Raw genomic sequence first — 57,671 nt, 5'->3', positions numbered from 1 at the left:
GCTGACACCGGCCTGCCCGATGTGGCGCTGTTCGCGCCGGCCAAGGGCGTGCTCGATCCCGTGCGCGGCCTGGACGCCGAACAGCAGGCGGCGCTGCAACGCCCCGAGAACAATGCCTTTGCCGGCCTGGACGGCGAAGCACTGGCCGGCAAGGGCCTGACCGAACGCGCCCCCGCCGCACCCACTGCCCGTGCCAGCGCGCCGCGCCGCACTGCGCCGCGCCCGGCCGGCATCGAAATCATCCGCGGCGATAGCGCTGCGCCCCGCGGTTCCCTCTGACCGGATTCCGGAGCCTCCATGACCCAACGCCGCCACCGCCCAGCCCGATCACTGCACCAGCGCTGGCTGGCCCTGCTGCTGGTGGTGCTGGCGCCTGCCACCAGCTTGGCTGCCGACGATCTGGTGCTGCAGGCACGTGAGCAGCGCCCGTGGACCCTGCCCGCCGATCTGGAACGGGTCGCCATTGCCGACCCCGGCGTGGCCGACATCGTGATGCTGCGTGGGCAGCGCCAGGCCCTGCTGGTCGGCAAGGCGCCGGGCAGCACCACGCTGCTGCTGTGGCACCGCGCGCGCGCCGAACCGCAGCGCGTGCAGGTGCGCGTGCAGAGCGCGGTGCAGGGCGCTGCGGGCGCCGCCGACAGCGGACTTTCGTTCACCCAGCAGGACCAGCAGGGCCTGCTGCAGGGAAGCACCGACAGCGTGCTGTCGCACATGCAGGCGCAGAAGACCGCCGCCATGGCCCTGGGCAAGGACGGCCTGCTGGCCGATGCCTCCACCATTGCCAGCGGCGGCGTGGTACAGGTGGAAGTGAAGGTGGTGGAATTCAACAAGACCGCGCTGAAGCAGATCGGCATCAACTTCCAGAACAAGAATGGCTCGTTCGCCTATGGCATCGCCCGCCCTGGCGGGCGCCTGCCCGGCGACACCGGCTTGCTGCCGGGCATGGAAGAAGGCGGCAGCGCCAACGAGGATGATTCGCCGCTGTCCTCCGCGTTCCGCCTGGTGTTCGGTTCCACCAAGCACCGCTGGAATGCCGACGTGGACCTGCTGCAGGCCAACGGCATGGCCCGCGTATTGGCCGAACCCACGCTGGTGGCGCTTTCCGGGCAGAGCGCCAGCTTCCTGGCCGGCGGCGAACTGCCGATCCTGGAACCGCAGGGCCTGGGCACCACCACCATCACCTACAAGCCCTTCGGCATCGGCCTGACCGTCACCCCCACGGTGCTGGCACCGAACCGCATTGCGCTGAAGGTCGCACCCGAAGCCAGCGACCTGGACTACAGCAACGCGATCGCGCTCGATGGCGTGCAGATCCCTTCCATCACCACCCGCCGCGCCGATACCACGGTGGAACTGGGCGATGGCGAGAGCTTCGTGATCGGCGGCCTGGTCAGTTCCAGCGTGGCATCGACGGTGAACAAGATTCCGCTGCTGGGCGACCTGCCGATCATCGGCTCGTTCTTCCGCAACTTCGACTACAAGCGCCAGGACAAGGAACTGGTGATCATCGTGACCCCGCGCCTGGTGCAACCGCTGGCGCGCAATACCGAACTGGCGCTGCCCGGCGAACAGGAAGCACGCCCGAACCTGCCCGAATGGGGCGCCTGGCTGCTGGGCCCGATCAGTCGCGACCCGGTACCGGGCTTCTCGCGCTGACCGGCCACTGCAAGGACACCCCCATGCCCTATGCCACCGCACAGCCGCTGCATCCCGCCGGACCGCCGATGAACCTGGTCCTGTATGGCATGGACCGCGATCTGCTGCCGCGCCTGGCCGCAAAGCTGCCGCCGGGCACGGCGCTGCATTGGCAGGACAGTACCCAGCCGACCTCCGCGCAGGACCTGCAACGCGGGCAGCAGAATCTGGTGCTACTCGACTTCCGGCCCGAGCATGCGTCGGCGTCCACCGTGCTGGCCCAGCAACTGCAGCAGACCCAGCCGGAGCTGGTGCTGGTGGCCGTGGGTTCGACCAGTGCCGGTCAGGTGGAAGGGGTGGTGCTGGCGTTGCGCGCGGGGCTGCGCGACGTGCTGGACCTGGACAGCGACAACGCGGGTATCGAAGCCGCGCTGCGGCGCGCGCTCTCGCCACGTACGGCGGCCGCCCCGCAGCAGGCGCACAAGGCACGGCTGATCGTGCTGCTGGGCGTGCGCGCCGGCGTGGGCACCAGCACCCTGGCCGCGCATCTTTCGGTGCTGGCCCAGCAGACCCATCTGCTGGCGCAGGGCGAAGCACACCCACAGGACGGCCTGCTGCTGGAGCTGGCGCAGCCGGCCGGCGACCTGGCTCTGTATCTGAACCTGGACAGCCGTTTCCACTACGAAGACGCCCTGCGCAACGCCAGCCGCATCGATGCCACGCTGGCGCGCACGGCCATGGCGCGCCATACCAGCGGCCTGGTGCTGCTGGATCGCGCCAGCGGCAGCGACGCGGTGCCGCCCTCCGATCCCGGCGCCCTGCTGCAGCGCCTGCGCGGGGTGTTTGCCAGCGTGCTGTGCGATGCCGGCGGTTGCCCGCTGCGGCAACTGCCGCCGCTGCTGCTGGAACAGGCCGACGAGATCTGGTTGATCGCCGATGCGTCCATCGCCACCCTGGTGTCGCTGGACCACGCGCTGAAGCATCTTTCCGGTCAGCGTGACCGCGAAAAACGCCTGCAGCTGGTCATCAACCGCCATGACGACAGCGCCGGCATGAGCCCGGAACAGATTGCGCGACGCTTCGAACTGCCCCTGCTGGCCACGCTGCCCGAACGCTCGCGCGTACGCACCGCAGCCAGCCACGGCCATCTGCTGCTGCAGGACGCCCCGCGCGACCCGTACCTGCGCGCCCTCGCCCCGCTGGTCCAGCGCCTGGACCCTGCTGCCTGCCCGGTGCAGCCGCACGGCCTGCGGGAAAGACTTGCCCTTGCCCTGGGTGGATCGCAATGGAAGACAAAGTAACCCTGTTCCCGAACGCCCTCGCCCGTGCCAGCGCCCCCGACGCGGCCCCGGGCGTACTGCCGTTCGCGCAGACCGAGCAGTACCAGAAGGTGCTGTCGGCCGCGCACGAACACCTGCTCAACAGCATTGAAGACGAGCGCATCGACATCGATTCCTGGGCGCCGGACACCATCGCCCGATGGGTGCAGGTGCAGACGGTCAGCTTCATCCAGGAATGGCGCATTCCCATCAATGAAGAAGAAATGCAGGTGGTGGCCGAAGGCCTGGTGAAGGAGTTGACCGGCTTCGGACCCCTGGACGATCTGCTGCATGACCCGACCATCGAAGACATCCTGATCAACGGCTTCAAGGATGTGCATGTCTCGCAGGGCGGGCAGCTCAAGCGCGCCACCCAGCGCTTCACCGACGATACCCACCTGCTGCGCATCCTGCGCCGCATCCTGGCCCCGCTGGGCCGCCGCCTGGACGATTCCAACCCGATGGTGGATGCGCGCCTGCCCAACGGCGGCCGCCTGAACGCCATCATCGCGCCGTTGGCGGTGGACGGCCCGATGGTCTCCATCCGCAAGTTCCGCAAGGACCCGTTCACCCCGGACGAACTGCTGGCCAAGGGCACCTTCGATGCACCGATGCAGGCCCTGCTGAAAGCCATGGTGCTGGGGCGCTGCAACATCCTGGTGTCCGGCGGCACGAGTTCGGGCAAGACCTCGCTGCTGAACGCACTGGCCAGCTACATCCCGGCCAACGAGCGGGTGATCACCGTGGAAGACACCGCCGAACTGTCGTTGAACCACCCGCACGTGGTGCGCCTGGAAAGCCGCATCGGCGGTGCCGACGGCCACGGTGCGATCAGCATCCGCGACCTGGTGCGCAACAGCCTGCGCATGCGCCCGGACCGCATCGTGGTGGGCGAAGTGCGTGGTGCCGAAGTGCTGGAAATGCTGCAGGCCATGAACACCGGCCACGATGGCTCGATGGCCACCATCCACGCCAACACCCCGCGCGATTGCCTGTACCGCATCGAGATGCTGGCCGGTTTTGCCGGCTTCCAGGGCAGCGAAGACAGCCTGCGCCGGCAGATCGCCAGCGCCATCGACTTCATCGTGCAGATCTCGCGGCTGGGCAGTGGCCGCCGCGTGCTGGTCTCGATCACCGAAATCACCGGGGTCAGCGACAACCTGATCACCACCCAGGAAATGTTCCGTCACGAAGTGCAGATCGACGGCAACGGTCACGAGACCGATCGCTGGATCGGGCTCGGCTTCCACCCGCACTCGCACAAGCTGGAGCCCTTCCGCCAGCAGTTGCGCGATTCACTGTACGGAGACCTGTAAGCATGGGCACGGGCGTGCTGCTGATGGTGTTGAGCATTGTCTCGGTGCTGCTGGGCCTGGCCGCCTGGCTGTGGAGCAGCGCGCACAGCCGCGAGCAGCGGCAGGCCTCGCTGCAGCATGCCGAACAGCAGCTGGCCCGCGGCGCCGGCAGCCCGGTCGCCGACAGCGGCCGCGCCGCACCCGCGCCCGTGGCCGCTGCCGCCAGCAACCGGCGGACGCTGCCCTGGGACCCACTGCTGCAGCGGGCCGGCCTGCAGCCCGGCTGGAAACTGCCGGTGCTGCTGCTGGTGCCCGGTCTGGTGCTGTCGGCCACCGCAGTGGCGCGGCTGGGCACCGCGTGGATGTTCCCGCTCACCCTGGGCCTGTACCTGATCGGCTGCTGGCTGTGGCTGCTGCGGCGCATCGGCAAGCTGCAGGCCAAGCTGCTGCATCAGCTGCCGGATTTCCTGGACAACCTGGTGCGCCTGACCGCCCTGGGCAACAGCCTGCAGGCTGCCTTCCAGGTGGCCAGCACGCAGACCGCCGCGCCCCTGCGCGAGCTGCTGGACACCACGGTGCGCTACGCGCGCGGCGGCATGGAACTGGACCGCGCCCTGTCACTGGCCGCGCAGCCCTACCGCATGGACGTGCTAAAAGTGCTGGCGGTGGTGATCGGGGTGAGCGTGCGTATCGGCGGGCGTTCGGACCAGATCCTGCAACGTCTGGGCGACTTCATGCGCGATCTGGAACAGGCACAGCAGGAGTTGGCGGCGACCACGTCGGAAACGCGCATGTCGGCCTGGGTGCTGGGCCTGCTACCGCCGGCCAGTGCCGTGCTGATGGCCATTTCCAGCCCGGATTTCTTCCAGCCGATCCTGCACCACCCGCTGGGCCACAAGATCCTGGCGCTGGCCGTCGGCCTGGAGCTGGTGGGCGCCTTCCTGCTGTACCGACTGGCCAAATCGCTATGACCACAGGCACTGCCAGCGGAGGTGAACCATGAGCGCCAACACCTGGTGGATGTGCGCGCTGTTGCTGCTGGCCGCCGGCATCGCCCTGCTCGGCCTGGGGGGCTGGGTGCGCGGGCAGCGCGAGGCACGTGGTGAGGCCACGCTGAAGACCGCCCTGCAGCCCCGTGATGCCGAGACCGAAGCGACCCGCCGCGATTCGCTGGGCTGGCTGGAACGCCTGGGCCGGCAACTGAGCGGCGGCCGCCTGGAAGCCGCACTGCTGGCCAGCGAAGACCGCCTGCTGCTGGATCTGGCCGGCTGGAACACCCGCCGCGGCACGGCCATCTACCTGGGCCTGCGCCTGCTGCTGGCGGCCGTGGTGGTGGCACTGGCAATCGCACTCAGCGATGCACACGGGCTGGCCAAAGTGATGGTAGTGGTCGGCGCACTGGCCGCCGGCCTGCTGCTGCCCAAGTTCGTGCTGGGCGCCTGGGTGAAGCGCCGCCAGCGCGCCGTGCACAACGAATTGCCGCTGCTGATCGACCTGCTGCGCCTGCTGCAGGGCGTGGGTTTCAGCATGGACCAGAGCCTGCAGACCCTGGGCGACAAGCTGCGCGACGCACTGCCGGTGCTGGGCGGCGAACTGCAGGAAGCCAACGTGGCCTACACCCACGGCCGCAGCCGCGCGCAGTCACTGCGCCGCTTGAATGAAGTGTATGGCGATGACGATCTGTCCAGCCTTGTGCAGCTAATCCTGCAGGTGCATGCCCACGGCGGCGCGGTACAGGAGCCGTTGAAGCAGTTCAGCCTGCGCCTGCGCGAGCAGCGCCGCAATACCCTGAAAGAGAAGGTCGGCAAGCTGTCGGTGAAGATGACCGTGGTGATGATGCTGACCCTGCTGCCAGCGCTGATGCTGGTGCTTTCCGGCCCGGCGCTGGTCGCGCTGGCCACCACCATGTCGAAGATGGGATGACGTCCATGCCTGCTGCACGCCCTGCCCTGCTGCTGTTCGCCCTGGCCACCCTGGCCAGTGGCTGTGCGTCCAGCACGGCCAAGTACCTGCACACCCCCACACTGGCCGAACCCACGCCGGCACCGCAGGACAGCCGCAACACCTATCTGGAACTGATTTCGCGCATGCAGCAGCAGGGCGCGTGGTACGCCTCGCTGGCGCACGTGGATGCGTTCCGCCAGCGCTACGGCGACCTGCCCGCGCTGCGCCTGCTGCAGGCCGACGCGCTTCGCGAAACCGGGCAGACCGCCGCCGCAAGCGCGCTGTACCAGCAACTGGCCAACGGCGCGCAAGCCGCCGCGGCCGCGCATGGGTTGGGCCTGATTGCCGCCCATGCCGGTGATGATGCCGCGGCCGAGCAGGCGCTGGCGCGCGCCAGCCAGCTGCAACCGTTGAACACCGACTACCTGGGCGACCTGGGCTATGCACGCCTGCGCGCCGGGCAGTTCGAACAGGCGCGCGAACCGCTGGCCAAGGCGCTGGAACTGACCCCGGGCAACGCCAAGGCCACGGCCAACCTGTCGCTGTGGGCGCTGCTGCGCGGTGACACCGCCACGGCCGAACAGCTCGCGCAGCAGGCCAACCTCAACGACGAGACCCGTCGCAGCATCCAGCAGCAGGCACAGCAGATCCGCAGCCGCCTGCAGCAGCGCCAGAGCGCCGCCGTGGCACCGCCCCCGCCGACCGCCACGGCAACGCCGGCGCGCAGCATGCGGCTGGCAGCGGAAGCCCGGCGCGACAGCACCACCGACCGCGATCCGGCGCACCTGCCGCCGTCCATGCTGGAACGCTTCGGCTCCTCCCGCCCTGCCAACGAGGGAACCCCATGACCCTGTCCGCCCTGCTGCGCACCGTGCTGCCCCTGGCAACCCTTGCCGTTGCCCTGTCGGCGCCGCACGCATCGGCGCAATCCACGCAGTCCCCCCTGACCGGACAGATGCTGGGCGAGCGGACGACACCGGCACCCACGGTGCAGTCCGCGCAGCCGCTGGCCACGGTCGATACCACGGCTGCGCCGCCAGCCCCGCCGCCTGCGTACGTACCAGCCAGCACCACCGCCCGCCCGCAGCACGGCGACAGCGTCCGCAACCTGCTGCGGTTGCAGGCATCGGGCCAGCAGGCCGGCGCACGCCTGCCGATCCTGGGCGACCAGGCCACGGCCAGCTATGCGCGCTACCTGAAGAGTTTCGAGCACGAGATCCCCGACTTCTTCGATCCTGACGTCGGTCGTTCCAGCAACCGTTCCGGCTCATCACGCTGAGGTCGGCCATGCACCGGTCACGCCGCATCACCTTCAGCCGCCAGCGTGGCGGCATGTCGGTCACCCTGATGCTGGTGATGATCGCGCTGGTGGCCATGCTCGGCCTGATCGAAGTGGGCTACCTCTACTGGGCCAAGCGCGATGCACAGAAGGTGGCCGATCTGGCAGCGCTGGCCGGCGCGCAGCGCCTGGACCTGTGCAGCGCCGACAACAGTGACAACACCGCGGCACGGCAGAACGCGGTCAACCAGAACCGCTTCCCCGGCCAGGTGCAGGTGCAATGCGGCAACTGGAATGCCGCCCACGCCGCCGAGGACCACTTCAGCAGCACCGTGGATGCGGCCAATCCGCGCAACGCCGTGCGCGTGACCACCGAACGCAGCGTGCTGCCGTTCTTCGGCCAGAACAACACGCTGCCCACGGTGCGCACCCAGGCAGTCGCGCGCCGCGCCGAACCCACCGCGGTGTTCAGCGTGGGCTCGCAGCTGCTGCGCAGCAATGGCAATTCGCCGCTGATGGCCACCCTGCGCCTGGTCGGGCTGGATGTGAGCAATGCCACGGTGCTGTCCTACGATGGCCTGGCCCAGGTCAGCGTTACGCCTTCGGGCCTGCTGCAGGCGCTGGGCATTCCGGTCACCGCCGATCTGAGCGTGGCCGATTTCAATCGCCTGCTGGCGTTGAACCGCGTATCGCTGGCGCAGCTGGTCAACGCCACCGCCGAAGTCGTGGGCCGCAACAGCACCGCCGGCGTGCAGCTGCAGGCGCTGTCCAGCCTGGTGTCCACCGGCCTGGACATCAACCAGCTGAACATCGCGCTGGGCAGCCAAAGCGGTGGCGGCGGCCTGTTTGCCGAAGTCATCTCGCCCGACGGCACCATCGGCAGCGCGCTGGAATCGAAGGTCAATGTGCTGGACCTGTTGAACACCGCCATTTCCATTGCCAACGACAACAACGGCGTGCAGATCAGCGGGTTGAACCTGGTCGGCATCGAGGTCAAGGCAGGCGTGATCGAGCCCCCCTCCATCGCCATCGGCGGCGTTGGCGCGCGCGCCTACAACGCGCAGGTGCGGCTGATGGTGGACGTGGACAGCAACCGCGTGCCGGCCGTGGGCGCGCTGCTGAACCTGCTGGGCACCCGCCTGAAGCTGCCGCTGCACGTGGACGTGACCAATGCGATGGGCACGCTGACATCGCTGCAATGCGGTGCCGCGCCGCCCACCGCCACCATCCGCGTGGATTCGTCGGTGCTGCGTGCCTGCGTAGGCAGGATTGCCGAGGCCGATCGCTTTTCCAAGCAGAACGTCTGCGATGCCACCCTGCAGAGCGAGCAGTTGCTGACCCTGCTGGGCCAGCCGCTGATCAATGACCGCATCACCCTGCCGGCGCTGACCGCGCAACAGGATCTCACCCTGGCCGCCGGGCAGACCGGTTCCACCCGGATCAACCCGTTGGCGGTGGGCACGGCGGTGTCCGATCTGGTCAACGAGCTGCTGCGCGTGCTGTCGGGCATGCTGCAGAGCCCGCAGCAGGGCATGAGTTCCAGCGATACGGCCAAGGCGCTGGCCGACCGCTACCTGGCCGCTGCGCACCCCACCGGCGGACGCTACGACGTGGACAAGGTGATTCCACTGCTGCGCGACGGCGATGCCAGCCGCCAATTGAACCCGCTGGGCACCTGGACCGTCACCCAGGGCGTGCCCTACGCCTGCCCGCCGCTGTACCTCACCACGTGCCGCAAGGATGGCCCGGTGTGGGATGGCTACCGCACCACCGTCACCGGCCAGGGCCTGGGCGTGCTCGACGGCGTGCTGGGTTCGCTGCTGGGCGGGCTGCTGATCAACCGCTGCGACAGCCTGATCAGCAATCTGGTGAACTACAACGGCTGCGTCCGCAACAACCTGGCCGCTTACATCCAGACCGCCCCGGCCGGTTTCCTGGACCAGTACGCCGGCGGCGGCGTGACCACGCCGGGCAACGCCGTCAACTGCAGTGGCCTGCTGTGCGCGGTACTGACCCCGGTGCTGGCCGCGCTGAAGCCGGTGTTGAACAGCGTGGGCGCACTGCTGAGCGGCACCCTGGCCAGCCTGCTGGGGCTGGAGCTTGGCCGCACCGATGTGCAGGTGCAGTCGATCCAGTGCACGCCCGCGCAGCTGGTCTACTGAGCGCCGCCGCCCGGCTTGGCGCCGCGCCCGCCCATGCTAGACTCCGGGCGGGGAATCACATTCATCTCAACCACACTACGTTCGTGGATGGTCCAGACATGCGAGAAATTTCAGGGGGCACTGTCTTCGCCCGGTACCCGCGCGCGGTAGCGCTGCTGGCCACGGCCATGATTCTGGCGGCACCGTCGGCCATGGCCGCCCGTGGCGACCGCCAGGCCGCTGCCGAACCGGCACGCCCGGCCCCGGTGGTGCGCAACACGGTGGACGAACTGAAGCAGTTGATGGATGCCCAGCAACTGACCGAACTGCGCACCACCTACAACGGCAACTACGGCGCCAGCCTGCTGTTCAACGCCAACACGCTTACCTACTACGTGGCGCTGTTCCAGGAAAAGAATTTCTGGCGCGTGATCAAGACCGATGCGGTGGACAACGCCGAGCGCGTGTACCGCACCTTCGTGCAGCAGACCGAGCAGCTGGCCCAGGTGTATATCGACACCACCCGTCTGGAAGCGGGCAAGCGCTACACCGAACGCCTGGTGGCCTACAACGAAGAGCGCCTGCGCACCCTGCAGCAGGAAATGGAACAGCAGCAGGCGCAGTCGGCGCAGGTCAGCGCGGCGCTGCAGCAGGCACAGCAGCAGGCGGTCAGCCTGAGCACCGACGTGCAGAGCACCAACAGCCAGCTCGATGCCCTGCAGCGTCGCATCCAGATCCTGCAGGCCGAACAGGGCAACCCGGAACTGAGCCTGCCCAAGGCCGATGCCGCGTCTGGCGCTGGCGCTGGCGGCGACGGCCACTGAGCCCTCGCGCCTTGCGGCCACGCATGTCGCAAACGGCACCCTCGGGTGCCGTTTTCATGTGCGCTCAACGGCAGGCCGCACGCACAGCGTCGTCGAGCTGTCGCTGCTGCAGATAATCCGGCCGCAGCGCATCCGCCCGCCGCTGGCGCGCACGACTGCAACCGTCCGGATCGCGCTCGATGGGAATCAGCACCGCCCGTGCCGTTCCTGCGCGACGCTTGCGTGGGCGTGCCGTGGCCGCCGGTACGGCCGGCCTGGCCGGAGACGCCTCCGCAGGCACCTGCCACTTCCATTCAGCCTGGCCCTGGCACGGGGTCTGCTGATAGACCGCGTGCGGGCCGTCAATACATTTGTAGACGTTGGTCTGTGCCTGCACCGGCACGGCCAACAACAGCGCGAGCACCGCGCCTGCCATCACTCGGCTCATGACGCCCTCCTTGCCGGCATGGTTCCGCCCAATCCAGTGTGCCGCCAGAGGCCAATGCGACTTCCTGCCACAGCCGTGCAATGCCGGCGGAACAGGCTGCGCTGTACTGCACTTACACCGGTCACCGCGACCGGTGCCTGCCACCTTCCGCCAAAGGAATCCAACATGAGCAACTTCGTTACCGTCAAAGACGGCGCCCGCATCTTCTACAAGGACTGGGGCACCGGCCAGCCGGTCGTGTTCGCCCACGGCTGGCCGCTGTCGTCCGATGCCTGGGACCCGCAGATGCTGTTCATGGGCCAGAACGGCTACCGCGTGATCGCCCATGACCGCCGCAGCCACGGCCGTTCCAGCCAGACCTGGGACGGCAACAACATGGACACCTACGCCGATGACCTGGCCGCGGTGATCGAAGCACTGGACCTGCACGACGCCATCCTGGTCGGCCATTCCACCGGTGGTGGCGAAGTGGCGCACTACGTTGGCCGCCACGGCAGCAAGCGCGTGGCCAAGGTGGTGCTGGTCGGCGCAGTGCCGCCGCTGATGCTGAAGACCGCCAGCAACCCGGCCGGCACCCCGCTGGAGGTGTTCGACGGTATCCGCAAGGGCACCGCCGGTGACCGCTCGCAGTTCTTCAAGGACCTGACCACGCCATTCTTCGGCGCCAACCGCGACGGCAATGCCGTTACCCAGGGCATGCGCGATTCGTTCTGGCAGCAGGGCATGCTGGGCGGCGTGAAGGGTCAGTACGACTGCATCCACGAGTTCTCGGAAGTGGATTACACCGCCGATCTGCAGAAGATCGATGTGCCGGCGCTGGTGGTGCATGGCGACGATGATCAGATCGTGCCGTTCGATGCCTCGGCCAAGCTGTCCTCGCAGATCATCAAGGATGCCGAGCTGAAGGTCTACGCGGGCGCGCCGCACGGCCTGACCGTCACCCACGCCGACCAGTTCAACGCCGACCTGCTGGCGTTCGCACGCAAGTGATCCATCGCGGCGGCGCCCAGCGCGCCGCCGCCCCTGCACGGTAGCGCCGGGCCATGCCCGGCGACCGCTCTCAGATATCGCTGTGATGGTGCGGCACGTTGGCCGGCAACGGATCCTGCCCACCCACGAAATGCCGCACGATCGGTCCACGCTCACCACGGTGCAGGCCGCGCAGCGTTTCCTGGATCGCCTTGTCGTCGGCGGTAATGCGCTCATGCTGGCGCAGGTGCTCCAGCCACGACGGGGTCACGAAATACTCCAGGTGTACGCCCGGCGTTGCCACGTCTTCCACCACGCCCCACACCACGGCACCGTCACGACGGCGGATCGTGCCCAGCGCGCGCATCTGCGCCTGGAACAGTGCGCGGTCGCCGGATTCGATGCGGTATTCCACCGTCACCAGCACCGGGCCGCGATCATGCGACACCGGCACTGCCAGCTCCGGCGCCGGCCAATGCCCGGCCGGGCGCAGGTTCAGTTCTTCGGTACCGGCAATGCGCACGCGCCAGACCAGCAGGCCGCCCACCACCGCGCCCACGGCCGCCACCAGCAGGGCCAGTTCCGGTGAAGTGCGCTGGGCCAGTGCGCCCCAGCTCAGGCCACCGGCCGCCATGCCGGCCGAGAACACCATGATGTACAGCGCCAGCGCACGTGCACGCACCCATGCCGGCACCGCCGTCTGCGCCGCGATCTGCAGCGAGGACAGTACCGTGATCCAGGCGAAGCCATTGACCAGCATCACCACCGGCAGCACGTACCAGCTGCGGGTCAGGGCCAGGCCGACCAGGCTGCACGCCAGCGCCAGCGTCGCCAGCAGCACCAGCAGGTCGCGATCAAGTTTGGCGCGCAGTTTCGGCAGCAGCAGCGCACCGCCCACCGCACCGATGCCAATGCAGCCCAGCAGGATGCCGTACTGCCCTGCCCCGCCATGCATCTGCCCACGCACCACCACCGGCAGCATCGCGTTCATCGCTGCGGCGAAGAAGAAGAAGCCCACCGACTTGATCAGCACCGCCTGCAGGCGACCGGCACGGCTGGCATAGCGCAGGCCGGCCTTCAGGCCCGCGCCGAAGCCTTCCGGCGGCAGGCTCGATGCCTTCGGGTCGCGCTTCCAGCCCCAGACCACGAACAGCATGGCGGCGAAGGTGACGGCATTGAAGCCGAAGGCCCACACCGCACCCAGCTGCGCCACGATCACGCCGCCGATGGCCGGGCCGATCGAACGGGCGATGTTGATGCCGATCGAATTCAGCGCTACCGCCGAGGCCAGCATCGGCTGCGGCACCAGTTCAGAGACGATCGCAGCCTGCGCCGGCATGGCCATGGCCGCACCACAGCCCATGCAGAAGGTCAGCAGCACCAGCAGGTTGGGGGTCAGCAGGTCGAACGCGGTCAGCGTGGCCATCACCGCCGCCACCAGCAGCATCCAGCCCTGGGTGAACAACAGGTATTTGCGGCGGTCAACAATGTCGGCCAGGGTACCGGCGGCCAGCGCCAGCAGCACGATCGGCACCGTGGTGGCCGACTGCACCAGGGCCACCATCAGCGGCGAGCCGGTGCGCTCGGCCATCACCCAGGCCGCGGCGACGTCGTTCACCCAGGTGCCGATGTTGCTGGCCAGGATCGCCAGCCACAGGGCCCGGAACATGCTGACTTTCAGCGGGGACCAGGCACCTGCGGCCTGGGGGGAAGGTTGTGACGCGGTTGCGTTCACCATTGCCATGCTCCAACGATCGAGGCGAACAGGGTGTCCTGGCCGCCGGCCTGCTTCAGTGCAGGACCGGCATCGACCCAGGCCAGCTGCAGCTGCCATTGCCAGTGTTCGCTGGCTTGCCAGCGGGTTTCGGATTTGTATTGGGTGCCGATGCGGCGTGCGCCACCGGCACTGCCGGGCAGCGCCGACAGCGGCGCGGGGGTGGTGTAGACCGCATCGGCGCGGCGGTGCTTCCAGGCCATCTGCACGCCCAGTTCGGTGGTGACCTTCGGGTCCGGCCGCAGCGCCAGCGTCGGTTGCACGTCCATCAGGTTGGCCGGCGCCAACAGGCTGGCCTCGCTGAAGTACGCCGATTTGGGGAACAGCGCGTTGAACGTGCCCAGCCGGCCGTCATGCAGGTTGCCATCGCCACTGGCCAGGTCGGCCTTCAGGCCCAGCCGCGGTTGCAGCGGCAACGCCGACCAGCGCCAACCCGTGTCCGTGGCGATGGTCCACGCACGGATGTCCAGATCGGCACCGGCCGTGCGCAGCTCACCGCCCTGGGCCACCAGTTCGGTGTTCCAGTCCAGGCCACCGGCCTGGCCAAACCAGCGCGTGCCCACGGTCTGCCGCCGCTCCACGCCCGTGCCAGCGGCGAAGCGCGCACCGTCACGGCGGTAGTCCAGCGAGTAGACATCCCACTGCCCGGCACCATGTCCACGCGCGGTGGTGGCATAGGCGCCCCACAGGTGGGCGCCGTGTTCGCCGCGGTCATCGAACGCACCGGGGCGGTTTTCCACCGGGCGCAGCGCCAACAGGTCCAGCTGTCCCAGGCGCCCGCTCCAGCCAACGCGCGCACCATCGAAGGCCAGGCGGATGTTCGGGCCATCGCGCACGGACAGCAGCCGCGAGCTGCCGTAGCCGGCTTCCTGCCGGCCCAGCTGCACGTGCCAGCCTTCACCCTGCCAGCGCCAGTAAGCCTGCTGCACATCCAGCGCGCTGCGATCGGTGCGGCCGGGGCCGCCAGCCTTGCCGTCCTCGGCGTGCACGCCCAGCTGCAGCTTCGCTTCCCAGTCATCACGGCGGTAGGTGGCCGCGGCCAGCGCGCGCAGCAGGCCGTAGCCGTCCTCGCCGCCGCCCACGCCGAAGCGCGTGGGGTCGTAGTACAGCCCACGCACGCGCACCGAGGCATCCCACTGCAGCTGGCCATCGCCCACTGCCGTGCAGGCGCCGCCGTCGCAGGCCAGCGCCAGCGACGGCGCGGCCAACGCAGCCAGGGTCAGAACGCGAAGCACGAGCACCCCATGGCGCCCCAGAACGCAGTCAGATCATCGGTCGGTGCGGCGTGGTGGGCGGCGTGGCCGTGCGCACCGTGGGTGCCGCAGGCGGCGCCGTGATGATGGCGGTGGGCCGCAGCCAATCCGGTTGCCGCGCCACCCACGTGGTAGCCGCCGAACTTGTTCACCGGCGACCAGTCCGGCATGGCCGGCGGCAACTGCGGGGCCAGCCCGGCGTAGTCGCCGTCGGCATGCACGATGCGGCCGCCGACCACGGTCAGCAGGCTGGTGATATCGGCAATCTGCGCATCGTCCACGCGGAAGAAATCGGCCGACAGCACGATGAAATCGGCCAGCTGGCCTTCCTTCAGCGTGCCCTTCACCGCTTCGTCGCCAGAGAACCACGCGCTGCCCTGGGTCCACAGGCGCAGGGCCTGTTCGCGTTCCAGCAGGTTCTCGTCGCCGTACAGCGCCAGCCCACCCACGGTGCGCCCGGTCACCAGCCACGACAGCGCCACCCACGGGTTGTAGCTGGCCACGCGCGTGGCATCGGTACCGGCGCCCACCGGCACGCCCTCGGCCAGCATGCGCTTGACCGGCGGGGTGTGGCGCGCGGCCTGCACACCGTAGCGCTGCACGAAGGCCTCGCCCTGGTAAGCCATGCGGTGCTGCACGGCAATGCCGCCGCCCAGCGCGCGGATACGCTCGATGTTGCGCGGGGTGATGGTTTCGGCGTGGTCGATGAACCAGTGCAGGCCATCGAACGGCACCTCGCGGTTCACCTGTTCGTACACGTCCAGGATGCGGGTGATGCTTTCATCGTAGGTGGCGTGGATGCGGAACGGCCAGCGCTTTTCCACCAGCAGCTTGACCACGTCGTGCAGTTCGGGCTCCAGCTCCGGCGGCAGTTCCGGGCGCGGCTCGTTGAACAGCTCGAAGTCGGCCGCCGAGAACACCAGCATCTCGCCGGCGCCGTTGTGGCGCAGCAGGTCATCGCCCTGGCGCGGCTGCAGGATCTCGCTCCAGCCGCGGAAATCGTTCACCTCGTTACCCTTGTTCTGGGTGAACAGGTTGTAGGCGATGCGCACCGTCAGCTGGCCATCGCGATGCAGCTGCTCGATGACCTGGTAATCCTCGGGGTAGTTCTGGAACCCACCACCGGCATCGATCACCGAGGTGATGCCCAGGCGGTTCAGTTCGCGCATGAAGTGGCGGGTGGAATTGGCCTGGTATTCCACCGGCAGGCGCGGGCCCTTGGCCAGCGTGGCATACAGGATGAGCGCGTTGGGCTTGGCCAGCAGCAGGCCGGTCGGGTTGCCCAGCGAATCGCGCACGATCTGCCCGCCCGGCGGGTCCGGGGTGTCCTTGGTGTAGCCGCAGGCACGCAGCGCGGCGCGGTTCAACAGCGCGCGGTCGTACAGGTGCAGCAGGAACACCGGCGTATCCGGCGCGATGTCATTGAGTTCCTGCAGGGTCGGCAGGCGCTTTTCCGTGAACTGGCTGGCGGTGAAGCCGCCGACCACGCGCACCCATTGCGGCGCCGGCGTGCGATCGACCTGCGCCTTCAGCATGGCCATGGCGTCGGCCAGCGAGCGCAGGCCGTCCCAGCGCAGCTCCAGGTTGTAGTTCAGGCCACCGCGGATCAGGTGGGTATGGCTGTCATTCAACCCGGGAACCAGGCGACGGCCCTGCGCATCCAGGATGGTGGCCTCGTTGCCCCAGGCACGCATGATCTCCTCATCACTGCCCACGGCGACGATGCGGCCTTCCTGCACGGCCAGTGCCTGCGCGTGCGGGCGTTGCGGGTCCAGCGTGGTGATACGGGCATTGCGGATGACCAGCGTGCTCATGCGGCGCTCCTTGGATGTTGATTCGATGGCGCCGGCGGCAGTGCCGGCCAGGCCCAGCGCCAGCGCGGCGCCGGCACCCAGCACGACGTTGCGGCGGCCGGGATGGTGGGGGTCGGAACTCATGCAAGGTCTCCCTGCAGCAGCGGGCCATCCAGCGCCCAGGCACCGGGCCCGGCGCAGGCGATGGCCAGCAGGACGAAGGTCCACATCAGCGGATATTCGACGCCACCGCGCATCCAGAACCAGCCCTTGGGCAGGGCCAGCACCGCGGTGAAGCCAATGAACGCGGCCGCCGCCAGGGCGGCCACGCGGGTCTGCCAGCCCAGCAGCACGGCCAGGCCGGACAGCACCTGCAACAGCGCCAGCAGCAACGGCAGGGGCGCGGCCGAGGGCAGGCCAAAGCCGCGCAGTTCGCCGGCGAAGCCAGCCAAGCCGGGGCCGCCGAACCAGCCCAGCAGCTTGCCCAGTGCATGTGGCAGCAGGAATCCACCTGCCGCCACGCGCAGCATCAGCAAGGCCAGGTCCAGGCCGTGACTGCTGGTCATGCTCAGTGACCGCCTTCCTGTGCGCCGAACATGGTCTTGGCGTACTGGATGCCGATGCCGTAGCCGCCGGCGTGGTCGCGGGCGATGCCGGTGGTCAGGCCATAGGTTTCAGCGCGGGCCCAGTCGCGCTGCAGTTCCAGCAGGTACTGCACGCTGGTGATCGGCACGGCACCGGCCTGCACCATGCGGGTGATGGCGCGCTCGTGCGCTTCGTCGCTCACGTCGCCACAGGCGTCGGTGATCACGTAGACCTCGAAGCCCTGCTCCAGCGCCGACAGGGTCGGGCCGACGATGCAGACGCTGGTCCACAGGCCACCCAGCACCAGGCGGCGCTTGCCGATGCGGTTGATCTCATCGATCACCGGCTGGTCTTCCCAGGTGTTCATCGAGGTGCGGTCGAACACGGTCTGGCCGGGGAAGATTTCCGGCAGTTCCGGGAACATCGGGCCGGAGAACGACTTCTCGGCCACGGTGGTCAGCACCACCGGCACGTTGAAGCCCTTGGCGCCCTTGCTGATCAGCGAGACGTTGTTGCGCAGGGCCGAGATGTCGATGGTGTGCGTGGCGAAGGCCATCTGCGATTGGTAGTCGATCAGCACCAGGGCGTGGTCGGTGGGCGACAGCAGGGCCTTGGCGGGGGTGGCGGTTGCGGTGGTCATGGTCAGACTCCAGGGGTGGTTGAAGGCGGGGGCGTCAGGCGGCCGCTGGCGCGCTCGGCAGGCAGCCGCAGGGCGGCGTCACCGGCCAGGTACTGGCCCGGGCTGCAGCCGGTCTCGGCGCGGAAACTGCGCACGAAATGGCTCTGGTCGAAGAAGCCCAGGTGCTGGGCCAGGTGGGACATGGAACCGGTGCTGTCCGGCAGCAGTTGGCGGGCCCGTTCAATGCGCCGGCGGCGCACATAGCGCAGTGGGCTGGCACCGGTACCGGTGCGGAACAGGCGCACCAGATGAAAGCGGCTGACGCAGGCCACTTCGGCCAACTCGGTCACCCGCAGCGGCTGCGACAGGTGTTCGTCGATGTAACGCAGGGCGCGCTGCAGGGCGGCCGATTGGTTCGGGGCAAGCGCGTCTACCGCGAACGCAGGCGGAGTTTGCAGGGCCATGCGAATGCACCGCGACAGGGGCCTTCATGGTGCGCTGCGGTCATGCCGCGCCCTACCCCCGACGGTCCAGCGTGCCACTCACCCTTTTGGGGGAGGCCCGCGCTCCAGCACACGCCGGCCGAACTGGCGTGCATCCACTGAATAGGCCCCGGGGCCCAGCAGGAACAGCGCCACCGGCAATGCCAGCAGCGGCCACGGCGCGGCCTGCAGCCACAGCCCAAGCAGGGCCAAGGGCACCGCCAGCGGGGTCAGCCAGCCCAGCAGCAACAGCACCTGCGCGGCCATGCAGACCAGCCAGACCCCACTGCCAGGCGCCTGCGCCGGCCAGAGCGCCGCCGCCAGGCACAGGCGCAGCCACAGCAGACCGATCCCCGGCGCGCGGTCGGGGAACATCACGAACAAACGTTGCATCGGTGGCCTCCCTGCTCCATGGCGATGTGATAGCGCACCCACACGCTGGGCGCCTGCCCCGTTCGGGTCACCCCGCGCTGCCCCGCACCTGCCAGAATGACGGCATGCGCGCCCTCCCCCGCTCTTTCCTGCAGTGCCTGCAGGGGCTGATCTGCTGCCTGTCGCTGGCGTTGCCGGCGACGGCGCTGGCCGTGCAGCAGCCGCCGGTCAGCACCGGCATGCCCGGCTACCAGCACACGGCCTGGCGCGTGGGCCAGGGCGCACCGGGCGATATCTGGGATATCGCGCAGGACCGCGACGGTCTGCTGTGGCTGGCCACCGGCTCGGGTCTCTACCGCTTCGATGGCCGCCGCTTCGAGCGCCAGGCAGCGCCGGCAGGCCAGCGCTTCCCTTCGACCAACATGGTCACCCTGGCGCGCGACCCGCAGCAGGGCCTGTGGATCGGTTATTTCCAGGCGGGCATCAGCCACAACCAGCCCGGGCGGCTGGACAACTACGGTCGCGCCCAGGGTGTTCCCGTGGGCGTGGTGCCGCGCTTCGAGCACGATCGCAATGGGCGGCTGTGGGCCGCAGTGAACGGCGGCCTGCGCTGGTTCGACGGGCAGCGCTGGCAGGCCGATGCCAGCACCGGCCTGCCCGACCGCCGCGTGCAGTGGGTGTTCCAGGACAGCCACGGCACGTTGTGGGTCTTGGCCGACCTGCAGGTCTGGTCGCGCCCGGCCGGTGCCTCACGCTTCACCTCGACTGGCATCACCGTCTCGCAGATGTCCACGTTGGCCGAGAGCCCGCGTGGCGAAGTGTGGCTGGCCGACCGCAACCGCGGCACCCTGCCGCTGGCCGACCGCAACGGCTTGCTGCCGGCCAGCGAGCGCGAGGCGCGACGCCTGCCCGGCCTGCTCGCATCGCGCATGCAGTTCACCGCCAATGGTGACCTGTGGGCGACCTTCAGCCCGCACGGTGGCGTGGCCCGGGTCAGCTTCGACGGCGACACCGCCACCGGCATTGAGCGCTTCGATACCGCCGAAGGCCTGACCGCCACGTCGGCGGTACCGGTGGTGCTCGATCGCGAAGGCAATATCTGGGTGGGCACCAACCTGGGTTTGAACCGCTTCCGCGCGCGCAGCGTGCAGACCCTGGCCGTCGGACCGACCGACCCGTACCGCTCGCTGGTGCGCACCGACGATGGCCGCGTGTACGGCTATGGCGAAGACCTGCAGCCCTACGATCTGCGCCGGCAGCTGCTGGACCGCAGCGCGCAGGAGCTGCAGGCCGCCGCGCGCCGGGAAGCGCGCCCGATGTGGCAGTTCGACTGGGTGAACCTGGCCCGCACCGACGCCGGGAAGACCACGCGCATTCCGCTGCCTGCGCCGTTCACCGGCCAGCCCAGCCACGCCCTGCTGTTCCCTGACAACGACAATGCATGGGTCTGTGCGGGCGAACAGGCCGTGCTGCATTACCAGGCCGGGCACTGGCTGCGCGAACCGCGCCTGCCCGAGCGTGCCTGCTCCAGCCTGGCCCAGGGCAGCGATGGCAGCCTGCTGCTGGGGTATGCCGATGGGCGCGTGCGCCGCCTGGACAGCAGCGGCGTAGCCACCTACGGCACCGCGCAGGGGCTGGACGTGGGCCCGATCACCGCCCTGCTGCAACACCGTGACCTGCTGATGGTTGCCGGTGAGTCGGGCCTGTCGGTACGGATCGGCGACGGCCGGTTCATGAGCGTGCGCACCGACCTGGCCGGCGTGCTGGAGGGTATTACCGGCATCGTGGTTGATGGCCGCGGCCGGGTCTGGTTGAACGGCAGCCGCGGCCTGGTACGCCTGCAGGAAACCACCCTGCGCAGCGCGCTGCTGCAGGGCACGCCGCTGAGCCCGCGCCTGTTCGATGCGGTGGATGGGATGCCGGGCATCGCCCTGCAGAGTGGCCCCATTCCCACTGCGGTGCTGGCCGCCGACGGCCTGCTGTGGCTGGCCACCAACCAGGGGCTGGCCTGGCTGGACACCACCCAGAACCATATCGACACCCAGGCCCCGGGCGTTCGTATCGGCGATGTGCTCTACGGCGATACGCACCAGCCGCTGACCGAAGGCCTGCAACTGCCGGCCGGCACCACCCAGCTGCAGATCGATTTCGTGGCGTTGTCACTGGCACGGCCCGAACGCAACCGCTATCGCTACCGCCTGTCCGGGGTGGATGACAGCTGGCAGGATGCCGGCAGCAGCACCCGTGCCTACTACACCAACCTGGCCGCCGGCAGCTACCGCTTCGAAGTGGAAGCGGCCAACGAGGACGGCGTCTGGAGCCAGGAGCCGGCCAGCCGCAGCTTCCGCATCGCCCCCACCTTCGTGCAGACGGTGTGGTTCAAACTGCTGTGCGCGCTGGCGGTGCTGTTGGTGCTGGCCATGGCCGTGCGCGTGCGCAGTGGCCAGCTGGCCGCGCTGTTCCGCGCCCGCCTGCAGGAACGCCACGGCGAGCGCGAACGCATTGCCCGCGACCTGCACGACACCCTGCTGCAGGGCAGCCAGGGCCTGATCCTGCGCCTGCATGCCATCAGCCAATCCGAACGCACCCCGGAACCGGTGCGCGCACAGCTGGAATCGGCCATGCAGCTGGCCGAGCGCAACCTGGCCGAAGGCCGCGAACGCGTGAACGCGCTGCGCGATGGTCCGTTCAGTGGCCGCGACCTGGCCACGGCGTTGGCCGATGTGCATGCCGAGTACGCTGGCGAAGGCACCAATCCGCTGCGCCTGACCGTGGAAGGCACCCCACCGCCCCTGCAGACCGACGCCGCCGAGGAAGTGTTCCTGATCGGCCGCGAGGCCATCCGCAACGCCTTGCGCCATGCCCAGGCCAGCGCCATCGAAGTGGAGCTGTCCTACGGCCCACGCAGCTTCCTGCTGCACGTGCGCGACGATGGCATCGGCATTGCCGACCCCGGCGCCAGCCACGGCCACTGGGGCCTGCAGGGCATGCGCGAGCGTGCACAGCGGCTGGGCGCCGAACTGCAGCTGTGGACCCGCCCTGGCCTGGGCACCGAAGTCGCGCTGGCCGTACCCGGCCGCCGCCTGTACCAACGACGCGCGCCACGCTGGCGCTGGCCCTGGAGCCGCCCCACCCATGACTGATTCCCTTGCCCCCATCGGCGTACTGGTGGTCGATGACCACCCCCTGCTGCGCGATGGCCTGGCCGCCCTGCTGGGCGCGCATGCCGACCTTCGCCTGCTGGGCGAAGCCGCAGACGGCGAGGAAGCCGTCGCCCGCTACCAGCAGCTGCAGCCGGACGTGGTGCTGATGGACCTGCAGATGCCACGCCTGGATGGCGTGGAAGCCATCGTGCGGATCCGCGCGCTCGATCCGCGCGCGCGCATCATCGTGCTGACCACTTACCGCGGCGACGTGCGTGCGGTGCGCGCACTGCAGGCCGGCGCCAGTGCCTATCTGCTGAAAGACATGCTGCGCCACGAACTGGTGGATACCATCCGCACCGTCGCCGACGGCCGCCGCGCGGCCATTCCGGCCGAAGTGGCCGCCAGCATCGCCGCGCACGTGGTGGAAGACCGCCTGTCGCCGCGGGAAACCGAAGTACTGCGCCACGTGGCCAGCGGCCTGTCCAACAAGCGCATCGGCGAGCGCATGCAGATCTCCGAGCAGACCGTGAAGGCGCACATGAAGAGCCTGATGGACAAGCTGGGGGTGGGTGACCGCACCCACGCGGTCACCCAGGCCCTGCGCCGCGGCATCATCAGCCTGGACGACGGCAACCCGTAACGTCGAGCTTGCTCGACGGCCTCTGCCTTACCGTAGCGTCGAGCTTGCTCGACGGCGTTCCGCTCAGTCGAGCAAGCTCGACTCTACGTTCATGGTGTTCCGCTCAGTCGAGCAAGCTCGACTCTACGTTCATGGCGTTCCGCTCAGTCGCGCGAGCTCGACTGCGCATTCCACGCGGCCACCTTGGCGCGGGTATCGGCCAGCATTTTGTCCAGCGCGGCGCGGTCATACACATCCCCGCGCAGGATCACGCTGTCGATCTTCTGCGTTGCCGCAATGTCCTGCAGCGGGTTGGCGGTCAACAGCACCAGATCGGCAGCCTTGCCCACGGCCACACCGCCATAGCGGTCCATCTGCCCGAACCACGCCGGGCCGGAACGGGTGGCCGCCGACAGCGCCTGCGGTGCGCTCAGCCCCTCCTTCACGAACAACTGCAGTTCCTGGTGCAGGGCAATGCCGGGGAAGTTGTACGAATTGAGGAAGCCTGCGTCGGTGCCGGCGATGATCGTCACCCCTGCTTCCTGCAGCATCGGCAGCACTGCGGCCACCTGGTGGTACTGCGCATGGCGCGCCTCGATCTGCGCCGGGCTGGCCTTGGCCGCACGCTCCACGCGCCAGGTGTAGGTCGCGCGCAGACCGGGGCCGATGTAGGCCAGGTAGGGATCATTGGCATGGTCATCCTGGTCCAGGAAGTCCAGGATGCGCCCACCATTGAGGGTCGGGGTCACGAATACGCCGCGCTTGGCAAAGTCGCGGTAGGCGTGCATCGCGGTATCGCGGTCGAAGCTGGCGTCCAGGCGGCGGTTGGCTTCGGCGCGGTCGATGCGGCCAGCGCCGAAGTCGGCGGCGATCTGCGCCTCATCCTTGCTGCCGGCCTTGAACGCGTAATCCAAGTGCTCAATGGACGCCAGGCCCGCATCCACCGCCTGCTCCACGGTCAACGCCATCGGAATATGGCCGGATGCCTTCAGACCGGCGTTGCGCGCGGCGCTGGCCGAGTACAGGAACAACTCCGGCTTCAGCGTGCTGTCGGTGATCTTCACGAAATCGACCTTGTCGCGCTGCAGCCGGGTGATCGCCTGATCCACCTGCGCCTTGTCACCGACTTCGATGGTGCCCTTCCACACCGGCTTGATGCCCTCGATCTTCGCCCCTGAACTGAGCAGGCGCGGCCCGAACAGGGTGCCGTCGGCAATCTGCCCGCGCCACTGCAGCACCTGTTCCGGCAGGTCGCCCGAACAGTCACGAATGGTGGTGATGCCGTGGGCGATGTACAGCGGCAGCAGCGCCTTGTTTTCCTCCACCAGCGCCGGGCCGCCGCCGAAGTGCACGTGCATGTCCCACAGGCCCGGAATGAGGTACTTGCCGGCGGCATCGATCTGGCCGCTGGCGCTCCATTGGCTGCGCAGCTGCGCGTCGGGGCCCACCGCCACGATGTCATCGCCACGGATCACCACGCTCTGCCCGGGCAGGCTGCGCGCGTGCTCGACATCGACCACGGTGGCATTGCGGATCAGCAGGTCGGCACGTTCGGCTGCAGACGCCGACAGCGGCGCGACAGCAACAAGGATCGCAAGGGACAAGGGGCAGCAACGGAACATGGACGGCATCCTGGTAGGCACGCGGGCGTGCGGGGTGGAAGGGATATCAGTGGGTCGCGCCGTGCTGGCGCAGCAGGGTTTCGATGGCGGTGTAGCCGCGCTGGCGGGCATGCGCCAACGGCGTCACGCCATCGCCGTCGGCCAGATGCGGGTCGGCGCCGGCCTCCAGCAGCAACTGCACGATCTGCACGTGGCGCGGGCCGCCATCACCGAGCAGGATGGCCTCCAGCAGCGCGGTCCAGTGCAGACGGTTGACGTGGTCCACGGCCACCCCGGCACGCAGCAGCATGCGCACCGTGGCCACGTGGCCGCGCTCGGCGGCGGGAATCAGGGCCGTGCCGCCATAGCGGTTGGTACTGCGCAGATCGGCACCGTGGGCCAGGGTCAGCGCGAGGATCTCATCCAGCCCGCGCGCCCCGGCGTACAGGTAGGCGCTGTCCTGCATCGCATCCTTGGCGTTGACGTCGGCACCGGCGTCGATCAGCACACGTGCTGCCTCCAGCCGGTTGCCGTGGGTGGCCAGCAGCAGCGCCGTACGGCCCTGCGCGTCGCGCGCTTCCACCTGGGCACCGCCCTCCAGCGCCGCCCGCACGGCCGCGGCATCACCACGGGCAGCGGCATCGTGCAGGCGCACATCGGCCGCGCCGGTGCTGGCCCAACAGGCAGTCGGCAGCACCGCGAGCAGGCACAGCAGCAACAGGCGCCCCAGCGTGGGACAGCGGCGGCAACGATGGATGCGCATCTGCGATTCTCCTCTGCGGCGGGGCCGGTGCGGCGCTGCGGCCCGCTTGCCGCACCCTTTCCTGCATGGTAGAAGTCGCAGCAATCATCCAGAAGTGAAATGTTCAAATGGCTGACAGTGCCAAATCGAATAGAACACTGTTCGAACTGGACCTGCTGCGGGCCCTGGTGATGGTGGCCGACTGCGGCAGTTTCACCACCGCCGCCACCCGCCTGCACTCCACCCAGTCCACCGTGAGCCAGAAGGTACGGCGGCTGGAGGAACTGGCTGGACACCGCCTGCTCGAACGCGGCCACCGCGATGTGCACCCCACCGACGCCGGCCACACCCTGCTGGGTTACGCACGGCGCATGCTCGATCTGAACGAGGAGCTGGCCCAGGCACTGGCCGGTGCCACGGTGGAAACCGCGGTACGCATCGGCGTGCCCGAGGATTTCGTCAACCCGCAGACCACCCGCATGCTGGCTGCCTTCAGCCGTCGCCACCCGCAGGTGAAGCTGGAAATCAGCAGCGGCCTGAGCCGCGACCTGGCCCATGGGTTCGACCATGGCGAGCTGGACCTGGTGCTGGTGAAGCAGCGCCGCAACACACGCCAGGCGGTGCACTGCCGGCGCGAGCCGATGCACTGGATCGACAGTGTGCGCAGCAGCAGCCTGCAGCACGATCCGCTGCCACTGGTCACCTTCCCGCCGCGCGGGCTGTACCGCGACGAGATGATCCAGGCGGTGGAGGCGCTGGGGCTGCGCTGGCGCATTGCGTTCACCAGTTCCTCGCTCAGCGGCATCCAGGGCGCGGTGGCCGATGGCATCGGCATCAGCCTGCTGCCACGCCGCGCGGTGGGCCGCGAGCATCGCATCATCGATGGCGAACGCAGCCTGCCGGTGATCGACAACTACGAGCTGGGGTTGCTGCACCGCCCCGATGCAGACGAAGCCGTACGCGCACTGGCCGCCGAACTCTGGCGCCAAGTGCAGCGCGAAGCGGAGTAGTTCTTTGTTTGCAGGGCTGCGCCCTGCACCTGCCCATTCAACGTCAACGTCAAGGTCAAAGGCTGGATTCCTGGGGTGGGCGGGGTGGGTCCGGTTGCGGGGGACGCTGCAAGTACGTCCATGTAAGCTCGGTCGCGCTTGCTCGTGTGCGCTGTCCTGCGCACACGGCAAGACCGGGGTTGGGCGTCCTGCCCAACCCGCCCGAGGCATGCCTCGGGCCCATGGCGCTCACGCCCCCGCAACCGGACCCACCCCGCCTTCGACAGTTTTACGTGGTCTGTTGGAACGGCTCTTGGGGTCAGATCCGTTTTCCGCAGGAAAACGGATCTGACCCCGGATTCATTTCGATATCTGACAGAAAAATCGTGTCGACCAAGGTCGACACCTACCAACAGCCGCGCGGACAACCATCGCAGTTCCCAACAGCTGCAGGAATCTGTCAGAGGTGGGGCGGTGTCGGAGTGCGGGGTGTCAGCCGCATGGATGCGGCTGCCAAGCCTACACGGGTGAGGGCGCTTTGCTTGCGAAGCACTGCTTCGCAAGCGCCCGAACGCACAGCCGCCAGCGGCTGGGCCGGGCCCCGGAGGGGGACTTGCTGCGTCCCCGCACTCCGACACCGCCCCGCCACCCCACGGATAGCCCGCTTTTGCCGTTGACGTTGACGTTGCTCGACGCTTCGGCAGGTGCAGGGCGCAGCCCTGCCAACTACAACCACCGCCCCTGCACGACCACGCGCCGTTCCACAGGTACGCCGGCCACCGCCGCCGGGCCGTGGTCCGCACGCACTGCCACGAAGGTCGCCGGCAGCCCTTCGCCAATGCCGTACTGCGGCACTCCGATCGCCTGCGCGGCATGGGTGGTCACCATGTCCAGCGCCAGATCCAGATCGGCATCGGTGTAGAACCCCGAGCGGTAACCCAGCAGCATCGCCCGCTGCAGCAGATCACCGTTGCCGTACGGCCACCAGCAATCGCGGATGTTGTCGTTGCCAGCAAACACCCGCACCCCGGCATCATGCAGCGCACGCAACGGCGGGAACGGGCGGTCGCCCGGTGCGTTGCTCATGATCGCCACGCCCGCGCGGGCCAGCGCCTCGCCCACCTGCAATGCACGCGCCAGCGGCACTTCGCCCAGCGCGTAGGCATGGCTGACCGCCACCCGGCCCTGCAGGCCAGCGGCCTGGGTGCGCGCGGCAATCCGCAGCAACTGCGCCAGTCCGGTTTCGCCCGGCTCATGCAGATGGATGTCCAGGCGCACGGCGTGGCGCTCGGCCAGGCCGAACAACAGGGCAAGCTGTCCTTCGGCATCACCGTCCAGCGTGGTCGGATCGATGCCGCCCAACACCTGCACACCAGCGTCCAGGGCCTGCCGCAGCACCTCGGCGGTGCCCGGGCAGGACATCACCCCGGCCTGCGGAAACGCCACCAGCTGGATCTGCATGATGTCCGCGCAGCGCTCGGCCGCTTCGCGTACCGCCTGCAGATGCTGCAGGCCGGTGCTGCCATCAATGTCCACATGGCAGCGCATGGCCACGGTGCCGAAGGTACTGCACTGGCGGATCAGCGCCTCGGCACGCTCGACCATGGGCACGGCCGCGGCGACGGCGGCCTTTTCCACGGCCAGGCGCTCGCGCAGGCTGGCCACCGGCTGGTGCGGGTGCCAGCGGTCACCGACGAAGCTCTTGTCCAGATGGATATGGCCATCGACCAGCCCCGGCAGCACGGTGAAACCGGCCAGATTGACGTTTTCCGCCCCTTCCGCCGCGCCGCCCGCTGCGTTGATCGCCTGCAGTTGGCCGTCACGGATGTGGAAGTGCAGTGGCGCCCCGTGGCGGTCCACGCCACCATGAACGAACTGAAGGGTCATGGGTTACTCCGCAAGGCAGACAAGGGGCCCATCGTGCGCCCCCTCGCTGCCATCGGCCAACGAAATATGGCGATGCCACACATTCACCAGAGCGATGCGTCCGCCTCGTCGCCACGCTGCACACCCCCCTGAACAGGTAACATAGCGCTCTGTTCCCGCTGTAGATGCCGCATGGGCCCGTCCGACCGCCACGATCGTCTTCGCCGCTGGCAGGCCGCGTCCCTGTTGGCCGCTGCCCCGATCGCCAGCCTGTCCGCCAGCGATGCTGCGGCCACCACGCCGCCGCCCACGCCGCCCGGCCAGCAGCGCGTCGCCGCCGCCGTGCTGGTGGAACGCCTGCACCAGCGGGTGCTCAGTGGCCAGAGCGCCACCGCCACGCTGGAAAGCTGGTGTGCCGAGCACGGCCTGGCCGAGCAGGCGCGGGTGCGTGCGGTACGCGTGCGTGGCCAGGACAAGGCCGCCCCGGCCGATGTGCTGCACGCGCTGGGTGCAACCGATGGCAGCGCCGTGCACTACCGTCGCGTGCAGCTGGTCTGCGGCAGCCGTGTGCTGTCCGAGGCCGACAACTGGTACCTGCCTGCGCGCCTCAGCCCGGCGATGAACCAGGTGCTGGACAGCACCGACGAGCCCTTCGGCCGGGTGGTCGGGCCGCTCGGGTTCCAGCGCCAGACCCTGGCCGACCAGACGTTCTGGCCGCCACGTGGCGATGGCAATCAGGGCGTGATCCTGGAAGTACGTGCACTCCTGCGCGACCGCGAGCAGCAGCCTTTCAGCTATGTGATCGAATCCTACGGGGTCGCTGCGTTGCCCTAGCGCACTGGGCGCCTTCACGCGCTTTGCAACGTATTCGATGGTTTCTGCCGGGCCGGCAGGTCACCGTCGAATGCATGTGTACCGAACCCCTTCCCTCCCCCATTCCCGCACTGCACCCGGTCCTGCGCCGGCACCTGCTGCATCTGGCCCACGGCGGCGTGATCGTGCGCCCGCTGCACCGCAATGACCTGAACGAGTGGCTCGGCCTGTGCGTGACACGCCGCGCGCGGCACGGCTTCAGCTGCCGCCCGGATGCTGACGTACAACTGCTGATCGGCGTACAGCGTTCACGCCTGCAGTTCGACAACGATCAACTGCTGCTGGGCGTGTTCGACGCCAGCAGCCGTCGCCTGGTGGATCAACTGGGCGTACGCCTGCAGTCCACCCAGGCGCGCAGCGCCGAACTACACCCGTTCTGCCAGGCCACGTGGGGCAATGCCGAGCGCCTGCGCGATACCCTGCACGCGCTCTGTGCGTTCCTTCTCGAGCAGGTGGGCCTGCACCGCCTGTACGTGCTGCTGCCGGCACGAACCCCCGCGGCCATCGCATCGGTCTGGACCGAAGCGGGCTTCGCCCACGAGGGCGTCCTGCGCGGCCAGCACTTCGACGGCCAGCACTGGCAGGATCGCCACCTGCACGCGCTGACCGCACCGGAATGGCGCCGCCGCCAAGGCGAGCCGGCCTAGCGGACCCGCTCCAGCGCCTGGCCAGCGCCGGTCAGTAGCGAACACGCATGGTCCTGCAGTTCCTCGGCGCTGGCGTCGTTGCCGCTGGCCGGATCCAGCCGGGTCGCCAGCAGCACGAAACCGGGCGTGCCCTGCACGTTCTGCCGGCCCGCCACCAGCAGGCTCCACTGGCCGACATCGCCCACGCCGCTCAGCTCATGGGCCAGCAGGTTCAGCGGATTGGCGGTCAGTTCGGCACCGGGCAGCAGGCGCGCCTGGTACTGGTGGCCGCGCAAGGGCACAGGCAGCGGCGCCCATCGGGTTCCCAGCGCAGCGGCATGTGCGTCCAGCGCCTGCAGTACGTCGGCGCGCAGGCAGTCCACATGGATATGCAGCTGGTGCTGCGAACGTCCGTGCGGCGAATTCAGCGCCAGGCTGGCCACTTCACGCGGCAGGGCCTGGCCCAGTGCCCGTTCGCTGTGTACGCGGGCCCGCCAGGCCGCGGCGAAATAGTTGGGCACACCGCGCCGGTACAGCGCCGGGCTTTCAATGCCGCTCAGCTTGTCCAGCGGCATCAGCAGGTACTGGTAATCGCCGTGGGTATCCTTCACCAGCACGTCGCGCCGGTCGGCGGCCGCTTCCACCTGCAGGCAGCTTCCCTGGGGCCCCTGCTCGCTCAGGCAGTCACGCTGGATGACCCGCCACAGCGCATCGGAGTGGGCGGGCGGCGGCGTGGTGGCACAGCCGGCCACGCAGGCCAGGGACAACAGCAGCAACGAACGGGTGAACACGGCGGGTTCCGTACAGGCGGGCCGCCATTCTACCGGCTGCCGGCAACGCCTCAGTAGGTGCCGAACGGCACTTCGACCCGCAGCGGCGTACCGGCAGGCAGCAACTGCAGCGTGTAACGGTCCAGCGCGCCTTCCTCATCGGCCTGTGGCAGACGCTGGAACTTCAGCTGGTACTGCGCCTGGCCCCAGCGCACGGTCGTGCCCGCAGCATCCACCGCGGCACCCTCGGGCAGCAGCAGGCCACCCAGATCGCTGTACGCACCAGGCACGTCGGCGAAGCGGTAGTCGATCAACTCGTCCACCCGCTGCATGGCATACACGTGCGGGACATACGGCCGTGCAGCGCTGTGCAGATTGCTCAGATCGGCCACCCATACCGCAGGCAGGTGGTACTGCTCGCGCAGTGCATTGACCCCCAGCGATGGACTGGCCACCTGCAGGCAGCACACCGTGCGCCGGCCCTCACGGTCCAGGATCGCGAACCGGTCGCCGCGGGTGGCCGCCTGCGGCAGCATGGCAAAGGCGAGGTTGCGCTGCGCCGGCTCATAGCCGGTCTCGGTCTGCAGGTTGCGCCAGGCGCCGAACGGAGCGCCATCGGCCGCCGGGACCGGGTCGGCCTGCGCCTGGGCGAGCACCGCCGTGCACAGGCACAGCACGCCTGCCAGGATCTGCGCCGGGTGGAACCTGCCTGCCTTCATCTGCGATCACACGCCTGTCGATACACCGGCCACTATGCAGCGTGGCGCCGCCAGCGGCAATGATCGCACCGCTCCCGGCCGCACGGCGGCGGTGCTATGGTGCAGCCAATCCCCTGCGCAGGAGCGCCCGCATGACCGCCATCCGCCTGTCCCTGCTGCTGCCCGCCTCGGCCCTGCTGCTGTCGGCCTGTGTCAGCACGCCCGGCCCGCAGGTAAGCGGCAGCGGCCAATGCAACGCCAGCGCACTGGGCTGGGCCGTCGGACAGCCGGCCGACGAAGCCAACATGCGGCGCCTGTCACGCGAGAGCGGCGCCGGCCTGGTCAACCCGATCGGGCCGAACACGATCACCACCAAGGACATCCGCCCCGACCGCCTGCGCGTGTACGTGGACAAGGACAACATCATCACCGCCGCCCGCTGCGAATAACCCCGGGCGTGCCCCACGGCCCGCGCCCCGGCTATTGGTAGAGTCGAGCTTGCTCGACTGCTCTGGCCCCGGCATTTCGTAGAGTCGAGCTTGCTCGACTGCCTTCGTTCAGTCGAGCAAGCTCGACTCTACCCATCCGTGTAACCCGAACAATCGGGCAATGCCTGGTCCGGCTGGTATGCACCCCCTCTGAAGTGGAACATGCGCGCATAGGTGGACGCCGGGTCCTGCTCGGTCCGCAGGTCCTTCCTGGTCAGTGGCGCCCTGGCCAATGAATCTTCGTTTCGCGAAACACCGGCCGGAAAACGCGTGGCCACGGTCTGGTAACGCAGCACCGGCATGCCCCTGGCAGCGGCATCCAGCGAAAGCCGTGCCGAGAATCCATAGGTGTCATGGCACGCACCGGCGCGCCGCTTCACGTCCTGCTCGCCGAAGCAGGCCCGGATCTCCGCCTCGCCCGTCCACGCCAGGCCCAGCACCGCATCGTCGATCTGGATGCCGTCGTCCAGGTGCCGCACGCGTGCCAACTGCAGGCGCGACGTCTCGGCACCGCCGCCGGAATACATCGTGCTGACCTTGCTGATGCCGCCCACCAGCACATTCTGCCGCGCGCGCTGCTGCGGATCGGCTACCGTCTGGTCGGCGCCCACGTCCGGCGCCAGCCGCACGATCCACGGCCATACGGACAGTTCGCCGTCCGGCGGAACATCGATGCTCACGTGGTACGCCTGCGGCTGGCCCTCGCCGGCCACCGTCTCCAGCACTTCCAACACGCTCGGCCGCTCGCCGTCACCGGATGCGGGCAGCACGCGCACGCACCAGGCACCATCACCGGTACAATCGTACAAGCCGGACGGTCCGCCGCGCTCATCCACGCGCAGCACCTGGCCCAATGGCTCCATCACATTGCCAGCGGCATCGCGCTGCTGCGGAAGAATCGATCCCTGCGCCAGCGCCAGTACCGGGCTGGCCAGCAGCAGAGCGGCCAGCGCCGTTCGGGACATCGGGGTGTGCATCATCGCTCCTGCGCATCCGCGCATCCATGCCGAATCCGCATGATAGTAGAGTCGAGCTTGCTCGACTGCCCTGGCTCCGGCATTTGTAGAGTCGAGCTTGCTCGACTGCGTTCGTTCAGTCGAGCAAGCTCGACTCTACCGAAGCTGGGCAATCACACCCGCCCCACCCCTTCGCTTTCGAGGTATGGCCGATGCCGGGGTTGAAGGTGTTGCTCGGATCCAGCGACCGGTAGAACGCCGCCAGCGCCGGCTTGGCCGGGTACAGATGGCCCACGTTGTGCTCGGCCGGATACTCCGCACCGCGTTGGTCCAGCAGTGCCCACATCGCATGTTCGATCGCCATCGGGTCTTCACCCTTGCGCGCGATGTAGTCCTGGTGGAAGACGTGGCACAGGAAGTGGCCGTAATAGAGTTTGTGCAGCAGCCGCCCGTCGATATCTGCCGGCAGGGATTCGAACCACTCGGCGTCATCCCGCCGCAGCGCGATATCCAGCGCCACGATGTCCTGGACCTGCGCGCGATGCACTTCACGGTAGCGCACCGCGGCACCGGCCACGGCGAACCGGTGCAGGAAAGCCTTGCGCCCTTCTTCGGCCGTGCAGCGGAAGAAGCCACCCTCATGGTTGGCGAAGCATTCGCGCAGCCATCGCTCGGTCTCGGCCGCATCCTGCGCGGAGACCTTCAGCAGCAGATGATGCTCAAAACGCTGGCGGAACTCGCCCATGCGCGGCGGCAGGTGCGAAGGCAGCAGCGCGGTCAACGCCTGCATCACCCGGTCGGTGACGCCGCGCAGCCCGACGCGCTCGAACCAACCATCAATGCGGCTCTTCAATGCGAATGCGGCCGGCACGCGGGCGGTGCCCAGGCGGTCGATCAGCAGGAAGGTGTCCTTGCCATAACGTTCGCCGATGTCATACGCATCGCGGTGGATGTACTCCCCTGCGATCGGCAGCCGCTCGAAGCCGGTCAGCAGCTGGCGGCGGATGGCGGTGAGCGTGGCGGTGTGGTTGCTGCCGATGTAGAACACTTCGGCCGCTTCTTTTTCGAACGTGTCCAGGCGCACGGCGAACACCGCCAGCTTGCCGGCAGAGCCCGCCGCCTCGAAATGGCGGCCGGGGTCGGCATTGAAGCGTGCCGGCGTATCGGCATCGACCTGGCGCACGTCGTCGCTGTAGCGCTGGTCGGACGCGGCGCGCCCATCGCCATCGCCCACGTCGGCCGCACTGTACTGCCCGTCCTGCAGGCGCTGCAGGATCTGCTCGGGGCTATCGCCCAGGGCGATGCCCAGGTGGTTGACCAGTTGCAGCCGGCCCTGCGCATCGACCTGTGCATACAGCGCCAGCTCGGTGTAGGCCGGGCCACGGCGCACCAGGGCGCCGCCGGAGTTGTTGCAGACCCCGCCCAGCACCGAGGCACCAATGCAGGACGAACCGATCACCGAATGCGGTTCGCGCCCCAGCGGTGCCAGCGTCTGTTCCAGCCGGTCCAGGGTTGCACCCGGCAGGCACAGCACCTGGTGGCCGCCGTTCAACAGCTGGATGCCGGTCAGCCGCAGCGTGCTGATCAACACGATCGGGCGCCCATAATCGTTGCCATCCGGAGTCGAACCGCCGGTCAGGCCGGTATTGGCAGCCTGCAGGATGATCGCCGCCCCACCCTGCACGGCGGCCTGCAGCACGCGCCACAGTTCCAGCAGCGTGCCAGGCCGTACCACCGCCAGCACCGGGCCTTCACCGAAGCGGTAGCCGCGGCGGAATCGGCGGGTGGCCTTGTCGCCGGTCAATACATGGCGGCGGCCGACCGCCTGGCGCAGCTGCTGCAGCACCGCGTCATCGCCGCTCACGGCAGGCTGACCAGCGAATCGCGGCCAATATCGGCAATGCGCCGCGCGCCGGTCAACGTCATCGCCACCCGCATTTCCTTGGCAATCAGGTCCAGCAGGTTGGCCACGCCGGCCTCGCCCTGGGCCGCCAATGCGTAGACGAAGGCGCGCCCCAGCAACACTGTGTCGGCGCCCAGCGCCAGCATCCGCACCACGTCCAGGCCATTGCGGATGCCCGAATCGGCCAGGATCTTCAGATCGCCCTGCACCGCATCGGCAATGGCCGGCAGCGCCCGCGCGGTGGAAAGCACACCATCGAGCTGGCGGCCACCGTGGTTGGACACCACGATGCCATCGGCACCGAACTTCACCGCATCCCGCGCATCGTCCGGGTCGAGGATGCCCTTGATCACCATCGGCCCCTTCCAGAACTCGCGGATCCATTCCAGGTCCTTCCAGGAAATGGACGGATCGAAGTTGCTGCCCAACCAGCCGATGTAGTCCGCCAGTCCGGTCGGATGGCCGCGGTAAGCGGAAATATTGCCCAGGTCGTGCGGGCGGCCGAACAGGCCCACATCCCACGCCCAACGCGGATGGGTGATGGCCTGGCCGATGCGGCGCAGCGGCGCATTGGGGCCGCTCATGCCCGAGTGCGCGTCACGATAGCGCGCACCGGGCACCGGCATGTCCACGGTGAACACCAGGGTGGTCACGCCGGCGGCCTGTGCCCGCTCCAGCGCGTTGCGCATGAAGCCACGGTCGCGCAGCACGTACAGCTGGAACCACATCGGGCGCTGGATGGCCGGTGCCACTTCCTCGATCGGGCACACCGACACCGTGGACAGGGTGAACGGAATACCGCGACTGTCGGCCGCGCGTGCCGCCTGCACTTCGCCACGGCGTGCATACATGCCGGTCAGGCCCACCGGCGCCAGCGCCACCGGCATCGCCAGTTTCTCGCCGAACAGCTCGGTTTCAAGGCTAAGGTCGGACATGTTGCGCAGGATGCGCTGGCGCAGCGCGATGTCGGACAGATCGGAAACGTTGCGCTTCAGCGTGTGCTCGGCATACGCGCCGCCATCGATGTAATGGAACAGGAACGGCGGCAGCCGGCGTTGCGCTGCGGCACGGTAATCGGTGGAGGCGGAAATGATCATGGGTCAACCGGAAGTAGTCAGCCGTGCGGGGACGGCAGGCGCGAGGCCCGTGCACGCCGGGCTTCGTTGTCATCGAGCGTGCGCAGCGTGGTGTGCACGAATTCAAGGTGGGCATGCGCGGCCGCGCGCGCACGCTCGGGGTCGCCGGCCAGCACCGCATCCATCATTTCCCGATGCTGGTCGGACAGCGGCGAGAAGGTGCGGGCCGAGGTGTACAGCTTCTCGCGGCTCTGCGAGATATTGGTCTGCAGCAGTTCGAACAGGCCACGCATCACCTGCAGCAGCACCAGGTTGTGCGACGCCTCGGCAATGGACAGATGGAACGCGGCATCGGCCTGCGCTTCACCGGCGGGGTCATCCTTGCCGTGCGCGTCCATCATGGTCTGGAACGCGGCGGCGATGCGCGTGCGGTCCTCATCGGTCGCGCGCAATGCGGCATGCCAGGCGGTGGCGCCTTCCAGCGCATGGCGGATCTCCAGCACATCAAAGCGGTATTCCGGGTCGCCCTGGAACAGCGGCAGGTACGGCGCCAGCGGTTCATCCAGCGCCTGCCGGGCGCGTGCGGCCGGTGCTGCCACGTAGGTACCGCCACCCACACGGGCAGTCAGCAGGCCCTGGCTGGCCAGCTGCGCAATGGCCTCGCGCAGCGCCGTGCGCGATACCCCCAGCTGCACCGCCAGTGCGCGCTCGGCCGGCAGCCGGTCGCCCGGCTGCAGCTGCTGTTCCTGCACCAGCGCGCGCAGCTGCGCGGCCACCTTGTCCGAAACCCGTTGCATGCTCATGGCGCCATTGTCACCCGAACGGCACGAGGCTGGAGAAGCAGAGCGGCCATGGCTCAGGGAATCATCCAGGTCAGCCAGTAGGCCTGGGCCAGGGTGATCAGGCCGACCATCGTGGTGAAGATCAGGCTGTGCTTGACGGTGAAGCGGAACAGGTCCGATTCCTTGCCGGGCAGGCCCACCGCCGCACAGGCAATGGCGATGGACTGCGGGGAAATCATCTTGCCGGTCACACCGCCAGTGGTGTTGGCCGCCACCAGCAGCACATCGGACACGCCAATCTGCTGGGCGGTGGTGGCCTGCAAGGCAGAGAACAGCGCATTGGAAGACGTGTCCGAACCGGTCAGGAACACGCCCAGCCAGCCCAGGAACGGCGAGAAGAACGGGAAGGCATCGCCGGTGTGGGCAAGCGCCAGCGCCAAGGTGGCCGACAGCCCGGAGTAATTGGCGATGAACGCAAAGGCCAGCACCATGCCGATGGAATAGATCGGTACGCGCAGCTCGCGCACGGTTTCGCCGAAGGTCTGCAGCGCGGCCTTGGCCGGCATGCGCAGGGCGACGATGGCAACCACCGCGGCCAGGATGATGGCGGTGCCGGTGGCCGAGAACCAGTCGAACTTGTAGACCGCTTCGTAGCTGAGCGGCGCGGGCACGATCGGCGGCATCTTCTGCACCATCTGGTCCAGCCCGGGCACCGGAATCTTCAGCACCCACCCCTGCAGCGCACCGCCAGTGGCGAACAACGCCTTGAACGGCTTGATGCTCCACAGCGTGACCATCGCCGTAAGGATCAGGAACGGCGACCACGCCTTGGCAATCTGGCCGACGCTATGGCGCGGTGCCTCCAGCGCCTGCGCCGCGGCCTGCGCACTGGTTTCCGTATCGAAACGGAAGATGCGCACCGGCTTCCAGCGGCGCAGGAACAGGGTCAGGCAGACCAGCGAGGCCAGCGAAGCGGTGATGTCCGGCAGTTCCGGGCCAATGAAGTTGGAGGTCAGGTACTGGGCGATGGCGAAGGAACCACCGGCCACCAGCACCGCCGGCCAGGTTTCCTTGATGCCACGCCAGCCATCCATGATCGCCATGATCCAGAACAGCACGATGATGGTCAGGAACGGCAGCTGGCGCCCGGCCATCTGGCCGATCTCAAACGCGTCCAGGCCGGTCACCTGCCCCGCGACGATGATCGGAATGCCCATGGCACCGAACGCAACCGGTGCGGTGTTGACGATCAGGCACAGGCCGGCCGCATACAACGGCTTGAAGCCCAGGCCGACCAGCAGCGCGGCGGTGATCGCCACGGGCGCGCCGAACCCGGCGGCGCCTTCCAGGAACGCACCGAAGGCAAAGCCGACCATCAACATCTGCAGGCGCTGGTCTTCGGTAACCGACAGGATGGAGGCGCGGATGATGTCGAACTGCCCGGTCTTGACCGAGACCTTGTACAGGAACACCGCGCCGATGATGATCCAGGCGATCGGCCACAGGCCGTAGACAAAGCCATAGCCGGCCGCGCCCAGCGCCTGCGCCAGCGGCATGCGGTAGAACAGCAGGGCCACGCCGAGCGCGATGGCCACGGTGATCGTGCCGGCCAGCCAGCCCTTCATGCGCAGCACGGCCAGGGCGACAAAGAAGAAGGCGATCGGCAGCAGCGCGATCAGGCTGGACAACCACAGGTTGCCGGCGGGGTCGTACAGGTGTTGCCAGGGCTGCATGGAAAATCTCGGCGTTGACGGGAAACCCACCGCAGTGGGGCGGTCCGTGGCGCGCGAATATTGGTCGTACCATTATTCACAACAAATGCACCACTGGTGGCGGATTGAACCGCCATTCCCGCTAGACGCCTATTAGACCATAGCGTTAGTTCTGGTTTATTGGTAGGACCATTACGAGAAAGGGTCAGAGCCCCTGCGGGGATCTGACCCTGGTCGCGGCGGGGTCGGACCCCGGCAGGGGCTCCGACCTACATGGCATCGGGGTCGGATCCCTGCAGGGGCTCCGACCCCACCCCGGCACTCACAGCTTCTTCTCCACCCGCCGTATCACCGCCAGCACCAGCAGGCACAGCACGCTCACCCCCATGGCGATCACGTACTTGCCAATGCCCACGGCAATGCCGATGGCGGCGGCCATCACAAGAGAACTGGCGGTGGTCAGCCCACTGACCTGGTCTTCGCGGTTACCGCGCAGAATGGTGCCGGCGGCAACGAACCCCACGCAGGCCACCACGGCCTCGATCAGGCGCACCGGATCGACCTGCAGCAGATCGCGGTAGCGCTCCTGCTGGAAATGTTCGGCCACCGAATCGCCCAGGCCGACGATCAGCGCCGCCGCACCCGCAATCAGCATGTGTGTGCGCAGGCCCGCGGCGTGTTTGCCCATCTCGCGCTCGACGCCCAGCACGCCGCCAAACAGCATGGCGGCGGCAACGCGCAGCAGGATCGATACGTCCTGGGTGAGTTCCATCGGCAGGCTCCGGGATTTTCCCGGAGCGTCGCGCGCCGCGCGTGGCACCACAGTGAAGGCGCCCGCACGGCCGGTTCACCCGGTAGCGCCGGGCGTGGCCCGGCGGCACCGCACCTCAGCGCATTACTGCGCCAGGTAACCGCCATCGATCGCGTAGTAGGTCCCCGTCGCGAACGAGGCGTCATTGCTGGCCAGCCAGGCCACCAACGCAGCGACCTCGTCCGGCTTGCCCAGCCGCTTCAGGGCATGCTTGGCTTCCAGCGTGGCACGCGCGTTGGCATCCATCTTGTCCAGCAGCGGCGTGGCAATGAAGCCCGGACCGACCGCGTTGATGCGGATGCCGTCGGCAGCATGTTCCCAGGCCGCCGTCTGGGTCAGGCCCACCACACCGTGCTTGGCCGCCACGTACGCGGTGGAACCGGCAAAGCCCACCTGGCCCAGGATCGAGGCCATGTTGATGATGCTGCCGCCCTTGCCCGCCGCGCGCATCGCCTGGATCTGCGCGCGCTGGCACAGGAACACGCTGGTCAGGTTCACATCCACCACGCGCTTCCAGCCATCCACCGGGTAATCGCCGCTGCTGGCCGCTGGGCCGCCGATACCAGCATTGTTCACGGCAATATCCAGCCCGCCCAGTTCGCTCACCGTGCGCTGCACGGCCGCTTCCACCGCCGCCTCGTCGGTCACGTCCAGCGCAATGCCAATTGCTTCGGCACCTTTGGCCTTCAAGGCCTGCACGGTCGCATCCACGGCGTCCTGTTTCAGGTCCCACACTGAAATGCGTGCGCCCGATGCAGCCAGCAGCTCGGCCACGGCCAAGCCGATGCCGGAAACACCGCCGGTAACGATGGCGGTCTTTCCGCCCAGCTGATAATCGATCATCTGTGTACTCCACGTGTTGGCAATCGATGCGGGCCTGCCCGCCTGCTCTCGAATCTACGCCGCCACGTGTTACGGAAACGGCACGCGGCGCACCGCCGCCACGCAACGATCCTTCCCATCGCTGCAACGCGCAGCGCCCTATGCTCATGCACACCTCCCCTGCAGTGCATGGACCCCCGATGAGTGCCGAATCCCGCGTGTTGTTCACGCCCACCCGCCTGGGTGATATCGCCGTTGCCAACCGCATCGCCATGGCTCCGCTTACGCGCAACCGCGCCCTGCCCGATCGCGTACCGTCGCCGCTGGCGGTCACCTACTACCAGCAGCGCGCCAGCGCCGGCCTGATCATTGCCGAGGCCACCCAGATCAGTCCGCTTGGCCAGGGCTACCTGGACACTCCAGGCATCTACAGCGCCGAGCAGGTGGCGGCATGGAAGCACATTACCGATGCCGTGCACGCAGAAGGCGGCCGCATCGTGCTGCAGTTGTGGCATGTGGGCCGCATTTCCCACACCAGCCTGCTGCCGGACGGTGAAGTGCCGGTGGCACCCAGCGCGATCCGCGCCAACGGCAAGACCTTCACCGCCAACGGCTTCGAGGATGTGTCCGCGCCGCGCGCACTGGCGATCGATGAAATTCCGGCGTTGATCGAGGACTACCGCATCGCCGCGCGCAACGCCATCGCGGCGGGCTTTGATGGCGTGGAAGTGCATGCAGCCAACGGCTACCTGATCGATCAGTTCCTGCGCGATGGCAGCAACCACCGCAGCGATGCCTACGGTGGCAGCATTGAAAACCGCACGCGCCTGCTGTTTGAAGTAACCAGCGCCGTGGCCGAGGCCATCGGCGCCGCCCGTACCGGTGTGCGCCTGTCGCCGGTCACCCCGGTCAACGATGCTCACGACAGCGACCCGCAGCCGCTGTTCAACCGCGCGGTGGAACGTCTGGACAGTATCGAAGGGCTGGCCTTCATCCACGTGATCGAAGGCGCAACCGGCGGTGACCGGGACAACATCGCGTTCGACTACGCCGCGCTGCGTGCCCGCTTCCGCGGCCCGTGGATTGCCAACAACGGCTATGACGTGGACAGTGCCGAGCACGCCGTCGCCAGCGGCTACGCCGACATGGTCGCCTTCGGTCGTGCGTTCATCGCCAACCCCGATCTGGTTGCACGCCTGCGCAGCGGCGCGGCCCTGGCCGAACTGGACCCGGCCACACTGTATGGCGGCGGCGAGCACGGCTACACCGATTACCCCGCCTTGGGCGCGTAAGCCCCGCACCCGCCGGGCCGCATCCGCCGGGCACGGCCCGGCGCTACCACCGGCTCATCTACGGGTAGCGCCGGGCCATGCCCGGCGTCACCCCGCCCCCTCCTCAATACACCGGCAGATCGATGTAACTGGCCTGCGCGGCGCTGTGCCAGACCCGCTGCGTGGCCTTCTGGTAATCGCCCGGCTTGGCCAGGTAGATGTTCGGCACGTAGGTCTGCGGGTTGCGGTCATACAGCGGGAACAGGCTGGACTGCACCTGCACCATCACCCGGTGCCCCTTCTGGAAGGTGTGGTTGGCATTGGGCAGATCGAAGCGGTACGGGAGCACCTGGTTGGCGGCCAGCGGCTTGGCTTCGCTGAAGCTTTCGCGGTAGCGGCCGCGGAAGATCGCCAGCGACACCGGCAGCTCGTAGCCGCCCATCTCCGGCGTCGATGCTTCCTGGTCCGGATACACATCGATCAGCTTCACCACCCAGTCGCTGTCGGTGCCACTGGTGGACGCCTGCAGATGCACCACCGGCGCACCGCCGATGCGCAGCGGTTCGCTCAAGGGTTCGGTGATGAAGGTCAGCACATCGGGCCGACCATCCACGAAACGCTGGTCCTTCACCAGCCAGGTGGTCCACATGTCACGGTCGCCGAAACGCACCGGGCGCGGCACGAACGGCACCGGCTTGGCCGGGTCGGACACATACTCCTCGTAATCCCCCTCACCCGCCGCCGGCGCCTGGAAGGCCAGCTTGCCACCGGCGCGCAGGTAAAGCGGCTTGCTGGCCGCCGCGCACGCCTTCTCACAACTGCGCGGCCAGCCCTGCAGGCGGTCCCAGTGGTTTTCACCGGTGTTGTAGATCAGCACCGGCGGTGTGTCCGCCTTCGGCGCGCCGTCCACCAGGTATTGGTCGAAGAACGGCTTGAGCACATCGCGGCGGAACTGCAGGGCGGTATCGCCATCGAACTTCAGGGCGCCCAGTTCGCTGCCGCTGTAGTTCACCTGGCTGTGCCGCCACGGGCCCATCACCAGGTAGTTATGGGTGTTGCCGGTATCGCGCCCTTCCATGGCCTGGTAGGCATGGTTGGCGCCCCACATGTCTTCCTGGTCCCACAGGCCCTGCAGCCACATCGTGGGCACCTTCAAGGGGGTGTTGGCCATCACCGCATCCAGCGCCTGGCCCTGCCAGAACGCATCGTAGGCCGGGTGCTGCACCAGCTTCTTCCACCAGGTCAGCTGGTCCACGCCGGTGAAACGCGCGTAGTCGCCGGCCGAGCCGATGCGCAGGAAGGTGCTGTAGTCGTCGTAGCCCAGGCTGGGCAGCGGCGTGCCTTTGCCGCGCTTCTCGGTCTGCATGGCGAAGTAGTTGAAGTTGACCTGGCGGAAGGCGCCGTAGTTCAGCCAGTCATCGCCCATCCAGCCATCCACCATCGGGCTCTGTGGCGCGGCCACCTTCAGCGCGGGGTGCGGGTTGGTCAGCGCCATCACCACGGTGAAGCCTTCGTAGGATGAGCCCAGCATGCCGACCTTGCCGTTGCTTTCCGGCACGTGCTTGACCAGCCAGTCGATGGTGTCCCAGGCGTCGGTGGCGTGGTCGACCTTGGTGTTGTTCAGCGGCCCGCGCAGCGGCCGGGTCATCACGTAATCGCCTTCGGAACCGTACTTGCCACGGATATCCTGGAACACGCGGATGTAGCCGCCGTCGACGAACACCTCGTCGCCCTGCGGCAGCAGGTCACGCATGCGCGGCGAATCGCTGCGGTTGGCGCGGCCGGCAGCATCGTAGGGCGTGCGGGTCAGCAGGATCGGCGCGTTGTGGGCGCCCTTGGGCACCACGATCACGGTGTACAGACGGGTGCCGTCGCGCATCGGCACCATCACCACGCGCTTGTCGTAGTCGCGGCCGATATCCGGTGCAACGAACGGCTTGCCACTGATGTCCGGGGTCATCGGCGGGGTATCGGCGGCCAGCACGCTGCTGGACAGGCACAGGGCGATGGCTACAGCAACGGCACGCACATGCATGGATGACCCCTCGGCAGGAAAGGTTCCAGCGTACTCCTGCCCACCCCGCCGAAGTGTGCGCCGGCTTTGCGTTCTGTGGTGTCCGGGGCACGACTGATGGCACATGTGCGGCCGGCGGCCGCCGCGCTCGCCGGGCATGGCCCGGCGGATCCATCAGCCCGCAGGGACCTCGTGCAGCGCCAACCAGCGCCAGCGCCCCGCGTCCTGCCGCAGCACCGCCAACGATTCCCGCCAGGCCAGCGCTCCGCCAGCCACCGCATGCCCTTCGCGATAACGCAGCACCGCCAGTGGTGCGGGCGCCTGGATCCTCTGCACGTCCTCAACGGCGATCTCCAGACCGGGGCGCGCGCCGTGCCCGCCCACGAACAGCGCCTGCACCGCGTCCCGGTCCAGTCGCCGCCCGGCGATGCCGACCATGCTGAAGTCCGCGCAGAAGTGCGCCATCAGGTCATCCAGCGCGTCGGCGCCGGTGTCGGCACGGAACCAGGCCTGCAGCGCGTCGTGCAGTACGTGGATTTCATCTTCGGCGGTGTGTTGCATCAGGCATTCTCCGGTTGCATGAGGATCAGTGACTGCCCGCGGCGCAACAGCAGCATCGGCAGCAGGGTCAGGACAGCGGCCATGCCCAGCGCCGCGCCCGTGGCACGCGCTGGCAGCCATTGCAGGGCCAGCGCCAGCACCAGCGCAATGGCTGCCGTGCCGAGGCAGAAACTGAGCTGGCGGTTGAGGTTCCACAGCGCACTGGCGTCACCCAGCGCATCCGCGTCAACGCCAGTGAAGGCCAGCGTCTGCGCGGTGCTGCTGCACAGGCTGCCGCCGGCACCCATCAGCGCGAACAACAGCCCTGCCAGCGCAAACGCGGGCTGCGGCAGCACGGCCATCAACACCAGACCCGTCGCCTGCAGCAGCATGCCGATGCGCAGCACCGCGGCAGGACCGATGTGCGTCAGCAATCGCCGGCTGCCGGTGATCGCCACGGCCGACGCCAGCGCCCAAGGCAGCATCAGCGCACCGATGCGCGCAGCACTGAACCCGGCCTGGTGCAGCTGCAGCGTGCTGGCCAACTGACTGCCGATGAACACGCCGGGTACGGCCAGGTAGACCAGCATTGCCAGTCGAAGGCCGCGAAGGGACAGCAGCGACCAGCGCAGCAGCGGCTGCGCCTGCCCACGCGCATGGCGCAGGTGGGCCGTCGCCAGCATCAGCGCCAGCAACAACAGTACCGCGCCGGCAATCCGGTGGCCGGGTTCACCCAGCCAGGTCAGCGCCAGCAGCAGCACGCCCAGCGCACTCAACGCCGTGGCCAGCGCATAGGCCTGCAGCCGGGGCGCAGTGCGTTCACCATCGGCGGGCATCCACGCCAACACCAGGCCCATCGCCGCCAGTGCCAGCGGCAGGCTGGCCCACAGCACGCCGCGCCAGGACAGCCACTGCACCAGCAGCCCACCCAGCGCCGGTGCCAGTGCCGGTACCAGCAGCGCCACCAGCAGGATGCGGCGGGTCAGCGCACCGCGTTGGTCGGGCGTGCACTGCCGATACGCCGCCGCCTGCGCCACCGGAATCAACAGGCCACCGGCCAGGCCCTGCAGCAGGCGCCAGCCCAGCAGCCAGCCGATGGACGGTGCAGCCCCCGCCAGCACCGCAGCCGCGGCGAACAGCAGCAGCGCGACCAGCAAAAGGCGTCGTTCGCCGCAGCGCGCGGCCAGCCACGGCGCCAGCGGAATCACCACGCTCAGGCCCAGCATGTAGGCAGTGCCCACCCAGGCCAACACGCCCACCTCGGCCTGCAGCTCGGACGCCAGTGCCGGGTAGGCCACCGTGGCGATGAACATGTTCACCAGGTCCAGGGCGAACACCAGCAGGAAGATCGCCTCATGGCGCAGGCGGGCGGATGGCATCGGCGGCACTCGCGCGGGGAGAGACGCAAAGCATGGCGCCCATGCCGGATTGAAAAAACACGACAACAGCTGCAACACTGTCAAATCCATTTTGACAATGCAGCATCATGGTCAGCCTTGATCGCTTCGATATCTTCCGCGCCGTGGTCGAAGCCGGCAGCCTGACCGCTGCCGCCGACCGCCTAGGCCTGAGCCGCGCGGTGGTCAGCTTCAACCTGAAGCGGCTGGAACAGGAGCTGGGCGTGACCCTGCTGCTGCGCAGTACCCGGCACCTGGCCCTGACCGAGGCCGGCGAGCAGTTCCTGCAGCACTGCGTGCAGGCGCTGGATGCGGCACAGGCGGCCATCGATGCCGCGCGCCGCGACCACCAGCAACTGCAGGGTCTGCTGCGCCTGACCACCACGCCGGAGTACGCGCAGCTGCGCTTGATTCCCGCGCTGGAAGCGTTCCGTGTGCGGCACCCGGCGCTGCAGCTGCACCTGTCGACCTCACCGGCACCGGCCGACCTGATTCCCGAGCGTTTCGACCTGGCCATCCGCCTTGGCCGCCTGCCGGATTCAGGCCTGCACGCCAGCGAACTGGAACGGCACCCGCTGTGCGCCGTGGCGGCCCCTGCGCTGCTGGCACGCCTGCCGTCGACCGAAGCAGCTGACGACCCGGCGCAGTTGGGCACCCTGCCCCGCCTGGGCTATCCGCGCCTGGCCGACGTGCCGGTGGTCGCACCGGATGGCAGCGACGCCCTGTTCGCTACCAACCCCGGCAATGCGGTGGTGCGCGTGGACAGTGCCAGCAGCCTGCGCGCCTTCGCCCTGGCTGGCGCCGGGGTCACCGTGCTGCCGCGCTGGTTGATCGAAGACGACCTGGCCCAGGATCGCCTGCGGCCGGTGCTGCGCCAGCACCGCTTCCCGCAGCAGAGCGTCTACGCGGTGTACCCGCACAGCACGCAACCGTCGCCGAAAGTGCGGCAGTTGATCGATTTCCTGCGCAGCTGGTTCAGCGGGCACCCCGAGCGGTAGCGCCGGGCCATGCCCGGCGAATCTCGCGGCATCCCACAAACAGACACGGCCCCTCGCGGGGCCGTGTCTTCAAGCATCCATCATCTGCGGAATCAGCGCAGCACCTGCTCCACCAGCTGCACGTCCACGCTCTGCAGCGGTTCGGCCGCATTGCGCGACAGCTGCACTTGGTAGGTGCCGCCGTCGATCTTCCACTGGCGTGCCTGCGCATCGTAATGCGCCAGGGTCTTCGGCTCGGCTTCGATGCGGATACGGCGCTGTTCGCCCGGCTGCAGGCTCACCTTGTCGTAGCCGATCAGGCGGATCGGCGTGGTGCTGCCGGCCGGCAGCTTCAGGTACAGCTGGGCCACGTCGGCACCGGCGCGCTTGCCGGTGTTGCGGATGTCCACGCTGGCGACCAGGCGCGAGCCTTCCACGCTCACCTTCAGGTTGTCATAGGCAAACGAGGTGTAGGACAGGCCATGACCGAAGGCAAAGGTCGGGGTCAGGCCCTTGGCGGCCATCCACTTGTAGCCCACGTTGGCGCCTTCGATATCGAAATCGAACACATCGCCGAACGGCTTGGCCGGCTTGAAGCCGAGGCCATCCACGTGCGGGCGCGGCAATTGCGATTCGTCCACCACCCAGGTCACCGGCAGGCGGCCCGACGGGTTCACCTGGCCGGTCAGCAGCGCGGCAATGCCTTCGCCACCACGGATGCCCGGGTACCAGGCCTGCAGCATGGCCGGCACCTGCGCCAGCCACGGCGTGCGCACCGGGCCATTGGTTTCCAGCACCAGCACGGTCTTCGGGTTGGCCTTGGCCACTGCCGAGATCAGCGCATCCTGGTTGTCAGGCAGCTTCATGTCCGGCAGGTCGACCGACTCGGCCGCCCACTGGGTGGCGAACACGATGGCCACGTCCGCCTGCGCGGCAGCCTTGGCCGCCGCAGCAGCGTTGCTGCCGTCCACATATTCGATGGTCGCATCCGGACGCGCTGCACGCAGCGATTCCAGCGGCGAGGACGGGTGGAACATCACCGGGCCCGGCCAGGTGGTGGGCAGCACGCCCGGCACCGCATTGGTGCCCTTGGCGGTCACGCCCACCATCGACGAACCACCGCCACCGATCACGCCCTTGTCGGCATGGCCACCAATGATGACGATGCGCTTCACGCTGTCGGCCAGCGGCAGCAGGTTGCCTTCATTGCGCAGCAGCACGCTGCCTTCTTCCACCGTGCGCTGGGCCACGGCGAAGCCGGCTTCGGCATCCACCTTCTGGTGCTGCGGCGGGTTGTCGAAGTTGCCGTGCAGGAACATCGTGCGCAGGATGCGCGCCACCATGTCGTTCAGGCGCGCCTGCGGCACCACGCCGCCGTGCACGGCCAGGCGCAGCGGCTCATCGAAGAACACCGCCGCATCGAACACTTCACCGGCCGACTGCTGGTCCAGGCCGGCCAGCGCCGCCTTCGAACCGCTGTGCACGCCGCCCCAGTCGGACATCACGAAACCGGGGAACTTCCACTCCTGCTTCAGCACCTGGTTCATCAGGTAGCCGTTCTCGCAGCCGTAGGTGCCGTTGATCTTGTTGTACGAGCACATCGCCACGCCCGGGCGGCCAGCTTCCAGCGCGATCTCGAAGGCCAGCAGGTCCGATTCGTGCATGGCCTGTTCGCCGATGCGCACATCGTGGAAGTTGCGGCGGGTCTCCATGTCGTTCAGCGCGAAGTGCTTCATCGACGAAATCACGTGCTGGCTCTGCACGCCCTGGATCAGCGCGCCCACCATCGAACCGGCCAGCAGCGGATCTTCACCGGCGTATTCGAAATTGCGGCCGTTGCGCGGGTCACGCTGCAGGTTCACGCTGCCCGAAAGCAGGATGTTGAAGCGCTGCTGCCAGGCTTCACGGCCCATGGTCGCGCCACCGGCGAAGGCGACTTCGCGGTTCCAGCTGGAGGCGGTGGACGGGCCCGACGGCATGGCCGTGGCGAAATCGCCCGGACGGATGCCACCGGGGTTGGTCACGCCCACGCCGGCATCGGCCGACTGCTGCGCCGGAATGCCCAGGCGCGGCACCGCCGGCACGAAACCGGCCGAACCCACCGCGCCTTCCGGCAGCGGACCGCCATCCTTGCCCAGCCCGAAATAGCTGTGCAGCATCTGGAACTTCTCGTCCTCGGTCATCGCCTTCAGCAGCAGCGCAGCGCGCGCATCGGCGTTCAGGCTGGCGTCCATCCACGGGCGCTCACCGCCCTTGTCGGCCGCGTAGGCCAGGGTCAGCAGGGTGGCCTGCAGGCCATTGCCATCGACCTTGAACGGTGCGCTGCTGGCCGCCTGGAAACCATCGCTGAAGTAGCTGGCATCGGCTTCCAGGGCCACGCGCGAGGGATCGAAACCGGCTGCCTTGGCCGATTCACTGGCCACCGCACCCAGCAGCACCGCCGGTGCGCCCAGCCGCGAACGCGACACCAGCGCCGGCAACTGCGCGGCGCCGGCACCGGCGTCGGTGTAGACGGCCACGGTGTGGCGGCCGTCATCCAGGCGCAGGTAGTTCAGGCCCGGCTGGTCCGGGCCGCTTTCCGCGGCAATCGGCAAGCGGGTCAGCACGGCCTGGCCGCGCTGGGTCTGGCCATCGTCCTGGCCGGCGGCAATGAAGCGGTAGTCGTAGCCCAAGCCATCGGCCAGCAGCTGCAACGGATCGACCTGGCCGATACCGCGCTGCACCTGGCGCACGCTCACTGCGTCCACCTGCAGGGTCTTCAGCTGCGCCGCCAGGGCCGGCATCGCGTCCGGCGCAGGCGCCTGGTCCAAGGTCAGCACGGTGAAGGCGGCCGGGTCGGCCCAGGCCGGGGCGGCCAATGCGGCAGACAGGGCAAGGGACAGGGCAAGCGGCTTTGTAAACGTTTTCATCGGCAGGCGTAATTCCGTTGCCAAGGCAATCGGTCCAGGGAAAGTGCCGCCGAAGGGTGCAGCGTCATGCCGCGCAAGCGTTGCCGGGCAACACCTGCAGGCCAAAGGACGGGCCGGTCTGCGCGCGGGACCCTCCTCCCGGCGTGACAACCTGCCTGCCCGGGCCGCACACGGCGACCCATCATGTGAAGATTGTGCGAGGGCGTTGATCGCTGTCAACAGGACCTAAGTCACAGGCGCCCGCGCGCAAGCTGGTTATCAGGCCATCACCGCTGGTCATCAGTGCAGCGTGTGGTGCTGCCGATAATGGAATTCCCGGCCCCGAGCGCTGCCCATGACCCTGCACCGCGACTTCGACCATCTCTGGCGCGACCGCTGCGATACCTCCAGCCAGCGCAGCCCACGCGTGCTGATCCGCGTGTTCGTCGCCCCCGGGGAGCTGGAAGCACGGGTGGCCTTCTACGAACAACTGCAGGGCGTGGTGGCCGACGCGGGCTTCCCCTTCCCCGATGCCGGCCTGCGCCTGGCCATGGTCGGTGCCTTCCTGCTGATCGAAGGCAATGACACCGCACTGGCGCCGTTCACCTCCACCACCGGCACCCTGCTGGTCGATGACGTGCGGCCCTATCACGACAGATTGGTCGCAGCCGGCGCGCAGATCATCTTCCCGCTGCAGGTGGTACCCACCGGCGCGGCGTTCAACGCGGTGCACCCCGATGGCACCGTGGTCGAGTACGTGCACCACCGGCCGGACCCCCACGGGCGGTGATGGGACGGTCGGGCTGCCGCCCGGCACCCGCAGAGGAAACGTCAACGTCGACGTCAAAAGCCTGCATTCCGTGGGATGGCGGTGTGGGTCCGGTGGCAGGGGACGCTGCAAGTACGTCCATGTAAGCTCGGTCGCCGCATCCATGCGGCTCACGCCCCTGCCACCGGACCCACCCCGCCTTCGACGGTTTCCTGCGAGCTGTTGGAACCTGCTGCTGTTGGAACCTGCTGCTGATGGTGGTGGGTGCCGACCGTTGGTCGGCACAGGGGTCGGATCTCCATGGATTCAATTCCGATGGAAATCCATCCACGCACGGCGTGGATCTACAATGGCGCCCTCTTCGCGCCGGGGCTGGCATGGATTCCTTCAACCTGATGCGCACCTTCCGCCGCATCGTCGAACGCGGCGGCCTGGCCCGCGCGGCCGAAGACCTGGGCCTGTCAGCGGCCGGCTTGAGCAAACAGCTGCGCACGCTGGAAGCGCACCTGGGCGTGGTGCTGCTGCAGCGGACCACGCGGCGCATGAGCCTGACCGAAACCGGCCACGCCTATTATCGCGAGTGCTGCCGCCTGCTGGACGAACTGGACGCGCTGGAACGCGGCATCGCCGAACAGCGTGGCGAGGTTGCCGGCCGCCTGCGGGTGAACGCACCGCAGTCCTTCGCGCTGAGCACGCTGTCGCCGCTGCTGCCGCGCTTCCTGCAACAGCATCCGCACCTGTCGCTGGATCTGGTGATGGAAGACCGCCTGCTCGACGCGGTGGGCGAAGGCTTCGATGTGTCGCTGCGGCTGCGCGCCGAGTTGGACGATTCACGCTTGGTGGCGCGGCGGCTGGCCTCGCTGCAGCAGGTGTTGTGCGCGGCACCGTCCTACCTGCAGCAGCACCCCGCACCGCACACCGTGCAGGATCTGCATGCACATAGCGTGCTGGCCTACAGCCTGTCCGATTCACCAGGCAGCTGGCCGCTGCTGGGCCCCGATGGCCAGGTCACGATCACCCTGCCGGCACGGGTGACCGCCAACAACAGCCTGCTGCTGCGCGACCTGCTGCTGGCGGGCTTGGGCATCGGCGCGCTGCCCTCGTTCCTGGCCGCGCCCGCACTGGCACGCGGCGACCTGCAGCAGGTGCTGGCCGACCACCGCTATCCCCCGCGCTTTGTGCATGCGGTCTACCCCACCGCGCGCCACCTGCAGCCCAAGGTGCGGGCCTTCATCGATTTCCTGCACGCCGAACTGCCCAGCTGCGCGGGACTGGATTCGTAACCGCCAGCGAAAACTGAGCTGCCCGGAACCCGCTGTTTCGGCCACGCTGCGCTGCCTACGCTGCCGCCTCCTCTCTCACCGATGGCAGGCAGATGTCTTCCGCCCCCTCCCCCACCACCGCCGCGCCGGTGGTCGATTTCTTCCACGATGTGGTCTGCGGCTGGTGCTTCGTGCTGGCCCCGCGCCTGCAGCAGGTTTCGGCCGAACTGGGCATCCAGGTGCGCCACCGCAGCTTCGTGCTGCAGGACTCGCGCGCCCGGATGATCGACGTCTTCGGTTCCATGCCGCGCGCCAAGGACACCATCCTGCGCCACTGGGCCGACTGCGCGGCGCATGAAGACAGCGCGCGCATCGACATCGACGGCATGCGCGCGCAGACGTTCGAATACCCCTCCGGCTGGCTGGGCGCACTGGCCTGCCAGGCGGCCGGCGTGCTCGGCGGCAACGATGCCCATGCCGCGATGTTCGATGCGGTGCAGTGGGCGCACCTGCACCAGCACCGCAACATCGGCGATGCCGACGTCCTGCTGGACATCGCCGAAGCGCTGGGTCACCGGCGCGGCGTCTTCGCTGGCCACATGCGCAGTGACGCCGTGCGCCAGCGCGTACAGGCCGACCGCGCCGAAGCCGCCGCCCTCGGCATCCGTTCCATTCCCACCGTCATCGGCGGCCACGGCCTGCGCCTGCAGACCCTGCCGCTGCCACAGCTGCGCCAGGCCCTGGCGCCCCTGGTCGCGGCCACCGCCGCGCCCTTCCCCACCCTGCAAGGAGAAACCCCATGACCCCACGTACCCTGGCCAGCGCACTGGCCCTGCTGCTGGCCAGCACTGCTGCATCCACCGCCGTGTCCGCACACGAACACGCTCCTTCCGGCCAGCAGGTCGGCACCAGCCCTTGGGGGCCGAAGGACGAAATCGGTCGCCTCAACCTGATCACCGACGCCTCGCGTGCCGCCATCCTGTCGCGGGTCAGCGGCGGCAAGGCCTACGACCTGGCCACCGAATACTACGTCGGCATGCCCAGCTGGCAGGACGCCGGCGACCCGCACTACCAGTTCTGGATGACCCATACCCCGCGCGGCACCGTGGTGGACGACCCGATGGGCGTGGGCCAGGCCATGAACCTCACCCGCAGCTACACCGGCACCGCGTTTTCGATGTACAGCCACACCGGCACCCATATCGATGCGCTGAACCACTTCGGCATCCACGGAAAGATCTGGAATGGCTTCGAGGCCGATGAGCACCTTGGCGATCGTGGCTGGAAGGTCACCGGCATCGAGAAATTCCCGCCGCTGATCGCCCGTGGCGTGCTGATCGACGTGGCCGGCGCCAAGGGCGTGGACATGCTGCCGGACAGCTACCGCGTTACCCGCCAGGACCTGAAGGATGCGCTGGCACGCCAGCACGTCACCCTGCAGCAGGGCGACGTGGTGCTGATCCGCACCGGTCGCATGCGCCTGTTCGAACAGCCCCGCGCCTACATGGCCAACCCGCCGGGCATGGGCCTGGACGCGGCCCGTTTCCTGGTGGAAGACAGTGGCGCGATGATCGTCGGCGCCGACAACCTCAGCTTCGAGACCTTCCCCTCGGAGGTGTCCGATGATTACGTGCCGCTGCACACCTACCTGCTGGCCCAGCAGGGCGCGCCGATCATCGAACTGGTGGCGCTGGACGAACTGGCCCGTGACCAGGTCTACGAGTTCGCCTTCATTGGCGGCCCGCTGAAGATCCGCGGTGGCGACGCCGCCCCGCTGCGCCCGGTGGCCCTGCCGGTACGCCGGTAACGCGCCGGGTAGCGCCGGGCGTCCCATACCGGTAGGTGCCGACCTTGGTCGGCACTCCCTGCCCCCTTCAGCAACCTGAAAACCACCCCTCGATTTCATTAGTAATTCTACTCACAAGGCGAGTAGCATGTCCGGTCTCAGCCCCTGATACCGGCCTGTCGATACTCGTTCCATGCCTGCCGTTGCCGTCCACTGCCGCCGCTTCCTGCCTGCCCGGCGCCTCCCCTGGAGGACCGGCTGATGGGTGCCGTCGTCGCCCTGGACCGCCTGCTGGATGGCCGCCAACTGTGGCGCGGCCCGGCCCGCCATGGCCCGGCCAGCGACCATCTGGCCAGCGGGCACCCGGCCCTGGATGCCCGCCTGCCCGGCGGCGGCTGGCCCGCCAGCGGGCTGTGCGAAGTGCTGCTGGCCTGCCCCGGCGTGGGCGAACTGGCCCTGGTCTGGCCGGCACTGGCCAAGCTGAGCCAGCGCGATCGGCCGATCGTGCTGGTCGCCCCGCCGCATCGCCCGCATGCCCCGGCCTGGGCCGCGGCCGGGCTGGACCTGGCCCAGCTGCAGATCATCCACGCCGCGCCAAAGCAGGCGCTGTGGGCGGCCGAACAGTGCCTGCGCTCGGCCGCCTGTGCGGCGGTGCTGTGCTGGCCGCAGCAGGCCGATGATCGTTCCCTGCGCCGCTTGCAGGTTGCTGCCGACAGCGGCCAGTGCCTGGGCTTCGTGTTCCGCGAAGCGCGCGCCGCACGCAATCCGTCGCCGGCCAGCCTGCGCCTGCAGCTCGACCCCGGCCAGGTGCGCGTGCTGAAGTGCCGCGGCGGGCTGCCGCCTGCGCAGCCCTTGCCGCTGGCCATCGCCCACTGAGGCCGCGCCATGCATTGGGCCTGCCTGTTGTTGCCGCAGCTGGCGCTGGACAGCGTACTGCGCCAGCAGCCGGACCCGCAGCGGCCGCTGGTGCTGCTGCAGGGCCCGGCCCAGCGCCGGGTGCTGCGCGCGGTCAGCCCGGCCGCGCGGGCCGCCGGCCTGCGCCCGGGCATGCTGCTGTCGGCCGCGCAGGTGCTGGTGCAGGACATGCAGCTGCACGACTACGATCCCGCCGCCGAACAACAGACCCGGCAACTGCTGGCCAGCTGGCTGTACGCCTACAGTTCGCAGGTCAGCCTCGATTTCCCGCATGCGCTGGTGCTGGAAATCCACGCCAGCCGCGCCCTGTTCGGCGATTGGCCACAGATCGAACAGCGCCTGCGCCACGGCCTGCATGAACTCGGTTTCCGCCATCGCCTGGTGGCCGCGCCCAACCCGCATGCCGCGCGCGTGCTGGCCAACGTGCACGACGGCCTGGGCATTGATGCCATGCAGCTGGCGGCCGCGCTGGCGCCGCTGCCGCTGGCTCGCAGCGGCCTGCCCGCCGATGCGGTCACCGTGCTCGGTCGTTCCGGCCTGCGTACGCTGGGCGCGGTGTTCGACCTGCCGCGCGACAGCCTGGCCCGCCGCTTCGCCCCGCAGGTGCTGCAGCAGCTCGATGCCGTGCGCGGCCTGGACAACACGCCGCTGCGCTACTACCAGCCCCCCGACCGTTTCGATGCCCGCATCGAATTCGAATACGAAATCGAATCCAGCCAGGCCCTGCTGTTCCCGCTGCGGCGCCTGCTGCTGGACCTGGCCACCTTCCTCTGCTCGCGCGATGGCGGCGTGCAGCGCTTCGACCTGCACTTCGAACACGACCTGCTGCCGGCCAGCGTGCTGACCATCGGCCTGCTGGCGCCCGAACGCGATGCCGCGCTGCTGTTCGAAATCACCCGCAACCGCATGGAAGCCTTCGCCCTGCCCGCCGGCAGCCGCGCACTGCGCCTGCAGGCCGAACAACTGCCGCCGTTCGTGCCGGTGGCACGCGATCTGTTCGACACCCGCCCGGCCCAGGCCATGCCGTGGAACCAGCTGCGCGAACGGCTGCGCGCGCGGCTGGGCGATGATGCCGTGCAACCGCTGGCGGTGCAGGCCGACCATCGCCCCGAACGCGCCAGCGGCACCCAGCCACCGGCCAAGCCCCCCGCACACTGGCCGCTGCGCCCCGGTTGGCTGCTGGATGCACCCCAGCCGCTGCGCGACCCACGCCTGCGCATCGTCGCCGGCCCGGAACGGATTGAATCGGGCTGGTGGGACCAGGCCGATGCGCGGCGCGACTACTACGTGGTGGAAACCGCGCACGGGCAACGCGGTTGGGCGTTCCGCCCGCGCAACGACCCGCATGCGCCGTGGATGCTGCACGGCTGGTTCGGCTGAACCGGCATGCACGCAGAACTGCCCGCCTATGCCGAACTGCATTGCCTGTCGGCCTTCAGTTTCCAGCGCGGCGCCTCCACCGCCGACGAACTGTTCGCGCGCGCCGCCAGCCAGGGCTACCGCGCCCTGGCGATCACCGACGAATGCTCGCTGGCCGGCATCGTCCGCGCCTGGCAGGCGGCCAAGGCGCATGGCGTAGCGCTGATCGTCGGCGCCGAACTACAGATCGAAGACGGGCCGAAGATCGCCCTGCTGTGCACCGACCAGGATGCCTATGCCGGGCTGTGCCAGCTGATCACCACCTGCCGCCGGCGCGCAGGCAAGGGGGAGTACCGTTGCCTGGCCGACGATCTGCAGGGCCTGCCCGACGGCCTGCTGTGCCTGTGGCTGGACCGGCAGCCCGATGCCAGCCACCTGCAGGGGCTGCGCACCGGCTTCGGCGACCGCCTGTGGCTGGCGGTGGAACTGCACCATGAACACGACGACGCGCGCCGCCTGCAGCAGCTGCGGGCCTTCGGCGAACGCCACGCGCTGCCACTGGTGGCCAGCGGCGATGTGCACATGCACGTGCGCCGTCGCCGCGCCCTGCAGGACACCCTTACCGCCATCCGCCACCGCTGCAGCGTGGCCGAAGCCGGCTGGCGCCTGTTTCCCAATGGCGAACGCCACCTGCGCCCGCGCACCTCGCTGGCCCAGCTGTACCCGCCCGAACTGCTGGCCGAAACCCTGCAGATCGCCGCGCGCTGCCACTTCAGCCTGGACCAGCTGAAATACACCTACCCGCGCGAACTGGTGCCGGCAGGCCACACCCCGGACAGCTGGCTGCGCGCGCTGGTGGAACAAGGCATTCCCGAACGCTGGAAGGACGGCATCCAGCCGGCCCAGCGCCAGCAGATCGAACACGAACTGGAACTGATCGCCAAGAAGAACTACGCCTCGTACTTCCTCACCGTGCAGGACATCGTGCGCTTCGCCCGCAGCCAGCAGATCCTGTGCCAGGGCCGCGGTTCGGCGGCCAATTCGGCGGTGTGCTTCGTGCTGGGCGTCACCGAGATCGACCCGGCGCGCAGCAACCTGCTGTTCGAGCGCTTCATTTCCGAAGAACGCGACGAACCACCGGACATCGACATCGATTTCGAGCACGAGCGGCGCGAGGAAGTGCTGCAGTACGTGTTCAAGCGCTATGGCCGCGAACGTGCCGCACTGACCGCCGTGGCGATCAGCTACCGGGGTCGCAGTGCCATCCGCGATGTGGCCCGCGCACTGGGCCTGCCGATGGACCAGGTGAACGAACTGGGCGCCGCCATGGACCACTGGGGCGGGCACATACCGCTGCCGGACACCCTGCGCGAACGCGGCTTCGACCCGGACACAGCGCTGATGCGGCGGCTGCTGTCACTCACCGCCGAGCTGATCGATTTCCCACGCCACCTGTCGCAGCACCCGGGCGGTTTCGTGATTTCCGAACATCCACTGTCCACCCTGGTGCCGGTGGAAAACGCGGCCATGGCCGACCGCACCGTCATCCAGTGGGACAAAGACGATCTGGACGCCACCGGTCTGATGAAGGTCGACTGCCTGGCGCTGGGCATGCTCACCGCCATCCGCAAATGCCTGGCCCTGCTGCAGCAGCACGGGCTGCACAGCGGCCGCATGGACGCGGTGCCCGCCAAGGACAGCGCGACCTACGACATGATCTGCGCCGCCGATACCATCGGCGTGTTCCAGATCGAATCGCGCGCACAGATGGCCATGCTGCCGCGCATGCAGCCGCGCAGCTTCTACGACCTGGTGATCGAAGTGGCCATCGTGCGCCCTGGGCCGATCCAGGGCGACATGGTGCACCCCTATCTGGAACGCCGCCGGATCCTGCGCGAACAGGGACCCGAGGCCTTGAACGACCCGGCCAACCCGCTCTACCCACCGCAGCTGGAACGCGTGTTCGCACGCACCCTGGGCGTTCCCCTGTTCCAGGAACAGGTGATGCAGCTGGCGGTGGAAGCGGCCGGCTACACCCCGGGCGAGGCCGATGCCCTGCGCCGTTCGATGGCCGCCTGGAAGCGCCGTGGCGGGCTGGAACCGCATCGGGAAAAACTGCTGGCCGGCATGCTGCGCAACGGCTTCAGCCGCGAGTACGGCGAACACCTGTTCGAGCAGATCAAGGGCTTTGGCAATTACGGTTTTCCGGAAAGCCATGCCGCCAGCTTCGCCCTGCTCACCTATGTCAGTTGCTGGCTGAAGTGCCACCACCCGGCCGCGTTCACCGCCAGCCTGATCAACAGCCAGCCGCTGGGCTTCTACAGCCCCGACCAGTTGCTGCAGGATGCGCGCCGCCATGGCATTGCCGTGCTGCCGGTGGATGTGCGCCACAGCCATTGGGACTGCACCCTCGATTTCAGCAAGGGCGCGGCCGCCATCCGCCTGGGCCTGCGCCTGGTCGATGGCTGCAGCGAACAGGCCGTGCAGGCCCTGCTGCGCGAGCGCGCACGGCGCCCGTTCGACGATGTGGGCGATCTGTGCCAGCGCGTCGCACTGGATCGCCGCCAGCAGGGCCTGCTGGCCGATGCCGGCGCCCTGCGCGGCCTCAGTGGCCATCGCCACCGTGCACGCTGGGATGTTTCCGGCGTGGAAAACCGCCTGCCGCTGTTCGACCCGGCCCGCGCCACCGGCGAAGCACGCGTTCCGCTGCCGCTGCCCAGCGCCTGGGACGACATGCAGGCCGATTACCGCAGCACCGGCACCACGCTGGGCCGCCACCCGCTGTCGTTCCTGCGCGCACAGCTGCGCAGCCGCGGCTGCCTGGATGCCGCGCAACTGTCTGCCCACGGGCATGGCCGCCGCGTGCGCATTGCCGGGCTGGTGCGCATGCGGCAGCGGCCGCAGACCGCCAGCGGGGTCACCTTCCTGACCCTGGAAGATGAAACCGGCATGGTCAACGCCGTGGTCTGGCGGCACGTGGCCGACCGCCAGCACCGCATCCTGGTCGATACCCAGTTGATGCAGATCGACGGCCGGCTGGAACGCGTGGACGGCGTGCAGCATGTCATCGTGCAGCGCATGCTGGGGCTGGACGATCTATTGCAGGGCCTGCGCAGCCACAGCCGCGATTTCCATTGATGGGTCATTGATGGGTAGAGTCGACTGTCAGTCGACTAGCGCGCCAGCGCGGTTGTGCCATTGATGGGTAGAGTCGACTGTCAGTCGACTAGCTGTGATCTCTCTGTACGTTGTTCATCCGGGACATCTCTGGAAAATGGTGGTTACCACACCTCTCCAGATCC

Annotated in this window: 50 protein-coding genes (1 of these 50 running past the window's edge); 26 read left to right on the top strand and 24 right to left on the bottom strand. The window is 68.5% G+C overall.

The annotated features are described in order from the left end of the window. From cpaB to G4G00_RS09965, 10 genes are all read left to right on the top strand, one after another. Positions 1-279, top strand: partial view of a Flp pilus assembly protein CpaB gene (gene cpaB, locus G4G00_RS10010; RefSeq protein WP_164273075.1) — the end only. It extends 762 nt beyond the left edge of the window; only the last 279 of its 1,041 coding nucleotides appear in the window; its start codon lies beyond the left edge, outside the window; the stop codon is at positions 277-279. Positions 280-297: 18 nt separating this feature from the next. Continuing rightward, positions 298-1,656, top strand: a complete 1,359-nt coding sequence (locus G4G00_RS10005) for a type II and III secretion system protein family protein (RefSeq protein ID WP_164273072.1) — start codon at positions 298-300, stop codon at positions 1,654-1,656. Between the two features lie 23 nt (positions 1,657-1,679). Further along, positions 1,680-2,936, top strand: coding sequence for a fimbrial protein (locus tag G4G00_RS10000; RefSeq protein WP_164273069.1), 1,257 nt, complete (start codon positions 1,680-1,682; stop codon positions 2,934-2,936). After that, complete coding sequence (locus G4G00_RS09995; RefSeq protein ID WP_164273066.1) at positions 2,921-4,270, top strand: CpaF family protein; 1,350 nt, start codon at positions 2,921-2,923, stop codon at positions 4,268-4,270. The genes G4G00_RS10000 and G4G00_RS09995 overlap by 16 nt, the downstream gene beginning before the upstream one ends. A gap of 2 nt (positions 4,271-4,272) precedes the next feature. After that, a complete protein-coding gene (locus G4G00_RS09990) occupies positions 4,273-5,220 on the top strand; it encodes a type II secretion system F family protein (protein WP_164273063.1) in 948 nt (315 codons plus the stop codon). Positions 5,221-5,248: 28 nt separating this feature from the next. Then, positions 5,249-6,172, top strand: a complete 924-nt coding sequence (locus G4G00_RS09985; protein WP_108753312.1) for a type II secretion system F family protein — start codon at positions 5,249-5,251, stop codon at positions 6,170-6,172. A gap of 5 nt (positions 6,173-6,177) precedes the next feature. Beyond that, on the top strand, positions 6,178-7,041 hold the full coding sequence (locus G4G00_RS09980; RefSeq protein ID WP_164273060.1) for a Flp pilus assembly protein TadD: 864 nt from the start codon (positions 6,178-6,180) through the stop codon (positions 7,039-7,041). Then, positions 7,038-7,472: a DUF3613 domain-containing protein gene (locus G4G00_RS09975; RefSeq protein WP_164273057.1), complete on the top strand. Its 435-nt coding sequence runs from the start codon at positions 7,038-7,040 to the stop codon at positions 7,470-7,472. Before G4G00_RS09980 ends, G4G00_RS09975 begins: the two co-directional genes overlap by 4 nt. A gap of 8 nt (positions 7,473-7,480) precedes the next feature. Continuing rightward, on the top strand, positions 7,481-9,634 hold the full coding sequence (locus G4G00_RS09970; RefSeq protein WP_164273054.1) for a TadG family pilus assembly protein: 2,154 nt from the start codon (positions 7,481-7,483) through the stop codon (positions 9,632-9,634). 98 nt (positions 9,635-9,732) lie between these two features. Next, entirely contained in the window at positions 9,733-10,437 is a 705-nt protein-coding gene (locus G4G00_RS09965; protein ID WP_108749842.1) for a DUF2968 domain-containing protein, read from the top strand. Between the two features lie 64 nt (positions 10,438-10,501). Here the strand turns inward: G4G00_RS09965 and G4G00_RS09960 are convergent, their stop codons facing one another. Beyond that, positions 10,502-10,864, bottom strand: coding sequence for a hypothetical protein (locus G4G00_RS09960; protein WP_164273051.1), 363 nt, complete (start codon positions 10,862-10,864; stop codon positions 10,502-10,504). A 165-nt stretch (positions 10,865-11,029) separates the two neighbouring features. Between G4G00_RS09960 and G4G00_RS09955 the strand changes: the two genes are divergently transcribed. Beyond that, entirely contained in the window at positions 11,030-11,854 is an 825-nt protein-coding gene (locus G4G00_RS09955; RefSeq protein WP_108749844.1) for an alpha/beta hydrolase, read from the top strand. Positions 11,855-11,924: 70 nt separating this feature from the next. On the opposite strand, the gene G4G00_RS09950 is transcribed toward G4G00_RS09955, so the two are convergent. The 7 genes from G4G00_RS09950 to G4G00_RS09920 all read right to left on the bottom strand — a co-directional run bounded on the left by G4G00_RS09950 (position 11,925) and on the right by G4G00_RS09920 (position 18,732). Further along, entirely contained in the window at positions 11,925-13,571 is a 1,647-nt protein-coding gene (locus tag G4G00_RS09950; protein WP_164273048.1) for an MFS transporter, read from the bottom strand. After that, the gene (locus G4G00_RS09945; RefSeq protein WP_164273045.1) at positions 13,565-14,848 is read right to left on the bottom strand and encodes an alginate export family protein; all 1,284 of its coding nucleotides are present in this window, start codon (positions 14,846-14,848) and stop codon (positions 13,565-13,567) included. Before G4G00_RS09945 ends, G4G00_RS09950 begins: the two co-directional genes overlap by 7 nt. Further along, positions 14,827-16,674 carry an amidohydrolase gene (locus G4G00_RS09940; protein ID WP_205515549.1) on the bottom strand — a complete coding sequence of 616 codons (1,848 nt, stop codon included), beginning with the start codon at positions 16,672-16,674 and terminating at the stop codon, positions 14,827-14,829. The genes G4G00_RS09945 and G4G00_RS09940 overlap by 22 nt, the downstream gene beginning before the upstream one ends. A 119-nt stretch (positions 16,675-16,793) precedes the next feature. Continuing rightward, positions 16,794-17,219, bottom strand: coding sequence for a DoxX family protein (locus tag G4G00_RS09935; protein WP_164273039.1), 426 nt, complete (start codon positions 17,217-17,219; stop codon positions 16,794-16,796). Between the two features lie 2 nt (positions 17,220-17,221). Beyond that, the gene (locus tag G4G00_RS09930) at positions 17,222-17,878 is read right to left on the bottom strand and encodes a hydrolase (RefSeq protein ID WP_164273036.1); all 657 of its coding nucleotides are present in this window, start codon (positions 17,876-17,878) and stop codon (positions 17,222-17,224) included. 2 nt (positions 17,879-17,880) lie between these two features. Further along, entirely contained in the window at positions 17,881-18,321 is a 441-nt protein-coding gene (locus G4G00_RS09925) for an AraC family transcriptional regulator (protein WP_164273033.1), read from the bottom strand. Positions 18,322-18,399: 78 nt separating this feature from the next. Beyond that, complete coding sequence (locus tag G4G00_RS09920; RefSeq protein ID WP_164273030.1) at positions 18,400-18,732, bottom strand: hypothetical protein; 333 nt, start codon at positions 18,730-18,732, stop codon at positions 18,400-18,402. A 104-nt stretch (positions 18,733-18,836) separates the two neighbouring features. On the opposite strand from G4G00_RS09920, the gene G4G00_RS09915 reads away from it, so the two are divergent. Both G4G00_RS09915 and G4G00_RS09910 read left to right on the top strand, forming a co-directional pair. Beyond that, positions 18,837-21,854, top strand: coding sequence for a sensor histidine kinase (locus G4G00_RS09915; RefSeq protein ID WP_164273027.1), 3,018 nt, complete (start codon positions 18,837-18,839; stop codon positions 21,852-21,854). Continuing rightward, entirely contained in the window at positions 21,847-22,497 is a 651-nt protein-coding gene (locus tag G4G00_RS09910; protein WP_108753325.1) for a response regulator transcription factor, read from the top strand. Before G4G00_RS09915 ends, G4G00_RS09910 begins: the two co-directional genes overlap by 8 nt. A 143-nt stretch (positions 22,498-22,640) precedes the next feature. Here G4G00_RS09910 and G4G00_RS09905 read toward each other — a convergent pair whose 3' ends face one another. Both G4G00_RS09905 and G4G00_RS09900 read right to left on the bottom strand, forming a co-directional pair. Then, a complete protein-coding gene (locus tag G4G00_RS09905; RefSeq protein WP_164273024.1) occupies positions 22,641-24,098 on the bottom strand; it encodes an amidohydrolase family protein in 1,458 nt (485 codons plus the stop codon). A gap of 46 nt (positions 24,099-24,144) precedes the next feature. After that, entirely contained in the window at positions 24,145-24,840 is a 696-nt protein-coding gene (locus G4G00_RS09900) for an ankyrin repeat domain-containing protein (protein WP_164273021.1), read from the bottom strand. Between the two features lie 107 nt (positions 24,841-24,947). Between G4G00_RS09900 and G4G00_RS09895 the strand changes: the two genes are divergently transcribed. Then, a complete protein-coding gene (locus tag G4G00_RS09895) occupies positions 24,948-25,829 on the top strand; it encodes a LysR substrate-binding domain-containing protein (protein ID WP_108753328.1) in 882 nt (293 codons plus the stop codon). Between the two features lie 705 nt (positions 25,830-26,534). Here G4G00_RS09895 and G4G00_RS09890 read toward each other — a convergent pair. Beyond that, positions 26,535-27,695, bottom strand: coding sequence for an amidohydrolase family protein (locus G4G00_RS09890; RefSeq protein WP_164273018.1), 1,161 nt, complete (start codon positions 27,693-27,695; stop codon positions 26,535-26,537). Between the two features lie 171 nt (positions 27,696-27,866). Between G4G00_RS09890 and G4G00_RS09885 the strand changes: the two genes are divergently transcribed. Both G4G00_RS09885 and G4G00_RS09880 read left to right on the top strand, forming a co-directional pair. Then, positions 27,867-28,508, top strand: coding sequence for a hypothetical protein (locus tag G4G00_RS09885; RefSeq protein WP_108753330.1), 642 nt, complete (start codon positions 27,867-27,869; stop codon positions 28,506-28,508). 74 nt (positions 28,509-28,582) lie between these two features. After that, complete coding sequence (locus tag G4G00_RS09880) at positions 28,583-29,194, top strand: GNAT family protein (protein WP_164273016.1); 612 nt, start codon at positions 28,583-28,585, stop codon at positions 29,192-29,194. Here G4G00_RS09880 and G4G00_RS09875 read toward each other — a convergent pair. Together G4G00_RS09875 and G4G00_RS09870 are read right to left on the bottom strand one after the other, a co-directional pair. Beyond that, the gene (locus G4G00_RS09875; protein WP_164273013.1) at positions 29,191-29,964 is read right to left on the bottom strand and encodes a CDP-diacylglycerol diphosphatase; all 774 of its coding nucleotides are present in this window, start codon (positions 29,962-29,964) and stop codon (positions 29,191-29,193) included. The genes G4G00_RS09880 and G4G00_RS09875 overlap by 4 nt on opposite strands. A 50-nt stretch (positions 29,965-30,014) precedes the next feature. Beyond that, positions 30,015-30,662, bottom strand: a complete 648-nt coding sequence (locus tag G4G00_RS09870; RefSeq protein ID WP_234414512.1) for a decarboxylase — start codon at positions 30,660-30,662, stop codon at positions 30,015-30,017. 131 nt (positions 30,663-30,793) lie between these two features. Between G4G00_RS09870 and G4G00_RS09865 the strand changes: the two genes are divergently transcribed. Next, the gene (locus G4G00_RS09865) at positions 30,794-31,090 is read left to right on the top strand and encodes an I78 family peptidase inhibitor (protein WP_108753333.1); all 297 of its coding nucleotides are present in this window, start codon (positions 30,794-30,796) and stop codon (positions 31,088-31,090) included. 128 nt (positions 31,091-31,218) lie between these two features. Here G4G00_RS09865 and G4G00_RS09860 read toward each other — a convergent pair whose 3' ends face one another. The 7 genes from G4G00_RS09860 to G4G00_RS09830 form a co-directional block, all read right to left on the bottom strand. After that, positions 31,219-32,106 carry a hypothetical protein gene (locus tag G4G00_RS09860; protein WP_164273010.1) on the bottom strand — a complete coding sequence of 296 codons (888 nt, stop codon included), beginning with the start codon at positions 32,104-32,106 and terminating at the stop codon, positions 31,219-31,221. Positions 32,107-32,221: 115 nt separating this feature from the next. Next, complete coding sequence (gene dld / locus G4G00_RS09855) at positions 32,222-33,949, bottom strand: D-lactate dehydrogenase (RefSeq protein WP_164273007.1); 1,728 nt, start codon at positions 33,947-33,949, stop codon at positions 32,222-32,224. Continuing rightward, complete coding sequence (gene lldD, locus G4G00_RS09850; protein WP_164273004.1) at positions 33,946-35,085, bottom strand: FMN-dependent L-lactate dehydrogenase LldD; 1,140 nt, start codon at positions 35,083-35,085, stop codon at positions 33,946-33,948. Before lldD ends, dld begins: the two co-directional genes overlap by 4 nt. A gap of 17 nt (positions 35,086-35,102) precedes the next feature. Then, positions 35,103-35,867 (bottom strand): transcriptional regulator LldR, encoded by a 765-nt coding sequence (gene lldR / locus G4G00_RS09845; RefSeq protein WP_108753335.1) that lies wholly within the window; start codon positions 35,865-35,867, stop codon positions 35,103-35,105. A 53-nt stretch (positions 35,868-35,920) separates the two neighbouring features. After that, positions 35,921-37,579, bottom strand: a complete 1,659-nt coding sequence (gene lldP, locus G4G00_RS09840; protein WP_164273001.1) for an L-lactate permease — start codon at positions 37,577-37,579, stop codon at positions 35,921-35,923. Between the two features lie 301 nt (positions 37,580-37,880). Next, positions 37,881-38,330 carry an MgtC/SapB family protein gene (locus tag G4G00_RS09835; protein WP_108756423.1) on the bottom strand — a complete coding sequence of 150 codons (450 nt, stop codon included), beginning with the start codon at positions 38,328-38,330 and terminating at the stop codon, positions 37,881-37,883. Between the two features lie 123 nt (positions 38,331-38,453). Next, a complete protein-coding gene (locus G4G00_RS09830) occupies positions 38,454-39,212 on the bottom strand; it encodes an SDR family NAD(P)-dependent oxidoreductase (RefSeq protein WP_164272998.1) in 759 nt (252 codons plus the stop codon). 146 nt (positions 39,213-39,358) lie between these two features. Between G4G00_RS09830 and G4G00_RS09825 the strand changes: the two genes are divergently transcribed. Then, positions 39,359-40,483 carry an alkene reductase gene (locus G4G00_RS09825; protein WP_164272995.1) on the top strand — a complete coding sequence of 375 codons (1,125 nt, stop codon included), beginning with the start codon at positions 39,359-39,361 and terminating at the stop codon, positions 40,481-40,483. A gap of 103 nt (positions 40,484-40,586) precedes the next feature. On the opposite strand, the gene G4G00_RS09820 is transcribed toward G4G00_RS09825, so the two are convergent. The 3 genes from G4G00_RS09820 to G4G00_RS09810 all read right to left on the bottom strand — a co-directional run bounded on the left by G4G00_RS09820 (position 40,587) and on the right by G4G00_RS09810 (position 44,395). Continuing rightward, positions 40,587-42,497, bottom strand: coding sequence for a CocE/NonD family hydrolase (locus G4G00_RS09820; protein WP_108753340.1), 1,911 nt, complete (start codon positions 42,495-42,497; stop codon positions 40,587-40,589). Between the two features lie 153 nt (positions 42,498-42,650). After that, positions 42,651-43,037, bottom strand: coding sequence for a DUF4440 domain-containing protein (locus tag G4G00_RS09815; RefSeq protein ID WP_108753341.1), 387 nt, complete (start codon positions 43,035-43,037; stop codon positions 42,651-42,653). Further along, complete coding sequence (locus tag G4G00_RS09810; protein ID WP_164272992.1) at positions 43,037-44,395, bottom strand: MFS transporter; 1,359 nt, start codon at positions 44,393-44,395, stop codon at positions 43,037-43,039. Before G4G00_RS09810 ends, G4G00_RS09815 begins: the two co-directional genes overlap by 1 nt. A gap of 107 nt (positions 44,396-44,502) precedes the next feature. Between G4G00_RS09810 and G4G00_RS09805 the strand changes: the two genes are divergently transcribed. Further along, positions 44,503-45,411, top strand: coding sequence for a LysR family transcriptional regulator (locus G4G00_RS09805; protein WP_164272990.1), 909 nt, complete (start codon positions 44,503-44,505; stop codon positions 45,409-45,411). A gap of 92 nt (positions 45,412-45,503) precedes the next feature. Here the strand turns inward: G4G00_RS09805 and G4G00_RS09800 are convergent, their stop codons facing one another. Next, entirely contained in the window at positions 45,504-48,299 is a 2,796-nt protein-coding gene (locus G4G00_RS09800) for a glycoside hydrolase family 3 C-terminal domain-containing protein (protein WP_164272987.1), read from the bottom strand. Between the two features lie 334 nt (positions 48,300-48,633). Here G4G00_RS09800 and G4G00_RS09795 point away from each other — a divergent pair, with 334 nt between their 5' ends. From G4G00_RS09795 to G4G00_RS09765, 7 genes are all read left to right on the top strand, one after another. Further along, positions 48,634-49,068: a glyoxalase gene (locus G4G00_RS09795; RefSeq protein ID WP_108753345.1), complete on the top strand. Its 435-nt coding sequence runs from the start codon at positions 48,634-48,636 to the stop codon at positions 49,066-49,068. Between the two features lie 356 nt (positions 49,069-49,424). Beyond that, a complete protein-coding gene (locus G4G00_RS09790; protein WP_108753346.1) occupies positions 49,425-50,330 on the top strand; it encodes a LysR family transcriptional regulator in 906 nt (301 codons plus the stop codon). Positions 50,331-50,422: 92 nt separating this feature from the next. Continuing rightward, complete coding sequence (locus tag G4G00_RS09785; RefSeq protein WP_164272984.1) at positions 50,423-51,112, top strand: DsbA family protein; 690 nt, start codon at positions 50,423-50,425, stop codon at positions 51,110-51,112. Beyond that, the gene (locus tag G4G00_RS09780; protein WP_164272981.1) at positions 51,109-52,116 is read left to right on the top strand and encodes a cyclase family protein; all 1,008 of its coding nucleotides are present in this window, start codon (positions 51,109-51,111) and stop codon (positions 52,114-52,116) included. Before G4G00_RS09785 ends, G4G00_RS09780 begins: the two co-directional genes overlap by 4 nt. A 240-nt stretch (positions 52,117-52,356) precedes the next feature. Next, positions 52,357-52,971 (top strand): translesion DNA synthesis-associated protein ImuA, encoded by a 615-nt coding sequence (imuA, locus tag G4G00_RS09775; RefSeq protein WP_108753349.1) that lies wholly within the window; start codon positions 52,357-52,359, stop codon positions 52,969-52,971. A gap of 9 nt (positions 52,972-52,980) precedes the next feature. Beyond that, positions 52,981-54,390 carry a DNA polymerase Y family protein gene (locus G4G00_RS09770; RefSeq protein ID WP_164272978.1) on the top strand — a complete coding sequence of 470 codons (1,410 nt, stop codon included), beginning with the start codon at positions 52,981-52,983 and terminating at the stop codon, positions 54,388-54,390. 6 nt (positions 54,391-54,396) lie between these two features. Then, entirely contained in the window at positions 54,397-57,507 is a 3,111-nt protein-coding gene (locus G4G00_RS09765; protein ID WP_164272975.1) for an error-prone DNA polymerase, read from the top strand. Positions 57,508-57,671: the final 164 nt, after the last annotated feature.

Origin of the sequence: Stenotrophomonas sp. B1-1 (genome assembly GCF_010894375.1) — a bacterium.
Taxonomy (GTDB): Bacteria; Pseudomonadota; Gammaproteobacteria; order Xanthomonadales; family Xanthomonadaceae; genus Stenotrophomonas.
This window is presented reverse-complemented; position numbering and strand designations above follow the sequence as displayed.

Bases quoted from the DNA above. Each gene is read 5' to 3' on its own strand.
- G4G00_RS10005 (WP_164273072.1), top strand. From the start codon at position 298: ATGACCCAACGCCGCCACCGCCCAGCCCGATCACTGCACCAGCGCTGG.
- G4G00_RS10000 (WP_164273069.1), top strand. From the start codon at position 1,680: ATGCCCTATGCCACCGCACAGCCGCTGCATCCCGCCGGACCGCCGATG.
- G4G00_RS09995 (WP_164273066.1), top strand. From the start codon at position 2,921: ATGGAAGACAAAGTAACCCTGTTCCCGAACGCCCTCGCCCGTGCCAGC.
- G4G00_RS09990 (WP_164273063.1), top strand. From the start codon at position 4,273: ATGGGCACGGGCGTGCTGCTGATGGTGTTGAGCATTGTCTCGGTGCTG.
- G4G00_RS09985 (WP_108753312.1), top strand. From the start codon at position 5,249: ATGAGCGCCAACACCTGGTGGATGTGCGCGCTGTTGCTGCTGGCCGCC.
- G4G00_RS09980 (WP_164273060.1), top strand. From the start codon at position 6,178: ATGCCTGCTGCACGCCCTGCCCTGCTGCTGTTCGCCCTGGCCACCCTG.
- G4G00_RS09975 (WP_164273057.1), top strand. From the start codon at position 7,038: ATGACCCTGTCCGCCCTGCTGCGCACCGTGCTGCCCCTGGCAACCCTT.
- G4G00_RS09970 (WP_164273054.1), top strand. From the start codon at position 7,481: ATGCACCGGTCACGCCGCATCACCTTCAGCCGCCAGCGTGGCGGCATG.
- G4G00_RS09965 (WP_108749842.1), top strand. From the start codon at position 9,733: ATGCGAGAAATTTCAGGGGGCACTGTCTTCGCCCGGTACCCGCGCGCG.
- G4G00_RS09960 (WP_164273051.1), bottom strand. From the start codon at position 10,864: ATGAGCCGAGTGATGGCAGGCGCGGTGCTCGCGCTGTTGTTGGCCGTG.
- G4G00_RS09955 (WP_108749844.1), top strand. From the start codon at position 11,030: ATGAGCAACTTCGTTACCGTCAAAGACGGCGCCCGCATCTTCTACAAG.
- G4G00_RS09950 (WP_164273048.1), bottom strand. From the start codon at position 13,571: ATGGTGAACGCAACCGCGTCACAACCTTCCCCCCAGGCCGCAGGTGCC.
- G4G00_RS09940 (WP_205515549.1), bottom strand. From the start codon at position 16,674: ATGAGCACGCTGGTCATCCGCAATGCCCGTATCACCACGCTGGACCCG.
- G4G00_RS09935 (WP_164273039.1), bottom strand. From the start codon at position 17,219: ATGACCAGCAGTCACGGCCTGGACCTGGCCTTGCTGATGCTGCGCGTG.
- G4G00_RS09930 (WP_164273036.1), bottom strand. From the start codon at position 17,878: ATGACCACCGCAACCGCCACCCCCGCCAAGGCCCTGCTGTCGCCCACC.
- G4G00_RS09925 (WP_164273033.1), bottom strand. From the start codon at position 18,321: ATGGCCCTGCAAACTCCGCCTGCGTTCGCGGTAGACGCGCTTGCCCCG.
- G4G00_RS09920 (WP_164273030.1), bottom strand. From the start codon at position 18,732: ATGCAACGTTTGTTCGTGATGTTCCCCGACCGCGCGCCGGGGATCGGT.
- G4G00_RS09915 (WP_164273027.1), top strand. From the start codon at position 18,837: ATGCGCGCCCTCCCCCGCTCTTTCCTGCAGTGCCTGCAGGGGCTGATC.
- G4G00_RS09910 (WP_108753325.1), top strand. From the start codon at position 21,847: ATGACTGATTCCCTTGCCCCCATCGGCGTACTGGTGGTCGATGACCAC.
- G4G00_RS09905 (WP_164273024.1), bottom strand. From the start codon at position 24,098: ATGTTCCGTTGCTGCCCCTTGTCCCTTGCGATCCTTGTTGCTGTCGCG.
- G4G00_RS09900 (WP_164273021.1), bottom strand. From the start codon at position 24,840: ATGCGCATCCATCGTTGCCGCCGCTGTCCCACGCTGGGGCGCCTGTTG.
- G4G00_RS09895 (WP_108753328.1), top strand. From the start codon at position 24,948: ATGGCTGACAGTGCCAAATCGAATAGAACACTGTTCGAACTGGACCTG.
- G4G00_RS09890 (WP_164273018.1), bottom strand. From the start codon at position 27,695: ATGACCCTTCAGTTCGTTCATGGTGGCGTGGACCGCCACGGGGCGCCA.
- G4G00_RS09885 (WP_108753330.1), top strand. From the start codon at position 27,867: ATGGGCCCGTCCGACCGCCACGATCGTCTTCGCCGCTGGCAGGCCGCG.
- G4G00_RS09880 (WP_164273016.1), top strand. From the start codon at position 28,583: ATGTGTACCGAACCCCTTCCCTCCCCCATTCCCGCACTGCACCCGGTC.
- G4G00_RS09870 (WP_234414512.1), bottom strand. From the start codon at position 30,662: ATGAAGGCAGGCAGGTTCCACCCGGCGCAGATCCTGGCAGGCGTGCTG.
- G4G00_RS09865 (WP_108753333.1), top strand. From the start codon at position 30,794: ATGACCGCCATCCGCCTGTCCCTGCTGCTGCCCGCCTCGGCCCTGCTG.
- G4G00_RS09860 (WP_164273010.1), bottom strand. From the start codon at position 32,106: ATGCACACCCCGATGTCCCGAACGGCGCTGGCCGCTCTGCTGCTGGCC.
- lldD (WP_164273004.1), bottom strand. From the start codon at position 35,085: ATGATCATTTCCGCCTCCACCGATTACCGTGCCGCAGCGCAACGCCGG.
- lldR (WP_108753335.1), bottom strand. From the start codon at position 35,867: ATGAGCATGCAACGGGTTTCGGACAAGGTGGCCGCGCAGCTGCGCGCG.
- lldP (WP_164273001.1), bottom strand. From the start codon at position 37,579: ATGCAGCCCTGGCAACACCTGTACGACCCCGCCGGCAACCTGTGGTTG.
- G4G00_RS09835 (WP_108756423.1), bottom strand. From the start codon at position 38,330: ATGGAACTCACCCAGGACGTATCGATCCTGCTGCGCGTTGCCGCCGCC.
- G4G00_RS09830 (WP_164272998.1), bottom strand. From the start codon at position 39,212: ATGATCGATTATCAGCTGGGCGGAAAGACCGCCATCGTTACCGGCGGT.
- G4G00_RS09825 (WP_164272995.1), top strand. From the start codon at position 39,359: ATGCACACCTCCCCTGCAGTGCATGGACCCCCGATGAGTGCCGAATCC.
- G4G00_RS09820 (WP_108753340.1), bottom strand. From the start codon at position 42,497: ATGCATGTGCGTGCCGTTGCTGTAGCCATCGCCCTGTGCCTGTCCAGC.
- G4G00_RS09815 (WP_108753341.1), bottom strand. From the start codon at position 43,037: ATGCAACACACCGCCGAAGATGAAATCCACGTACTGCACGACGCGCTG.
- G4G00_RS09810 (WP_164272992.1), bottom strand. From the start codon at position 44,395: ATGCCATCCGCCCGCCTGCGCCATGAGGCGATCTTCCTGCTGGTGTTC.
- G4G00_RS09805 (WP_164272990.1), top strand. From the start codon at position 44,503: ATGGTCAGCCTTGATCGCTTCGATATCTTCCGCGCCGTGGTCGAAGCC.
- G4G00_RS09800 (WP_164272987.1), bottom strand. From the start codon at position 48,299: ATGAAAACGTTTACAAAGCCGCTTGCCCTGTCCCTTGCCCTGTCTGCC.
- G4G00_RS09795 (WP_108753345.1), top strand. From the start codon at position 48,634: ATGACCCTGCACCGCGACTTCGACCATCTCTGGCGCGACCGCTGCGAT.
- G4G00_RS09790 (WP_108753346.1), top strand. From the start codon at position 49,425: ATGGATTCCTTCAACCTGATGCGCACCTTCCGCCGCATCGTCGAACGC.
- G4G00_RS09785 (WP_164272984.1), top strand. From the start codon at position 50,423: ATGTCTTCCGCCCCCTCCCCCACCACCGCCGCGCCGGTGGTCGATTTC.
- G4G00_RS09780 (WP_164272981.1), top strand. From the start codon at position 51,109: ATGACCCCACGTACCCTGGCCAGCGCACTGGCCCTGCTGCTGGCCAGC.
- imuA (WP_108753349.1), top strand. From the start codon at position 52,357: ATGGGTGCCGTCGTCGCCCTGGACCGCCTGCTGGATGGCCGCCAACTG.
- G4G00_RS09770 (WP_164272978.1), top strand. From the start codon at position 52,981: ATGCATTGGGCCTGCCTGTTGTTGCCGCAGCTGGCGCTGGACAGCGTA.
- G4G00_RS09765 (WP_164272975.1), top strand. From the start codon at position 54,397: ATGCACGCAGAACTGCCCGCCTATGCCGAACTGCATTGCCTGTCGGCC.